General features: G+C 69.7%; 60 protein-coding genes and 1 tRNA gene (2 of these 61 cut by a window edge). 37 read left to right on the plus strand and 24 right to left on the minus strand.

Features of this window, described 5'->3' with window-relative positions; translation table 11 throughout:
* Positions 1–271, plus strand: the final stretch of a protein-coding gene (locus tag JAV51_RS16550) for an enoyl-CoA hydratase-related protein (RefSeq protein ID WP_197321645.1). 503 nt of this gene lie to the left of the window's left edge; only the last 271 of its 774 coding nucleotides appear in the window; the start codon falls outside the window, past its left edge; the stop codon is at positions 269–271.
* A gap of 16 nt (positions 272–287) precedes the next feature.
* Here JAV51_RS16550 and JAV51_RS16555 read toward each other — a convergent pair whose 3' ends face one another.
* Positions 288–824, minus strand: a complete 537-nt coding sequence (locus JAV51_RS16555) for an NUDIX hydrolase (RefSeq protein WP_197321646.1) — start codon at positions 822–824, stop codon at positions 288–290.
* Positions 825–895: 71 nt separating this feature from the next.
* On the opposite strand from JAV51_RS16555, the gene ehuB reads away from it, so the two are divergent.
* The gene (gene ehuB, locus JAV51_RS16560) at positions 896–1,795 is read left to right on the plus strand and encodes an ectoine/hydroxyectoine ABC transporter substrate-binding protein EhuB (RefSeq protein WP_197321647.1); all 900 of its coding nucleotides are present in this window, start codon (positions 896–898) and stop codon (positions 1,793–1,795) included.
* 56 nt (positions 1,796–1,851) lie between these two features.
* On the opposite strand, the gene ehuD is transcribed toward ehuB, so the two are convergent.
* Positions 1,852–2,511: an ectoine/hydroxyectoine ABC transporter permease subunit EhuD gene (gene ehuD / locus JAV51_RS16565; protein WP_197321648.1), complete on the minus strand. Its 660-nt coding sequence runs from the start codon at positions 2,509–2,511 to the stop codon at positions 1,852–1,854.
* Positions 2,508–3,230 carry an amino acid ABC transporter permease gene (locus tag JAV51_RS16570; RefSeq protein WP_197321649.1) on the minus strand — a complete coding sequence of 241 codons (723 nt, stop codon included), beginning with the start codon at positions 3,228–3,230 and terminating at the stop codon, positions 2,508–2,510. Before JAV51_RS16570 ends, ehuD begins: the two co-directional genes overlap by 4 nt.
* A gap of 96 nt (positions 3,231–3,326) precedes the next feature.
* On the opposite strand from JAV51_RS16570, the gene nucS reads away from it, so the two are divergent.
* The 5 genes from nucS (at position 3,327) to dhaM (ending at position 7,433) form a co-directional block, all read left to right on the plus strand.
* A complete protein-coding gene (gene nucS / locus JAV51_RS16575) occupies positions 3,327–3,986 on the plus strand; it encodes an endonuclease NucS (protein WP_197321650.1) in 660 nt (219 codons plus the stop codon).
* Positions 3,987–4,066: 80 nt separating this feature from the next.
* Positions 4,067–5,065 carry a hypothetical protein gene (locus tag JAV51_RS16580; RefSeq protein ID WP_307845909.1) on the plus strand — a complete coding sequence of 333 codons (999 nt, stop codon included), beginning with the start codon at positions 4,067–4,069 and terminating at the stop codon, positions 5,063–5,065.
* Between the two features lie 63 nt (positions 5,066–5,128).
* The gene (gene dhaK / locus JAV51_RS16585) at positions 5,129–6,127 is read left to right on the plus strand and encodes a dihydroxyacetone kinase subunit DhaK (protein ID WP_197321651.1); all 999 of its coding nucleotides are present in this window, start codon (positions 5,129–5,131) and stop codon (positions 6,125–6,127) included.
* Positions 6,127–6,750, plus strand: a complete 624-nt coding sequence (gene dhaL / locus JAV51_RS16590) for a dihydroxyacetone kinase subunit DhaL (protein WP_197321652.1) — start codon at positions 6,127–6,129, stop codon at positions 6,748–6,750. Before dhaK ends, dhaL begins: the two co-directional genes overlap by 1 nt.
* A complete protein-coding gene (gene dhaM / locus JAV51_RS16595) occupies positions 6,747–7,433 on the plus strand; it encodes a dihydroxyacetone kinase phosphoryl donor subunit DhaM (protein WP_197321653.1) in 687 nt (228 codons plus the stop codon). Before dhaL ends, dhaM begins: the two co-directional genes overlap by 4 nt.
* Before the next feature lie 205 nt (positions 7,434–7,638).
* On the opposite strand, the gene JAV51_RS16600 is transcribed toward dhaM, so the two are convergent.
* On the minus strand, positions 7,639–7,848 hold the full coding sequence (locus JAV51_RS16600; RefSeq protein WP_197321654.1) for a zinc ribbon domain-containing protein: 210 nt from the start codon (positions 7,846–7,848) through the stop codon (positions 7,639–7,641).
* Positions 7,849–7,894: 46 nt separating this feature from the next.
* Between JAV51_RS16600 and JAV51_RS16605 the strand changes: the two genes are divergently transcribed.
* A complete protein-coding gene (locus tag JAV51_RS16605; RefSeq protein WP_197321655.1) occupies positions 7,895–9,031 on the plus strand; it encodes an alkaline phosphatase family protein in 1,137 nt (378 codons plus the stop codon).
* A gap of 56 nt (positions 9,032–9,087) precedes the next feature.
* Positions 9,088–9,378: a hypothetical protein gene (locus tag JAV51_RS16610; RefSeq protein ID WP_197321656.1), complete on the plus strand. Its 291-nt coding sequence runs from the start codon at positions 9,088–9,090 to the stop codon at positions 9,376–9,378.
* Positions 9,379–9,385: 7 nt separating this feature from the next.
* Here the strand turns inward: JAV51_RS16610 and JAV51_RS16615 are convergent, their stop codons facing one another.
* Positions 9,386–9,901, minus strand: a complete 516-nt coding sequence (locus JAV51_RS16615; RefSeq protein WP_197321657.1) for a GNAT family N-acetyltransferase — start codon at positions 9,899–9,901, stop codon at positions 9,386–9,388.
* A gap of 38 nt (positions 9,902–9,939) precedes the next feature.
* On the opposite strand from JAV51_RS16615, the gene JAV51_RS16620 reads away from it, so the two are divergent.
* From JAV51_RS16620 to JAV51_RS16635, 4 genes are all read left to right on the plus strand, one after another.
* Positions 9,940–10,698, plus strand: coding sequence for an alpha/beta fold hydrolase (locus tag JAV51_RS16620; RefSeq protein WP_197321658.1), 759 nt, complete (start codon positions 9,940–9,942; stop codon positions 10,696–10,698).
* A gap of 252 nt (positions 10,699–10,950) precedes the next feature.
* Positions 10,951–12,735 carry a cytochrome c oxidase subunit I gene (ctaD, locus tag JAV51_RS16625; RefSeq protein ID WP_197321659.1) on the plus strand — a complete coding sequence of 595 codons (1,785 nt, stop codon included), beginning with the start codon at positions 10,951–10,953 and terminating at the stop codon, positions 12,733–12,735.
* Positions 12,736–12,792: 57 nt separating this feature from the next.
* Positions 12,793–14,022, plus strand: a complete 1,230-nt coding sequence (gene serB / locus JAV51_RS16630; protein ID WP_197321660.1) for a phosphoserine phosphatase SerB — start codon at positions 12,793–12,795, stop codon at positions 14,020–14,022.
* Positions 14,019–14,825 (plus strand): peptidyl-tRNA hydrolase, encoded by an 807-nt coding sequence (locus JAV51_RS16635; RefSeq protein ID WP_307845910.1) that lies wholly within the window; start codon positions 14,019–14,021, stop codon positions 14,823–14,825. The genes serB and JAV51_RS16635 overlap by 4 nt, the downstream gene beginning before the upstream one ends.
* A gap of 14 nt (positions 14,826–14,839) precedes the next feature.
* On the opposite strand, the gene JAV51_RS16640 is transcribed toward JAV51_RS16635, so the two are convergent.
* From JAV51_RS16640 to JAV51_RS16660, 5 genes are all read right to left on the minus strand, one after another.
* A complete protein-coding gene (locus JAV51_RS16640) occupies positions 14,840–15,181 on the minus strand; it encodes a hypothetical protein (RefSeq protein WP_197321738.1) in 342 nt (113 codons plus the stop codon).
* Positions 15,182–15,231: 50 nt separating this feature from the next.
* Positions 15,232–17,286 (minus strand): ATP-dependent DNA helicase, encoded by a 2,055-nt coding sequence (locus JAV51_RS16645; protein ID WP_197321661.1) that lies wholly within the window; start codon positions 17,284–17,286, stop codon positions 15,232–15,234.
* 321 nt (positions 17,287–17,607) lie between these two features.
* Complete coding sequence (locus tag JAV51_RS16650) at positions 17,608–18,543, minus strand: sugar kinase (RefSeq protein WP_197321662.1); 936 nt, start codon at positions 18,541–18,543, stop codon at positions 17,608–17,610.
* On the minus strand, positions 18,540–19,118 hold the full coding sequence (locus JAV51_RS16655; protein ID WP_197321663.1) for an isochorismatase family protein: 579 nt from the start codon (positions 19,116–19,118) through the stop codon (positions 18,540–18,542). The genes JAV51_RS16650 and JAV51_RS16655 overlap by 4 nt, the downstream gene beginning before the upstream one ends.
* Positions 19,119–19,147: 29 nt before the next feature.
* A complete protein-coding gene (locus tag JAV51_RS16660; protein ID WP_197321664.1) occupies positions 19,148–20,443 on the minus strand; it encodes a nicotinate phosphoribosyltransferase in 1,296 nt (431 codons plus the stop codon).
* A 134-nt stretch (positions 20,444–20,577) separates the two neighbouring features.
* On the opposite strand from JAV51_RS16660, the gene clpS reads away from it, so the two are divergent.
* The 11 genes from clpS (at position 20,578) to JAV51_RS16715 (ending at position 27,440) form a co-directional block, all read left to right on the plus strand.
* Complete coding sequence (gene clpS, locus JAV51_RS16665) at positions 20,578–20,862, plus strand: ATP-dependent Clp protease adapter ClpS (protein ID WP_197321665.1); 285 nt, start codon at positions 20,578–20,580, stop codon at positions 20,860–20,862.
* A complete protein-coding gene (locus JAV51_RS16670) occupies positions 20,859–21,416 on the plus strand; it encodes a DUF2017 domain-containing protein (RefSeq protein ID WP_197321666.1) in 558 nt (185 codons plus the stop codon). The genes clpS and JAV51_RS16670 overlap by 4 nt, the downstream gene beginning before the upstream one ends.
* Before the next feature lie 10 nt (positions 21,417–21,426).
* Positions 21,427–22,461 (plus strand): P1 family peptidase, encoded by a 1,035-nt coding sequence (locus JAV51_RS16675; protein WP_197321667.1) that lies wholly within the window; start codon positions 21,427–21,429, stop codon positions 22,459–22,461.
* Complete coding sequence (locus JAV51_RS16680; RefSeq protein ID WP_197321668.1) at positions 22,454–22,762, plus strand: ATP-dependent Clp protease adaptor ClpS; 309 nt, start codon at positions 22,454–22,456, stop codon at positions 22,760–22,762. Before JAV51_RS16675 ends, JAV51_RS16680 begins: the two co-directional genes overlap by 8 nt.
* On the plus strand, positions 22,759–23,298 hold the full coding sequence (locus JAV51_RS16685; RefSeq protein ID WP_197321669.1) for a hypothetical protein: 540 nt from the start codon (positions 22,759–22,761) through the stop codon (positions 23,296–23,298). The genes JAV51_RS16680 and JAV51_RS16685 overlap by 4 nt, the downstream gene beginning before the upstream one ends.
* Positions 23,299–23,343: 45 nt before the next feature.
* The gene (locus JAV51_RS16690) at positions 23,344–23,793 is read left to right on the plus strand and encodes a Mov34/MPN/PAD-1 family protein (RefSeq protein WP_197321739.1); all 450 of its coding nucleotides are present in this window, start codon (positions 23,344–23,346) and stop codon (positions 23,791–23,793) included.
* 69 nt (positions 23,794–23,862) lie between these two features.
* Positions 23,863–24,141: a MoaD/ThiS family protein gene (locus JAV51_RS16695; RefSeq protein WP_197321670.1), complete on the plus strand. Its 279-nt coding sequence runs from the start codon at positions 23,863–23,865 to the stop codon at positions 24,139–24,141.
* A 10-nt stretch (positions 24,142–24,151) separates the two neighbouring features.
* Entirely contained in the window at positions 24,152–25,102 is a 951-nt protein-coding gene (locus JAV51_RS16700) for a PLP-dependent cysteine synthase family protein (RefSeq protein ID WP_197321671.1), read from the plus strand.
* A gap of 125 nt (positions 25,103–25,227) precedes the next feature.
* Positions 25,228–25,833, plus strand: a complete 606-nt coding sequence (locus tag JAV51_RS16705; protein ID WP_197321672.1) for a rhomboid family intramembrane serine protease — start codon at positions 25,228–25,230, stop codon at positions 25,831–25,833.
* A complete protein-coding gene (gene murI / locus JAV51_RS16710; protein ID WP_197321673.1) occupies positions 25,830–26,627 on the plus strand; it encodes a glutamate racemase in 798 nt (265 codons plus the stop codon). The genes JAV51_RS16705 and murI overlap by 4 nt, the downstream gene beginning before the upstream one ends.
* A 39-nt stretch (positions 26,628–26,666) precedes the next feature.
* Positions 26,667–27,440: an MBL fold metallo-hydrolase gene (locus tag JAV51_RS16715; protein ID WP_197321674.1), complete on the plus strand. Its 774-nt coding sequence runs from the start codon at positions 26,667–26,669 to the stop codon at positions 27,438–27,440.
* Between the two features lie 16 nt (positions 27,441–27,456).
* Here JAV51_RS16715 and JAV51_RS16720 read toward each other — a convergent pair whose 3' ends face one another.
* Positions 27,457–28,101 carry a bifunctional 2-polyprenyl-6-hydroxyphenol methylase/3-demethylubiquinol 3-O-methyltransferase UbiG gene (locus JAV51_RS16720; RefSeq protein WP_197321675.1) on the minus strand — a complete coding sequence of 215 codons (645 nt, stop codon included), beginning with the start codon at positions 28,099–28,101 and terminating at the stop codon, positions 27,457–27,459.
* A gap of 140 nt (positions 28,102–28,241) precedes the next feature.
* Here JAV51_RS16720 and rph point away from each other — a divergent pair, with 140 nt between their 5' ends.
* Both rph and rdgB read left to right on the plus strand, forming a co-directional pair.
* On the plus strand, positions 28,242–29,018 hold the full coding sequence (rph, locus tag JAV51_RS16725; RefSeq protein WP_197321676.1) for a ribonuclease PH: 777 nt from the start codon (positions 28,242–28,244) through the stop codon (positions 29,016–29,018).
* The gene (gene rdgB, locus JAV51_RS16730; protein ID WP_197321677.1) at positions 29,015–29,626 is read left to right on the plus strand and encodes an RdgB/HAM1 family non-canonical purine NTP pyrophosphatase; all 612 of its coding nucleotides are present in this window, start codon (positions 29,015–29,017) and stop codon (positions 29,624–29,626) included. The genes rph and rdgB overlap by 4 nt, the downstream gene beginning before the upstream one ends.
* 123 nt (positions 29,627–29,749) lie before the next feature.
* On the opposite strand, the gene bcp is transcribed toward rdgB, so the two are convergent.
* From bcp to JAV51_RS16745, 3 genes are all read right to left on the minus strand, one after another.
* Positions 29,750–30,229 carry a thioredoxin-dependent thiol peroxidase gene (bcp, locus tag JAV51_RS16735; protein ID WP_197321678.1) on the minus strand — a complete coding sequence of 160 codons (480 nt, stop codon included), beginning with the start codon at positions 30,227–30,229 and terminating at the stop codon, positions 29,750–29,752.
* Between the two features lie 22 nt (positions 30,230–30,251).
* Positions 30,252–30,794 carry a hypothetical protein gene (locus JAV51_RS16740; RefSeq protein ID WP_197321679.1) on the minus strand — a complete coding sequence of 181 codons (543 nt, stop codon included), beginning with the start codon at positions 30,792–30,794 and terminating at the stop codon, positions 30,252–30,254.
* A gap of 193 nt (positions 30,795–30,987) precedes the next feature.
* A complete protein-coding gene (locus JAV51_RS16745; RefSeq protein WP_005458664.1) occupies positions 30,988–31,170 on the minus strand; it encodes a hypothetical protein in 183 nt (60 codons plus the stop codon).
* Positions 31,171–31,370: 200 nt separating this feature from the next.
* Here JAV51_RS16745 and JAV51_RS16750 point away from each other — a divergent pair, with 200 nt between their 5' ends.
* The 8 genes from JAV51_RS16750 (at position 31,371) to JAV51_RS16785 (ending at position 40,788) form a co-directional block, all read left to right on the plus strand.
* Positions 31,371–32,618 (plus strand): ABC transporter substrate-binding protein, encoded by a 1,248-nt coding sequence (locus JAV51_RS16750; RefSeq protein ID WP_197321680.1) that lies wholly within the window; start codon positions 31,371–31,373, stop codon positions 32,616–32,618.
* A 265-nt stretch (positions 32,619–32,883) separates the two neighbouring features.
* Positions 32,884–33,087 carry a cold-shock protein gene (locus JAV51_RS16755; protein ID WP_197321681.1) on the plus strand — a complete coding sequence of 68 codons (204 nt, stop codon included), beginning with the start codon at positions 32,884–32,886 and terminating at the stop codon, positions 33,085–33,087.
* Positions 33,088–33,570: 483 nt separating this feature from the next.
* Positions 33,571–34,401, plus strand: coding sequence for a universal stress protein (locus JAV51_RS16760; RefSeq protein ID WP_197321682.1), 831 nt, complete (start codon positions 33,571–33,573; stop codon positions 34,399–34,401).
* A gap of 53 nt (positions 34,402–34,454) precedes the next feature.
* Positions 34,455–35,705, plus strand: coding sequence for a DUF5685 family protein (locus tag JAV51_RS16765; protein WP_197321683.1), 1,251 nt, complete (start codon positions 34,455–34,457; stop codon positions 35,703–35,705).
* 192 nt (positions 35,706–35,897) lie between these two features.
* The gene (locus JAV51_RS16770; protein WP_197321684.1) at positions 35,898–36,887 is read left to right on the plus strand and encodes a glycoside hydrolase family 25 protein; all 990 of its coding nucleotides are present in this window, start codon (positions 35,898–35,900) and stop codon (positions 36,885–36,887) included.
* A gap of 700 nt (positions 36,888–37,587) precedes the next feature.
* Complete coding sequence (locus tag JAV51_RS16775; RefSeq protein ID WP_197321685.1) at positions 37,588–38,418, plus strand: ESX secretion-associated protein EspG; 831 nt, start codon at positions 37,588–37,590, stop codon at positions 38,416–38,418.
* Positions 38,419–38,435: 17 nt separating this feature from the next.
* Positions 38,436–38,840 (plus strand): hypothetical protein, encoded by a 405-nt coding sequence (locus JAV51_RS16780; RefSeq protein ID WP_197321686.1) that lies wholly within the window; start codon positions 38,436–38,438, stop codon positions 38,838–38,840.
* A 34-nt stretch (positions 38,841–38,874) separates the two neighbouring features.
* Entirely contained in the window at positions 38,875–40,788 is a 1,914-nt protein-coding gene (locus tag JAV51_RS16785; RefSeq protein ID WP_197321687.1) for a PPE domain-containing protein, read from the plus strand.
* 155 nt (positions 40,789–40,943) lie between these two features.
* Here the strand turns inward: JAV51_RS16785 and JAV51_RS16790 are convergent, their stop codons facing one another.
* Together JAV51_RS16790 and JAV51_RS16795 are read right to left on the minus strand one after the other, a co-directional pair.
* Positions 40,944–41,111 (minus strand): hypothetical protein, encoded by a 168-nt coding sequence (locus JAV51_RS16790; RefSeq protein WP_197321688.1) that lies wholly within the window; start codon positions 41,109–41,111, stop codon positions 40,944–40,946.
* A 104-nt stretch (positions 41,112–41,215) separates the two neighbouring features.
* Positions 41,216–41,289 (minus strand) — tRNA-Leu (locus tag JAV51_RS16795).
* Between the two features lie 180 nt (positions 41,290–41,469).
* Between JAV51_RS16795 and JAV51_RS16800 the strand changes: the two genes are divergently transcribed.
* Positions 41,470–41,691: a DUF3618 domain-containing protein gene (locus JAV51_RS16800; protein ID WP_005440390.1), complete on the plus strand. Its 222-nt coding sequence runs from the start codon at positions 41,470–41,472 to the stop codon at positions 41,689–41,691.
* A gap of 39 nt (positions 41,692–41,730) precedes the next feature.
* On the opposite strand, the gene JAV51_RS16805 is transcribed toward JAV51_RS16800, so the two are convergent.
* Together JAV51_RS16805 and JAV51_RS16810 are read right to left on the minus strand one after the other, a co-directional pair.
* Positions 41,731–42,156 (minus strand): hypothetical protein, encoded by a 426-nt coding sequence (locus JAV51_RS16805; RefSeq protein ID WP_197321740.1) that lies wholly within the window; start codon positions 42,154–42,156, stop codon positions 41,731–41,733.
* 198 nt (positions 42,157–42,354) lie between these two features.
* A complete protein-coding gene (locus tag JAV51_RS16810) occupies positions 42,355–42,975 on the minus strand; it encodes a TetR/AcrR family transcriptional regulator (protein ID WP_197321689.1) in 621 nt (206 codons plus the stop codon).
* 74 nt (positions 42,976–43,049) lie between these two features.
* Here JAV51_RS16810 and JAV51_RS16815 point away from each other — a divergent pair, with 74 nt between their 5' ends.
* On the plus strand, positions 43,050–44,561 hold the full coding sequence (locus JAV51_RS16815; RefSeq protein ID WP_197321690.1) for an NAD(P)/FAD-dependent oxidoreductase: 1,512 nt from the start codon (positions 43,050–43,052) through the stop codon (positions 44,559–44,561).
* Here the strand turns inward: JAV51_RS16815 and JAV51_RS16820 are convergent.
* The 5 genes from JAV51_RS16820 to JAV51_RS16840 form a co-directional block, all read right to left on the minus strand.
* Positions 44,521–44,991, minus strand: a complete 471-nt coding sequence (locus tag JAV51_RS16820) for a helix-turn-helix domain-containing protein (protein ID WP_197321691.1) — start codon at positions 44,989–44,991, stop codon at positions 44,521–44,523. The two genes, JAV51_RS16815 and JAV51_RS16820, sit on opposite strands and share 41 nt — an antisense overlap.
* Positions 44,992–45,155: 164 nt before the next feature.
* The gene (locus JAV51_RS16825; RefSeq protein WP_231642493.1) at positions 45,156–46,571 is read right to left on the minus strand and encodes an LCP family protein; all 1,416 of its coding nucleotides are present in this window, start codon (positions 46,569–46,571) and stop codon (positions 45,156–45,158) included.
* A gap of 472 nt (positions 46,572–47,043) precedes the next feature.
* Positions 47,044–49,227, minus strand: a complete 2,184-nt coding sequence (locus JAV51_RS16830) for a phospholipase A2 (protein ID WP_197321692.1) — start codon at positions 49,225–49,227, stop codon at positions 47,044–47,046.
* A gap of 95 nt (positions 49,228–49,322) precedes the next feature.
* Positions 49,323–50,516, minus strand: a complete 1,194-nt coding sequence (locus JAV51_RS16835; protein ID WP_197321742.1) for a diguanylate cyclase — start codon at positions 50,514–50,516, stop codon at positions 49,323–49,325.
* 973 nt (positions 50,517–51,489) lie between these two features.
* A complete protein-coding gene (locus tag JAV51_RS16840) occupies positions 51,490–52,662 on the minus strand; it encodes an MFS transporter (RefSeq protein ID WP_197321743.1) in 1,173 nt (390 codons plus the stop codon).
* A gap of 382 nt (positions 52,663–53,044) precedes the next feature.
* Here JAV51_RS16840 and JAV51_RS16845 point away from each other — a divergent pair, with 382 nt between their 5' ends.
* On the plus strand, positions 53,045–53,959 hold the full coding sequence (locus tag JAV51_RS16845; protein ID WP_197321693.1) for an SDR family NAD(P)-dependent oxidoreductase: 915 nt from the start codon (positions 53,045–53,047) through the stop codon (positions 53,957–53,959).
* Positions 53,960–54,003: 44 nt separating this feature from the next.
* Here JAV51_RS16845 and JAV51_RS16850 read toward each other — a convergent pair whose 3' ends face one another.
* Positions 54,004–55,707 carry the 3' portion of a long-chain fatty acid--CoA ligase gene (locus tag JAV51_RS16850; protein ID WP_197321694.1) on the minus strand. It continues 123 nt past the right edge of the window, so 1,704 of the gene's 1,827 nt are visible here — the last part of the coding sequence; its start codon lies off the right edge, out of view — the gene reads right to left on this strand; the stop codon is at positions 54,004–54,006.

Below are 55,707 nucleotides of genomic sequence, written 5' to 3' on the forward strand. Positions count from 1 at the left end.
CGCGACGGCGCTCGACTGGGGACTGGTCAACCGGGTGGTGCCGGACGAGGAGCTGGACCGAGCCGTGGCCGACCTGCTGGCGAGGGCCACTCGCGGGAGCCGTGCGTCGAAGGCGTTGGGCAAGCGGACGCTGTACGCCCAGCTCGACCGGCCCGAGAGCGACGCCTACGCGCTCGCCGTGGAGGTCATGGCCTCGGCCTCGCAGTTGCCCGGTGCGCGTGAGGGAATGGCGGCGTTCCTGGAGAAGCGGCACCCCGAGTGGCCCGACTGAGTCGGCCGTCGTGGGGTCAGGTGTTGCGCTTCTCCCACAGCAGCAGGAGCGCGTAGGCGGCGACGGACTGCGCGTCGGTGATCTCGCCTGTGGTGATCATGCGCTCCACCTCGGTGCGGTCGAACCACTCCGCTCGCATGTCCTGTTCCTCGTGTTCGCGGTCCGGTTCGCCCTCGGAGAGGTCGGTCGCGAGGTACACGCGGCCACGCTGGCTGCTCAGTCCCGGGGCGACGTCCAGCAGCCCGATCTCGACGAGCGAGCCCGCCGACAACCCGGTCTCCTCCCGCAACTCGCGGGCGGCGAGTTCCGCGGCGGGCAGCGACACCCGGTCGGGAGCGGTGCCCTGAGGGAACTCCCAGCGTCGCAGCCCGAGCGGGTAACGGAATTGTTCGACGAGTTTCATCTTGTCGCCGTCGAGCGGAATGACGAGGGCGTAGTCGGGCTTGTCCACGACGCCGTAGATTCCGTCGGAGCCGTCCGGCCTGCGAATCCGGTCCTCACGCACCGTCATCCAGTTGTTGGCGTACACCTCGCGTGAGTCGAGTCTCTTCATTCGCACCATTCTCCCCGTCACTCGATTGGGTTAGGGTCGCACGACCTGCCGTCTCTGGAACGGAGTCACCCTTGTCGAAACGAGAGCTCAATATTTCCCGTCGCGCACTGCTTCGGTACTCGGCCGTGGGACTCGCGGCCGTGGGTGGCGGGTCGTTGCTCGCCGCGTGTCAGACGACGAACCCGGAAACCGGACAGGTCGAGGGGGCGGGGTTGCAGCAGCGCATCGACTCCGGCCAGCCCGTCCGGGTGGCGGTGGCCAACGAGCCGCCCTACACGAAGCTGGAGGCCAGTGGCGAGCTCACCGGCGCGTCGCCCGACATCACCAAGGCCGTGCTCGAACGGATGGGCATCACCCGGATCGAGGGCGTCCAGACCGACTACGACTCGATGATCCCGGGGCTCGACGCCGACCGGTGGGACATCGTGAGCGCGGGGCTGTTCATGAACCAGACCCGGTGTTCCAAGGTGCTCTACGCCTCGCCGGACATCGTGTCGACGGAGTCGTTCGCCGTCCCGGCGGGCAACCCGAAGAAGCTGACCTCCTTGGACGTCGTGAAGTCCTCCGGTGCGAACATCGCCGTGCTCGCGGGAAGTTACGAGCTGAAGACGGCGAAGTCACTGGGTGTCCCGGAAGGACAGTTGCAGACCTACCCCAAGGCGCCGGACGCCATGCAGGGCTTGAGCGACGGCCGAGTGGACGCCGTCCTCCTGCCGACGCTGACGTTGGAGTCGCACAAGGCGCAGTACGGGGGCGACTTCGAGATCACCGAGCCGCTGGCCGAGATTCCGACCACCGGTGCGGGTGCGGCGTTCCGCAAGTCCGACAAGGACTTCCACGCGAAGTTCGACGCGGAGTTGACGAAGTTCAAGGAGACCGAGGAGTTCGCCCAGCTTCTGGAGAAGTGGGGCTTTGACGCCGAGGCCTCGCGTAACTCCACCACCGAGCAGCTCTGCGCGACCGAGGGCTGAATCGCGAGACGCGGTCGTGAGCGGACCTGACGACGCCGCTCACGACCGCGTTCCGATCACCCGGCGGGCTGCAGTCGACGCTCCAGTCGACGCAGCAGCAGCGCGGTCGGATAGCTGGCCGCGAGGAAGATGAGTCCCGCCAGCGTCAGCGGCTCCAGGTACTCGTAGGTGTCACCGCCGATGGTGCGTGCGGTGCGCAGCAGCTCGGGCACCGTGATGAGAGCCAGGAACGGCGTCTCCTTGAACATGGCGATGGCGTAGTTGCCGAGCGACGGCAGGACGTTGCGAACGGCCTGCGGCAGGATGACCCTGCGCCACGTGATGTGCGGCGGGAGCTGCAACGCGACCGTGGCCTCCCACTGCCCCTTCGGCACGGCCTGGATGCCGGCGCGGTAGACGTCGGCGCAGTAGCACGCGTAGTGCACGCCGAGGCCGATCACGCCCGCGGTCATCGGGGCGAGCGTGACGCCCATTCCCGGCAGCGCGTAGAACAGGAAGAAGAGCTGGATGAGCAACGGCGTGCTGCGGATGAACTCGATGAACGCCGTCGTGAGCTGCGACAGCACCGGGATGCGGAGCTGACGCACGACCGCGAACGCGAGTCCCAGCACCGCCGCGACCGCGATGCCGAGCAGCGTGGCCACCAGCGTGTACTGGACGAAGTGACTCAGCAGCTCGGGCAGGATGTCGAACGTGTAGTCCCAGTCCCAACTCATGGAGCGGGCACCTCCTCGGGAGTGGGCTTGCGAAGTCGGAAGACGCTGCGGATGCCCTCGTGTCTGCCGAGCTTCGCCTTCGCGGCCACTTCGGCCACATTGGACACCATGGTCACGGCGTAGGCGAGGACGAAGTAGATGACCATGAGTGCCAGGTACATGACGGTCTGGTCACCGCCCGCGAAGCGGAACGCCTCGCCCATGTTCATCAGGTCCACCAGCGAGATGGTGTAGAGCAGCGGGGTGCTCTTGAGCAGTTGGATGAACAGGTTGTTCATCGACGGGATCATCAAGGCCGTGGCCTGGGGCCAGATGACGCGCCGCATGCGTTGTGCGGGCGAGAGGTTCAGCGCGATCGCCGCCTCCCACTGGGGTTTCGGTACCGCCTCGATGGAGCCTCGGACGACCTCGGCTCCGTACGCGCCGTAGTTCAACCCGAAGGCGAGCACGCCCACGAACAGAGGGTCGAACTTGATCCCGAGCAGCGGCAGCGCGAAGAACAACCACCACAACTGGATCGGCAACGAGGTACCGCGGAAGAATTCGATGACGACTCGGGCGAATCCCCGTACGGCGAGTTTGGTCGATCGCGCCATGAGACCGAGCAACACCGACACGACGATCATCAGCGCCGTGCCCAGAACGGTCACGAGAAGCGTGACGCCCAGCCCGCGAACGAGGTTGTCCGTCCAGTCGAGAAGCGTCGGATTGTCATTCACTCGGTGAACCTCTCGTCAGGGTAGGTTGCGTGACCCTAACGGGGGATGGACACGGGTGGCGAGTACTTGCCCGCCGGAGTCGCCTACCCTTCCGTCGTGCGCTTAGTGATCGCCCGGTGCCAGGTGGACTACGCGGGCCGCCTGACTGCCCACCTGCCGATGGCCACTCGACTGCTGCTCGTGAAGGCCGACGGGTCGGTGTCGGTGCATTCCGACGACCGCGCCTACAAGCCGCTGAACTGGATGAGTCCGCCGTGCTGGCTGATCGAGGACGGCAATCTCTGGATCGTCGAGAACAAGGCGGGCGAGAAGCTCGTCATCACCATCGAGCAACTGATCGACGAGGTCGAGCACGATCTCGGTGCCGAGCCCGGGCTCGTGAAGGACGGTGTCGAGGCTCACCTTCAGGAGTTGCTCGCCGAACACATCACGACGCTGGGCGACGGCTACACGTTGGTGCGCCGCGAGTACATGACGGCGATCGGCCCCGTCGACATCCTCGCGCGTGACGCCGACGGCGGCACCGTGGCCGTGGAGATCAAGCGCCGCGGCGAGATCGACGGTGTCGAGCAGTTGACGCGGTACCTGGAGTTGTTGAATCGTGATCCGCTGCTGGCGCCGGTCCAGGGGGTTTTCGCGGCCCAGCAGATCAAGCCGCAGGCGCGCACTCTGGCCGAGGACCGGGGCATCCGCTGCGTGACCTTGGACTACGACAAGCTGCGGGGAATCGAGAGCAACGACCTCACGCTCTTCTGACCGCGTCGGGCTCGAACGAGGAAAGATCACTATTCCGGGAACCCTGCACGGTCGTCACAGGGGCCGGTTACCGTGCTCCCGTGCTGAGTCGTGCTGTAACACGTCGATTGATCGTGTGCTGGGTCGCCGGGCTGTGTCTGCTCGCCGGGTGTGCCGGCGAGAACCTGGCGAAGGAGAACTTCGAGCGCACCACGGTGAAGGCGGAGCCGAACGGCCGTGAGGGGCCGGTGCCGTCGGGGCCGATCGACGATCCTGCCTTCGAGCCGGCCACGCTGCGCAAAGTCGACGCCTGTGCCTTGTTGGGCGACGAGCTTGCCGCCACGTTGCTGCCCAACGGCCAGCCGACCGCCGCCGACTGGGGGCGGTGCGCGCGCACGTACGTCGACGTCGGTGGCAAGCCGATCCGCGTGATGGTCGAACTCGGCGAGAGCGGCACGCTCGCCTCCGCGGACGACGCCACGGGCAACGTCGGGGGCCTGCCGCTGGTGCAGCACAGTTCCGGGGACTCGTCGTGCATTTCCGTCGCGGTGACGCGGCGTCAGCCCAACGCCGGGGTCAGTGTGATGGCCACGCACGACCAGGGCGGCGGAGATCCGTGCGACAGCAGTTACGTGGCCCTGGAAGGGGTCGTCGAGGCACTGCGGTCGAACCCGGCGATGATGGAGGAGCCCGAGGGTTCGCTGATGACTGTGGACCTGTGCGAGTCGTTCAGCTCCGAGCACGTGTCGAAGGCGCTCGAACTCGACGAGGAACCGCGCATCAACCCCAGCGGCCTGCACTTCTGCCAGTTGTCGTTCGACGACGTCATCGCCTACGCCCACGCGCGGGTCGGCTATCCCGTGACGCCGGGTGACGAGGCCGAGGAGATCGAGTTGGTCGACGGCCTGAAGGTGGCGCGACAGGCCGGCGGCAACGACATCGCCGAGTGCGACGTGTCGTGGGTCCACCTGCCGATCAGCGAGCAGGAGGCGGAACTCATGACGTTGAGCTACTACGACTACGGCGAGTCGGCCGACACCGACACCGCCTGTAGCCGGGTGACGGACCTGGCGAAGGGGCTGCTGAAGACACTGCCGTAGCAGCGGAAGTTGGTTAGGTTGAGAACCGAACCTGCCAACGCATCGCCGCGCTCGGAGGTAGCAGTGAAGAAGATCATCAATGATCCGGCGACGGTGGTCGCGGACTCACTGGCGGGTCTCGCCGCCGCTCATCCCGATCTGGTGCGAGTGGAGTACGACCCCGACGTCGTGGTGCGGGCCGACTCGCCGGCGCGCGGGGTGTCGATCATCTCCGGGGGCGGATCGGGGCACGAACCACTCCACGTGGGGTTCGTCGGCCCTGGCATGCTGCACGGCGCCGTCCCGGGCGCGGTGTTCACCTCGCCGACTCCCGACGCGGTCCAGGCGGCGATCTCTGCCACGACGGGCGACGCGGGCGCCCTGCTGGTGGTGAAGAACTACACGGGTGACGTCCTGAACTTCGAGACCGCCGCCGAACTGGCGTCCGCGGAGGGGCTCGACGTCCGCACGGTGGTGATCGACGACGACGTGGCGGTGGCCGACTCGACCTTCACGGCCGGGCGTCGAGGCGTGGGTGGCACGGTGCTGCTCGAAAAGATCGTCGGCGCGGCGGCCGAGCGGGGCGACGACCTCGACGCCGTGGAGGCGGTGGCACGGCGGGTGGTGGAGAACGTGCGGTCGATCGGCGTGGCGCTCACCGCGCCCACCGTGCCGCACGTCGGTGAGCCGAGCTTCGAGCTGGGCGACGACGAGGTGGAGTTCGGCATCGGCATCCACGGCGAGCCGGGTCGGGAGCGCAGGCCGGTGGAGCCCGCGTCCGAGCTGGTGGGACGCATGGTGGCGGCCGTGGCGGACGACCTGCCGTTGGAGAGCGGGGACGAGGTCCTGCTGTTCACCAACTCGATGGGCGGCACCCCGCTGCTGGAGACCTACCTCGCGCACGGCATCGGGGAGCGCGCGCTCGCCGACCGTGGCGTCACCGTGGTGCGCAGGCTCGTGGGTCCCTACATCACGAGCCTGGAGATGCAGGGCATCAGCCTCACGATCCTGCGGATGGACGAGGAGATGACCGAGCTGTGGGACGCTCCGGTCAGGACACCGGCTCTGCGTTGGGGGCTGTGATGGGGTGTACCGCGAACGACGTGGCGGCGGCTCTGCGGGCCGCGGCCGACACGATGGCCGAGCACCGCGGCGAACTGACGGATCTCGACCGGCCCATCGGCGACGCCGACCACGGCGAGAACCTGAACCGGGGGTTCACGGCACTCGCCGGTGCCCTGTCCGAGGCCGTCCCCGACACTCCCGGTGCGGTGCTGAAGCTGGCGGCCACCACGCTGATCTCGAAGGTTGGCGGAGCTGCCGGCCCGTTGTACGGGACGGCGTTCTTGCGGGCGGCCACCGCGGTGGGGCAGGCCGAGGAACTGACCGAGGCCACGGTCAAGGCGGCGTTGCGGGCCGGGCTCGACGGTGTGGTGGCCCGAGGCAAGGCCGAGGTCGGTGACGCCACGATGGTCGACGCTCTCGCACCCGCTGTGGAGGCTGCGGAGGCCGTCGACGACGGAGGGGTGGCGGCGGTGCTGGCGGCCGCGGCGGACGCCGCGGAACGAGGCGCCGAGTCCACGACCCCGCTCGTCGCCAGGAAGGGCAGGGCGTCGTACCTGGGTGAACGCAGCGTGGGACACCTCGACCCGGGAGCCCGGTCGACGGCCCTGTTGCTCCGAACCTTTGCCGAGGTGGAGCGATGAGAGTCGGACTCGTGTTGGTGTCGCACAGTGCCAAGCTCGCCGAGGGGCTCGCCGAGGTGGCGGCCCAGATGGCGCCGGACGTGACGGTGGTGCCCGCCGGAGGCGCTGCGGACGGTGGGATCGGCACGGACTACGACGCGGTGTCGGCCGCGGTCGAGCGGGCGAACAGCGGGTCGGGAGCGGTCGTGCTCTACGACCTCGGCAGCGCGCAGATGACCGCCGAGATGGTGGTCGAGACCCTCGACGACCCCGGTACGGCCGTGGTGGTCGACGCGCCCTTCGTGGAGGGTGCCGTGGCGGCGGCTGTGGCGGCGCAGGGCGGCGCCGACCGGGCCGGGGTCGCCCAGGCTGCCGCCGAGGCCGGAGGCGGCGGCACGGCCGAGAGCACGGAGGCGGTGACGGAAGCCGAGGCCGGGGCGGTGCGCACCGAGTTCACGCTGGAGAACGGTGCGGGGCTGCACGCTCGTCCCGCGGCGCTGTTGGTGCGCGCCATCGCCGGGGTCGACGCCGACGTCCGGGTGCGTCTCGGCACCGACGAGGCGGACGGGCACAGCGTGCTCGCGATCATGTCGCTGGGCGCACGTCAGGGTGACCGCGTGGAGGTGGAGGCCTCCGGGCCGCAGGCGCAGGAGGCGGTCGAGCGGATCGAGGCGCTGGCCAAACGACGTTTCGACGAGGACTGACGCCCCGTCGCCGCGCGTGCTGCCGGGTACGCCTCCGCACGGGTCGCCGGCCGGGCGCGCGGACGGCGAGGCCGACGCGCGTGCGACCGGGACCGCGGAGTCGACGCGGAGACGCTGCCCGCACGCCGACGGTCTCGGCATCGGTCTCGTCGCGGCCCCGCCGACGGCTCACACCGGTGTCGTCACCCGCCGGTGGGGCGTTGTATCAGCCGCACCCGCAGGCACCGCCACAGCAGCCGCCGCCCGAGGGCGCGGCGGGTGCCTGCGCCGATCCGGTCAGCGCCACCGTGGTCAGCAGCTTCACCGTGTCGTCGTGACCCTGCGGGCAGGAAGCGGGAGCGCTCGACTCGCTCATCGGACGGTTCAGTTCGAAGGAGTCCGCACAGACGCGGCAGCGGTAGGCGTAGGTCGGCATGTGCCGATTATCGCGTGCGGGCGGCGGTTCGTGGGACGCTGACGCGGTGGACAAGCCAGTGCTGGATGTCGAGATCCCCCTGCTGGCCGAGGTGACTCCGTCGGCGCTGGCGGCCCTGGGGGTCGCCGGGTTCGCCGACACGCTCGGCTTCGGCCCGCGTTCCCGAGTGGGCGTGTTGCTGATCGACGGGCTCGGGTGGGACCTGCTCGCCACCCACGCCGACGACGCCCCGGTGCTGTCACGGCTGCCACGGCGCGCGCTGCGCGTCGGCTACCCGGCCACCACCGCCGCCGGACTCGCGGCGATCGGCACCGGGTCCGCCTCGGGCGAGCACGGGTTCGTGGGCTACTCCTTCGACCTGCCCGGCGTCGGCGTGCTCAACGCGCTGTCCTGGCACCGACATCCCGGCGGTGAAAGCCTGGCCGACCGGGTACGGCCGGAGGACGTGCAACGACTGCCCACCACCTTCGCCGTGGCCGCCGAGGCCGGGCTCACCAGCACTGTCGTGTCGTCGGCGCAGTTCGTCGACACCTCGCTCACGCGAGCTGTGCTCTCGGGCGGCGACTACGTCGGCACGCGCGCGCTCGGCGACCTCGCGGCGGCGATGGCTGCGGCGCTGCGGTCGGCGCGCAGCTTCTGTTACGGCTACCACGGTGACCTGGACCTGATGGGCCACGTCCACGGGCCGGGGACGACGCCGTGGCGGATGCAGCTTCGGCAGGTCGACCGGCTGGTGGAGTCGTTGATCGACTCGCTGCCGCCCGGATCGGCGCTCGCGGTCGTGGCCGACCACGGCATGGTCACCGTCGACGACAGCGTGGTCGACGTCGACGCCGAACCCAGCCTGACCGACGGGGTGCGAGAGCTGGCGGGGGAGGTCCGGGCTCGGCATGTGTACGTCGAGGACGGCGCCGTGGACGACGTGCTCGCGACGTGGCGCGAGGTGCTGGGCGAGCGTGCGTGGGTGGCGTCCAGGGAACAGGCGGTCGAGGAGGGATGGTTCGGTCCCGTGGTCGCCGATCACGTGCTGCCCCGCATCGGTGACGTCGTGGCCGCGGCCCGAGGTCGGTCGGGAATGGTGCGCACGCTGCGGGAACCCCGGGAGTCGGCGCTGGTCGGACAGCACGGGTCGTTGACGTCCGCGGAACAGCTCGTGCCGTTCGCGTTGGCCGTGTGCGACTGACGAGGGACGCGTCGGCAGGCGCGGGACGAACGGTACCCGCCGGTTACCGTTGAGTCATGCCTCGCCGTAACCGCGCCCGACGAATCGAGCCCCGCGTGGGGTCGTCCGCGAGCTGGGCCCGGTCGGAGTCCGGGCCCGACGGTGACTGGGTGGTGCGTTCGGTTCCGGGCGCGCAGGCCACGAAGACCTACCGCTGTCCGGGTTGCGACCACGAGATCCAGCCGGGGGTGGCGCACGTCGTGGCCTGGCCCGCCGACGAGTACGGCTCGGTGACCGACCGGCGACACTGGCATCGGGGTTGCTGGCAGGCGCGGACCCGGCGCGGTCCGACCCGACGCCGTTGGTGAGGCGCGGTCAGACGCGCACGGCGGGCTGCCTGCGGTAGTACACCGCGGGCGCACCGCGGTAGAGGTCTCGGCGGTACTCCGAGAACGACAGCTTCTCCGCCACCCGTCGAGCGGCGGTGTTGGTGACGTTCGTGACGATCACCACCGGCTTGTCCGGAAGCTCTCGGTCGGCCCAGTCGAGCAGGGCTCCGGCCATCTCGCAGGCGTAGCCGTGGCCCCACGCCTCCGGGACGAAGCGATAGAAGAGGTTGAGCACCGACTCGCCGTGGAGCTCGCTGTTCTGGAGGCCACCCACCCCGATCACGCGTCCGTCGTGCTCGACCGCCACGTAGCCGAACCCGTGGTCGAGCCAGTGCTGCCGCCAGGTCTCGAACTGGAGCCGAGCCTCGGCCGGGGTGGCCGGGTTGCTCTCGTGGGGATGGGTGGACCGCGCGGACTGCAGCCCGATCACGGTGGGGAGGTCGTCGTCGCTGAAGGGCCGCAGCAACAGCCGCGACGTGCGCAGAGGCCCCAACCGTGTCATATCCGCGAATGTAGTGCGTCCCGCCGACAATGGACGACATGTCGTCACTGCCACTGGTGTTGCTGCACGCCTATCCGCTCGACGCGCGCATGTGGGACTCCGTCCGCGCGCCGTTGGCCGAGCGCACCCGCCTGATCACTCCCGACCAGCGAGGCCTCGGTCGCACGCCGCTGCCCGAGGACGGTGCGACGGCTCCTGCGGCACCGAGTCTCGACCACGCGGCCCGGGACGTGCTGGCGCTGCTCGACAAGCTGGAGATCGACACGGCGGTCGTCGGGGGTTCGTCGATGGGCGGCTACGTCGCCATGGCCTTGCTGAGGCTCGCGCCCGAGCGGGTCGGCGGGCTCGTCTTCCTCGGCACCAAGGCGACGGCCGACACGGTCGAGGCGCGCGAGAAGCGGCTGGCCGTGGCCGACCGCGCGGACCGTGACGGGACGTCGGGCTGGCTGGCCGACGAGATGCTGCCGACGTTGCTGGGGGAGACCACACGCCGTCGTCGCCCCGAGGTGGTCGACCGGGTGCGCGAGCTCATCGAGGAGCAACCGCCCGCCGGGGTGGCGTGGGCGCAGCGCGCGATGGCCGCGCGGCCCGACTCCACCGACGTGCTCCGCACCGCGGACGTGCCCACGGTGGTGGTGGCGGGGGAGGAGGACGCGATCATGTCGGTCGACGTCGTACGTGATGTTGCCGACACGGTGCCGGGTGCGGAGTTCGTCGTCGTGCCGCGAGCCGGACATCTGCTGCCGCTGGAGGCCCCCGAGGCCGTGGTCGAGGCCGTGTCGCGGGTGCTCCGCTGAGTGGGGTGACGCAGCCAACAGCCGCGCGGTCGGGCCGTGCCTGACGCGCCGCAAAGCCCGCAACCAGCGGTTTTCCGATCTCGCGTGGCGGTCGAGGCGATGCACGCGCCGTGTCCGATGCGGCCGGGAACGTGATCTGTGCTCCCGGTGCGCGAGGCCGGAACATGAGAGGGATACGATCCCCGTAGCCAACGTGGGTCCCCGCCCGTGGCGACAGCAAGGTTCGCGGGGTTTCGAGTGCAGGAGGCTTCAGTGACGGCCGTAGCGCCCCAGCCGATCGCAACGCGTCCGTACCCGACGCGAGAGTCGGTGAAGGGATCGTCATTGTTGCGGTTCTTCCGCACGACGGACCACAAGCAGCTCGGCATCATGTACATGGTGACCGCGTTCGCGTTCTTCATGGTCGGCGGCGCTATGGCGATGCTGATCCGTACGGAGCTCGCGGTTCCGGGTCAGCAGTTCCTGTCGCAGGAGCAGTACAACCAGCTCTTCACCATGCACGGCACGGTGATGCTGCTGTTCTACGCGACGCCGATCGTCTTCGGGTTCGCCAACTACGTGCTGCCCCTGCAGATCGGGTCGCCCGACGTCGCGTTCCCGCGACTGAACGCCTTCTCGTACTGGCTGTACCTCTTCGGCGGTCTCACCTCGCTCGCGGGCTTCATCACGCCGGGCGGTGCCGCCGACTTCGGTTGGTTCGCCTACACGCCGCTGTCGAGCGCCATCTACTCGCCGGGCATCGGTGCGGACCTGTGGGTCGCCGGTCTGATCGTCAGTGGTCTGGGCACCATCCTCGGTGCGGTCAACATGATCACGACCGTGGTCTGCCTCCGCGCGCCCGGCATGACGATGTGGCGGATGCCCATCTTCACGTGGAACATCCTGATCACCAGCCTCCTGGTGCTGCTCGCGTTCCCGATCCTGACCGCCGCGCTCGTGGGTCTGCTCGCCGACCGCAAGGTGGGTGCTCACATCTTCGACCCGGCCAACGGCGGCGTGATCCTGTGGCAGCACATGTTCTGGTTCTTCGGGCACCCCGAGGTGTACATCGTCGCGCTGCCGTTCTTCGGTATCGCGTCGGAGATCATCCCGGTGTTCACCCGTAAGCCGATCTTCGGCTACAAGGGTCTGGTCTGGGCCACGCTGTCCATCGCCGCGCTGTCCGTGGCGGTGTGGGCGCACCACATGTACGCGACCGGCGCGGTGCTGCTGCCGTTCTTCGCCTTCATGACCTTCCTCATCGCCGTCCCGACCGGTGTGAAGTTCTTCAACTGGATCGGCACCATGTGGAAGGGCCAGATCAGCTTCGAGTCGCCGATGATCTTCACGCTCGGCTTCATGGTCACCTTCCTCTTCGGTGGTCTGACCGGTGTGCTGCTCGCGGCTCCGTCGATCGACTTCCACGTCTCCGACAGCTACTTCGTGGTGGCGCACTTCCACTACGTCCTCTACGGCACGATCGTGTTCGCCACGTTCGCCGGCATCTACTTCTGGTTCCCGAAGATGACCGGCCGGATGATGGACGAGTCGCTGGCGAAGCTGCACTTCTGGCTGACGTTCATCGGCTTCCACACCACGTTCCTGGTGCAGCACTGGCTGGGCAACGAGGGCATGCCGCGTCGGTACGTCGACTACCTCACCACCGACGGTTTCACGACGCTGAACGTCATCTCGACGGTCGGTGCGTACATCCTCGGTGCCTCGACGCTGCCGTTCATCTGGAACGTCTTCAAGAGCTACCGCTACGGCGAGATCGTCACGGTGGACGACCCGTGGGGCTACGGCAACTCGCTCGAATGGGCCACGAGCTGCCCGCCCCCGCGGCACAACTTCACCGAGCTGCCCCGCATTCGTTCCGAGCGTCCTGCGTTCGAGCTGCACCACCCGCACATGATCGAGCGCATGCGCAACGAGGGTCACATGACCTTCACCGGCAAGCCGCTGCCGCACAAGGACGCGAAGGACGCGCCGTCCGAGCTCGTGACCGCGGGTGCGATGCCGGGCGACCGCGACAAGGACAACGCAAGCGAACAGTGACCGGTGTGGTGGGCCGGGAACTCCGGCCCACCACACCGGAGCCGAGGGAGACGACGAGTGAGTCCCACGCCAGTCCTCATCACCGCGACCGGGCCGGACAAGCCGGGCGTCTCCTCGGTGTTGTTCGCGGCGTTGACCCGTGAGGGCGTCGAGGTCCTCGACATCGAACAGGTCGTCATCCGCGGACAGCTCGTCCTCGGTGTGCTCGTCTCGGTCGACTCGGACCCCGAGGGTCTGCAGGAAATGGTCGAGCAGGCCATGGCGACCGTCGCGATGAACGTGGACGTCCGGATCGGCGACGCGATCGGAGCCGATCCCTTCGCCCCGGCTCGCCGTGGTTCGACCCACGTGCTGGTGCTGCTGGGCAGGCCGATCACGGCGCAGGCGTTCACCCAGGTCGCACGTCGGCTCGCGAGTCTCGACGTCAACATCGACACCATCCGCAGCATCGCGGACTACCCCGTCACCGGCCTTGAGCTGCACGTCTCGGCTGCCGCCGACACTCCCGAGGCCGACAGTGAACTGCGGACCGTGCTCGCCGACGTCGGTGCCCGTGGCGGGTTGGACGTCTCGATCGAACGAGCCGGTCTCGCGCGCAGGGCCAAGCGTCTGGTGGTGTTCGACGTCGACTCGACCCTCATCCAGGGTGAGGTGATCGAGATGCTGGCCGCTCACGCGGGCGTGGAGGACGAGGTCCGCGAGATCACCTCCGCCGCGATGCGGGGCGAGCTGAACTTCGCCGAGTCGTTGAAGCAGCGGGTCGCGTTGCTGAAGGGGCTGCCCGAGTCGGTGCTCGACGAGGTGGCCGGGCAGATCGAGCTGACCCCGGGCGCCCGGACGACGATCCGGACGTTGAAGCGCATCGGCTATCGCTGCGGTGTGGTGTCGGGCGGGTTCACGCGCATCATCGACGGACTCGTCACCGAACTCGGGCTCGACTTCGCGGTGGCCAACGAGCTGGAGATCGTCGACGGCACCCTCACCGGTCGGGTCGTCGGTGACATCGTGGACCGCGCGGCCAAGGCGGAGGCGTTGACGCGCTACGCCGCGGGGTACGGCATTCCGCTCGGGCAGTGCGTGGCCGTCGGGGACGGTGCCAACGACATCGACATGCTGACCACCGCGGGCATGGGGATCGCGTTCAACGCCAAGCCCGCGCTGCGTGAGGTGGCCGACGCCGCGTTGTCGTACCCGTATCTCGACGCGGTGCTGTTCATGCTCGGCGTGACGCGGGCGGAGGTGGAGGCGGCCGACGTCGCCGACGGTCTGCCCCTGCTGCGGCCGTGAACCCCGTGAACCCCGTGAACTCCGGGGACCCGCACTCCGGTGCGTCGGTGCTGGCGCCCGTCGCCGCCCGCTACGCGTGGTGGCTCGGACTGCCCGCCGAGCGCACCGCCGATCGCGACGTCCCGCCCGAGCAGGTGTGGGCGATGCCTCTCGTGCTGCGGATGGAGAAGTCGGCCCCGCCGTCGCGCACGCCCCTGCTCGAAGCAGCCGCACGGGCGGCGCTCGCGGTGTGCCTGCACGACGACGCTCGCCCCGGCGGCCCGTGGCACGAGCCGTTGATGACGTGGACGTCCGGACACATCCGCAAGGTCGCCCGCCGAGCGCGAGGCGCGCACTGGAGGGCGGTGCAGGAGCTGCCCGGGGTCACCATGGAGGTCGACGGCGCGCGGGTGCGGGCGCTGCTGCCCTGCCGGGTCGGGGACCTGCCTCGGGAGGTCTCCCGCTTGCAGATCTCCGGGAGCGACGTTCCCGACGACGAGCCCGGCCCAGCCCCTGACGACCGCCCGGTGCTGCTGCTGAATCCCCACGCGGCGATGTCGGCGGGCAAGGCCGCTGCGCAGGTGGGGCACGCGACCATGATGCTCGCCTCGTTGCTGGGGCGTTCGGAGCTCGACGCGTGGGCGGCGGAGGAGTACCGCTGCTCCGTGCGGGTGGCCGAGCCGGACGCATGGGATCGGGCGACGCAGGCGCTGACCCGACCTGACGCGGCCTGGGCCGAGCGCGGCCTGGTGGCGGTGCGCGACGCCGGATTCACCGAGGTGGAGCCGGGCACGGTCACCGTCGTGGCGAAGTGGCGGCCCTGACTCGGAGCAGGCTTTCAGCTCGCCTTCCAGACCACGTACGCCTTGTCGGCGTCGGTGGTCATCGCTTCCACGAACAGGTCGTGGTCGAAGCCGGGCAGCGTCTGGAGCCGCTCGATCAGCGCGTCGGCGGCGGGGTCACCGCTCGGCACGGCGGTTCCGGTGCCGTCGGCGGCGGCCAACATGAGGAAGACGTCTTCCTTCCACGGCCCCTCGGGAATCACCCGCACGACGACGGCGGCCAGATCGGACCACGCGATCGACTCCTCGGAGCCGTCGGCCAACAGGCGTCGGACACCGGCGTCGTCGACGCTGATGGACCGGGAATGGGCGCTGGACGAATCGGACGGCAACGACATCTCCCTCGGTGTCGGTTTGGCGTCCACCGTAGTCCCTCGGCCACGTCCGCTCAGGCGGGGGCGCCGGCGTCGAGTCGGCGCAGCGCGTCGCGGACGACGTCCGGTCGGTGCGTCGGCCACAGCGGCGGCAACGACGCGCGCAGGAATCCGCCGTAGCGGGCCGTGGCCAGCCGGGAGTCGAGCACCGCGACGACACCCCGGTCGCTCGTCGAGCGGTGGAGTCGGCCGACACCCTGCGCGAGCAGCAATGCCGCGTGGGTGGCGGCCACGGTGAGGAAGCCGTTGCCACCGCGTGCCTCCACGGCACGCTGCCGGGCCGACGCCACGGGATCGTCGGGGCGTGGGAACGGGATACGGTCCACGATCACCAGCGACAGCGACGGCCCGGGCACGTCCACGCCCTGCCACAGCGACAGCGTGCCGAACAGACACGTGCGGGTGTCCTCGGCGAACTTGTTCACCAACAGCGACGTCGAGTCGTCGCCCTGACACAGGATCGGGTGGTCGAGCCGGTCGCGCAGTTCCTCCGTGGCCTGCTTGGCGGCCCGCATCGAGGAGAACAACCCGAGCGTGCGACCCCCGGCCGCCTCGATGAGTTCCGCGATCTCGTCGAGCGTGGCGGAAGCCAGGCCGTCGCGGCCCGGCGGCGGCAGGTGCTTGGCGACGTACAGGATGCCGTTGCGGCGGTAGTCGAACGGCGAGCCGACGTCCAGCCCGCTCCAGCGGGGGCCGTCGTCGGTGTCGGACGGCGGGGGCTTCTCCGTCGCCGTCCCCGCGGCCTGCTCGGCGCGCCGAGGGGTCGGCGGCAGACCCCATTGACGGGCGAGGGTGTCGAATGTGCCCCCGAGAGCCAAGGTCGCCGACGTGAGCACCGTCGTGGTCGTGCCGAAGACCCGCTCGCGCAGCAGCCCGCCGACACCCAGCGGTGCCACGTGCAGCGCGGGCGGTCGGGGATTGGCGGAGTACCGGTCACCGGTGGACCAGACCACGTCTTTGCGGTCGGCGACGTCCTCGTCGAACGCGTCGAGCAGTCGCACCGCCGTGTCGTGGACGTCGTCCAGCGCGGACCGGGCCAGCTTGCGCTTGCTGGCCTCCTCCGGGTCCTCGCGGCGGTCGGAGCCGAGCGCGGTGAGGCAGGCGTGGGCCGCGTCGCGCACGGCCACGATCGCGGTGCCCAGCGCCTCAGGTAGCGAGTCCAATCGGCCCACCGGGGCGTCCTCCAGCATGAGCGACAACCCCTCGCCGGTCTCCAGGAGACGATCGGCGATGTCGGCGTCGACGAGCCGGGCGCAGCGTCGGGTGGCGGTGGCGATCATGCCGGGGGACAGGTCGGCCGTGGCCGCGGACGTCACGCGGTCGACCAGCTCGTGTGCCTCGTCGATGATCGTGACGTCGTGGTCTGGCAGGACTTGGTACTCCTGCAACGCGTCGATGGCCAACAACGCGTGGTTGGTGACCACGATGTTCGCCCTGCCGGCCTCCCCGCGCGCCACCTCGGCGAAGCAGTCGTCGCCGACCGGGCAGCGACCCGCGCCGAGACACTCCTTCGCCGTCACCGACACCTGCCGCCACGCCTGGTCGGAGACACCCGGCACCAACTCGTCGCGGTCACCGGTCTCGGTGTCCGACGACCACTCGTGGAGCCGTTTCACCTCCCGCCCGAGGCGGGAGACGGCGAACTGGTCGAACAGTGCTGCGTCCTCGGGCTCGTCCTCGGCTCCGGTGTGGACGCGGTGCAGGCACAGGTAGTTGCGCCTGCCCTTCAGGATCGCGAAGGTCGGCTCGACGCCGAGGGGCTTCTTGAGCGCCTTGGCCAGGCGGGGGAGGTCGCGGTCCACGAGCTGCCGTTGCAGGGCGATCGTGGCCGTCGACACGACCACCGTGGTGTCGGACTCGACGGCGTGCCGGATCGCGGGAACGAGGTAGGCGAGCGACTTGCCGGTGCCGGTCCCCGCCTGCACGGCGAGGTGTTCGCCGGTGCGGATGGCGTGGTCGACGGCCTCGGCCATGCGGACCTGGCCCTCGCGTTCGGCCCCACCGAGCGCGGCGACGGCGTGGGTCAGCAGTTCGCGGACGCTGGGAAGCTCCGATCGGGCACCGGTCACGACTCGCAACGTTACCGCCCACCCCTGTCGCCGCCGCCGCCCGAACCCCGTTCCGTCGTGTCCTCGGGTGGCGTACGCGTGTCCGCAGGTGGCGTACGTGTGTTGGCGGTTGGCGTACGGGTGTTGGCACTTCGTGTACGAGAGCCGGGACCGCGCGGGAGGAGCTGGGTCCTAGCTCGATGTGAGTCGAGCCGGAAGTGCGGACACGCGTGCGCCGCGCGCGGACACGAGTGCGCAGGGCGCGGACACGAGTGCGGGAAGTGCGGACACGCGTGCGCAGGGCGCGGACACGAGTGCGGGAAGTGCGGACACGCCCGGGGGTCAGCGGGGGCGGGTGAGTTGGCGGAGTTCCTCGCGGTCGGGCAGGCCCGTGGTCTCACCCGGGACGGTCAGGGCGAACGCTCGGCAGGCGGCGGCCGTGCGCAGTCGGCGGTCCGGCGGGCTGCCCGCGAGGAACTCGGCGAGGAAGCCCGCGACGAACGCGTCGTCGGCGCCCTCCGTGTCGACCGACCGCACCGGGTAGCTCGGCACGTCGTAGCGCGACCCGTGCAGCTCGGCCACGGCTCCGCGCGGCCCGAGTTCGATGACCACCTGCTCCGGCCCCAACTCCGCCAGCCCCGACGCGAGCTCCTCCGGCTCACCGTCCAGCCCCAGCAATCGGGCCGCGTCGTCCCCGGCGAACACGATGTCGCACAGGGACACGAGGTCGTACAGGATGTCGGCCGCGTCCTCCGGATACCAGAGGGCGTGCGCGTAGTCGATGTCGATCGACACCGGAACGCCTTCGTCACGGGCGAACTCGGCGGCCACGAACATCGCCTTGGCCGCCGAGTCGGACAGTCCCGGCGTGAGGCCGCTGAGGTGTAGCACTCCGGCCGCGCGGATGTGGTCCTCCGGGATGTCCTCCGGGCAGAGTCGCGTTCCAGCGCTCCCGTTGCGGTAGTAGGCGGAGCGCGTGACGTCCGCGTTGCGGAAGTCCTTGATCATCAGCCCCGTGGGGGCCTGGCGGTCGGTGCGTACCGCGGAGGTGTCGACGCCTTCTTCCCGGAGCCGGGACAGCACGAGCGCGCCCGGCTCGTCGGCGCCGAGTCGCCCCGCCCACGCGGCCGGGGTGCCCAGCCTGGCCACCCCGATGGCCACCATCGCCTCCGCGCCCGCGATGCCGACGTCCACGGTGGTGGCGTGCCGCAGCTTGCCCGTCTGGGTGCTGAACACCGCGAGGGCCTCACCGAAGGCCAGCAGCCCCGACCCCGTCACGAAGCCACCTTCGGTGTGCCGACGATGTCGACCCCGGCCTCCCGCAGCTCCTCGAGCGCGGCGTCCACCGTGGACGCGGAGACACCCGCGGTGAGGTCGGCGAGCACGCGCACCCGGAACCCGTGTCGGGCGGCGTCGAGGGCGGTGGCGCGCACGCAGTGGTCGGTGGCGATGCCGACGATGTCCACGTCGGTCACGTCGCGCTCCCGCAGCCAGTCGACGAGTTCGTCACCGGTGTCGGTCGACCCCTCGAAACCGGAGTAGCCATGGCTGTAGTGGCCCTTCGAGAAGACCGCCGTGATGGGCGCGACGTCCAGGCGCGGGTGGAACGCCGCACCCGGGGTGTCGGCCTCGCAGTGGCGGGGCCAGGAGTTGACGAAGTCGGGTTCGTCGCTGAAGTGTTCACCGGGGTCGATGTGGTAGTCGCGGGTGGCGGCCACGTGGTCGTACGTGGCGCCCTCGCCGCGCAGGTAGGCCGAGATCGCCTCGGCGACGGCGGCTCCTCCGGCGACGGCGAGCGAGCCACCCTCACAGAAGTCGTTCTGCACGTCCACCACGATCAGTGCGGTAGCCATGTTCACCTCCGAGATCGACGCGGCGTGCTCTACAGGAAGGTCGTGGGAATGGCGGGATCGCCGCTGGACAATTTCAGTCCTTCCCACGGCAGACTGACCAGCCCGCGGCGCAGTCGCTGCCGCGCGTCCTCCAGGGTGGGCAGGTCGTCCACCGGTTGTCCAGCACGCAGCAGAGGGATGTGGAGCTGCCTGTCGTGCTCGGCGAGTTCGGGCGGGTTCGCGGCCGGGTAGACGACCTCCTCCAGCGCGGTGCCCGTGGGCTTGTGACGGCGCAGCGCGGCCTTGCGGCCACCCCGGGACGCCTTGTGTTCGCTGCGCTTGGCGACGGGGCGGCCGTCCACCTCGACGAGCTTGTAGACCATGCCCGCGGTGGGGGCGCCGGAGCCGGTGACCACGGAGGTGCCGACGCCGTAGGCGTCGACCGGTTCGGCGCGCAACGCGGCGATGGCGTGTTCGTCGAGATCGCCGGACACGACGATGCGGGTGTCCTTGGCTCCCAACGCGTCGAGCTGTTCGCGAGCCTGCCGCGCGAGTACTCCGACGTCGCCGGAGTCGATGCGAATGGCACCCAGTTCCGGTCCGGCCACGCGCACGGCGGTCTCGATGCCCTTGGTGATGTCGTAGGTGTCCACCAGCAGCGTGGTGTCGGTGCCCATCTGTTCGACCTGGGCCCGGAACGCGGCTTCCTCGGTGTCGTGCAGGAGCATGAACGCGTGGGCCACGGTGCCACGGGTGGGGATGCCGTAGCGGCGCCCTGCCTCCAGGTTGGACGTCGTGGCGAAGCCGGCGAGGTAGGCGGCGCGGGCCGCGGCGACGGCGGCGTGCTCGTGGGTGCGGCGACCGCCCATCTCGATGATGGGGCGCCCGTTGGCGGCGCCGGACATCCGGGCCGCGGCAGAGGCCACCGCGCTGTCGTGGTTGAGGATCGAGAGGACGACGGTTTCGAGGATGACGCTCTCGGCGAAGGTGCCGCGCACGGTGAGGATCGGCGAGCCCGGGAAGTACAGTTCGCCCTCGGCGTAGCCGTCGACGTCGCCGCCGAACCGGTAGTTCGCCAACCAGTCGAGCGTGTCCGAGTCGACGACGGCCGTCTCGCGGAGTTGGGTCAGCTCCGCGTCGGTGAAGCGGAAGTCGGTGATCGCGTCGAGGACGCGTTGGGTACCGGCGACGACGCCGTAGCGTCGGCCGGCGGGCAGGCGGCGCGCGAAGACCTCGAACACACAGTTCCGGTCGCCGGTGCCGTCGCGCAGCGCGCTCGCCAGCATCGTCAGCTCGTAGTGGTCGGTGAACAGCGCGGTGCTGTTCCCGCTCGCCGAGGAGGACATGCCGCAAGATTATTCGCCACGCGACCCGCCACGACCAGGGTGGGCCGCCTGCGCGACACGCCGCCACACGGGTGCTCACCCGCGTGGCCTACCACCGGCACCTCGTGTCCGTGCCGCGTGACACCATGGGGACCATGACCACGCCCGTCGAGGCCGAAGAGACACTCGGTGCGGATCTCGGGGCCGAGGACCGACCGTGGCAGACGATCGTGTGGAACGACCCGGTCAACCTGATGTCCTACGTGACCTACGTGTTCCAGCGGATCTTCGGGTACAGCAGGGAGCACGCCACGAAGCTCATGCTCGACGTGCATCACAAGGGCCGGGCCGCCGTGTCGTCGGGGACGAAGGAGAAGGTGGAAGGCGACGTCGCGAAGCTCCACGCGGCGGGCCTGTGGGCGACGATGGAACGAACGTGAAGCAGTGGCGCCGCAAGGGCGGCAAGGTGGTCGGCGGGTTCGACCAGCAGGAGGCGGCGGTGGTTCGCGGCCTGGTGAGTCAGGTCGAGGACATGCTGAACGCGCGGGCCGAGGAGGCCCCGCAGGACGAGCTGGCCGAGTTGACCGGTATCCGCACCGGACCGTCGGAGGGGCCTGACGACCCGGTGCTGGGGCGGTTGTTGCCCGACTTCCATCGGCTGGACCCCGACAACCCCTCGAAGGAGTCGCTCGACTCGGCTGCCGCGCTGCGGTCGTTGCACGAGCCGGCGTTGCTGGACGCGAAGCTCAGCGCGGCCCGGGTGGTGTTGCAGACGATGCCGCCACGTGGTGGCGACGTGCGGCTCACATTCGAGCAGGCGGACGCGTGGCTCGCGGCGTTGAACGACGTGCGGCTCGCGCTGGGGACCGCGCTCGACGTCACCGAGGACATGCCCGATCGACTGCCCGACGACGATCCGCGCGCCCCGCACCTGGGCGTCTACCACTGGGTGACGTGGGTGCAGGACACGCTCGTGCAGGCGGTCGCCGAGTGAGGTGAGCCGGATGGAGTTGTCCGACGCGATCACCGACGTGGGCGGTGTCCGGGTCGGCCATCATCACCGCGTCGGTGACGGGTGGGCGTCCGGCACCACGGTCGTGCTGCCTCCGGAGGGCACTGTCGGCGGGGTCGACCAACGCGGCGGTGCGCCCGGCACTCGCGAGACCGACCTGCTGGAGCCCGAGAACCTCGTGCAGACGGTGGACGCGGTGTGTCTGTCGGGCGGGAGCGCCTACGGCCTCGCCGCGGCCGACGGGGTGATGCGGTGGCTGGACGAGCGCCACCGCGGCATCCCGGTCGGACCGCACCCCGACCACGTCGTGCCGATCGTGCCCGCCGCCGTGATCTTCGACCTGCCGCGCAACGCGTGGGGCAACCGTCCGGATGCGACGTTCGGGTACGCGGCGTGCGAGGCGGCCACCACCGGAGCCGTGGAGCAGGGCTCGGTCGGCGCGGGAGCGGGCGCCAGGGTCGGCTCGTTGAAGGGCGGGATCGGAACCGCCAGCGAGGTCGTGCACCACGCCGACGGGGACGCGATGGTCGTGGGCGCCCTGGCCGTGGTGAACGCCGCGGGCGAGGCGGTGGACCTGGTGTCAGGGCGGCCGTTCGCCGCCGACCACGGCCACCCGGCCGAGTTCGGGGTGTCCCGGTGGCCGGACCGTCCCGGTAAGTTCCCGACCCAGCCGGACTCTCCGCTCAACACCACGATCGGCGTGGTGGCGGTCGACGCCGCGTTGTCGAAGGCGCAGTGTCGTCGGCTCGCCGTCGCGGCGCAGGACGGCCTCGCCAGGGCCGTGCGTCCGGCGCACACGATGTTCGACGGCGACACGGTGTTCGCTCTCGCCACCGGAGAGAAACAGTTGCCGAGGATCGAAGGACCCGTGGGGGACGCGGGCACGGCGGCGGCGCTCGACCGGGTGTGCGCCGCGGCGGCGCGGGTGTTCGCGCGTGCCATGGTGCGCGGTCTGCTCGCCGCGACGAGCGCGCCGGGCCTGCCCTCCTACGCCGACGTCTGGCCGGAGGTGTTCGACCGTGGCTGACCGTGCGCTCTGGTCGGTCGATCTGCATCACGACGACGTGAACCGGTTCCCCGGCGTGGCGTTCGTGCTGCGCCACGTGTGTGGTGTCGCGGAACAACGCGGGGTCGCGCTGGCCGACGAGGCCCAGCGCAACGGTCGCGCCCGGGTGCTGACGTGCGCGACGCGGGAGGAGGCCGAGCGCGTCGTGGCGGAGATCCAGGTGCTCGGTGTGCGAGCGACGGTGGGGGAGGTCGACGACACCGACCCGGACGCGGGAACGGTGCTGCCGATCACGACACGGACCGGGGAGGGAGACGAGTGACGGGCGAGTACGTCCGCGCGTGGCGTACGGGACACGGTGTGGAGCTGGCGGTGTCGCGCACGGTCGCCTCCGGCCTGATCGGGGTCCTCGACGACCTCGAATGCGCGCTCACCGGACAGCGCAGGCGGTTCGCGCGCCGACCTCGGCCGTTGCCCGACCGTCGACTGTTCCCCGACGCCTACTTCGACCGGGAGGCCAGCGACGCCTTCCGTGCCGAGCACGGCGAGGCGATGCGACGTCGGGTGCTCGACGCCGTCCGTCGCACCGCGGTGCTTCTCGGCCACGCCCGGGACAGCGGCGAGGACCCGGCCGTGGTGTCCGTCCCCGACGTGGCGGTGCCGGACGTGTTCTGCGCGCTCGGTCACGCGCAGACGTTGTTCGTGTCACGTCCCCGGTGGAACGCGCTCGTGGACTGGCCCACCGTGACCATGCGCAAGGGCGGCCGGGAGTTGACGTGGCTGGTGACGTGCCAGACCGCGCTGGCTGAGGCGGCACTGACGGCTGCGAGCCAGGACACACCCGCTCACCCGGTGTGACCTGGGGTTTCTCGCTGGGTGGACCCGTTCGACCGCGACCGTACAATGGGCGCCGTGCTCCAGATTCGCCGTGATCTCGTGGACGCGATCGTCGAGCACGCCCGCCGGGATCACCCGGACGAGGCGTGCGGTGTGATCGCCGGCCCGGACGATGGCACGGACCGCCCCGAGCGGTTCATCCCCATGGCCAACGCCGCTCGGTCGCCGACGTTCTACGAGTTCGACTCCACCGACCTTCTCCGGCTGTACCGGGAGATGGACTCCCGCGACGAGCGGCCCGTGGTGATCTACCACTCGCACACCGCGACCGAGGCCTATCCCTCGCGTACCGACATCAAGCTGGCGCAGGAGCCGTCGGCGCACTACGTGCTGGTGTCGACCCGGGAGCCCGAGACTTACGAGTTCCGGTCGTACCGCATCGTCGACGGTGAGGTCACCGAGGAGGACGTGGAGATCGTCGACGAGTACCCGGCCGCCGCCGACGGTGCGCGCTGAGTCACTCGCGGGAATAGCACTGCCCTCCGGAACGTCTGTTCTGTCGTCAACCCCGAGTGGAGGTAACCGATGTCCGTGACCGTCTCCATCCCCACGATCCTGCGCACGCACACCGACGGCGCCAAGACCGTCGAGGCGTCCGGCAAGACCGTGGCCGAGGTGATCGACGACCTCGACGCCAACTACGGCGGTATCAAGGAGCGCTTGGTCAAGGACGACAAGCTGCACCGGTTCATCAACGTCTACGTCAACGACGAGGACGTCCGGTTCGAGGGCGGGCTCGACGCCACGGTGTCCGACGGCGACACCGTGACGATCCTTCCGGCCGTCGCCGGCGGCGCACGGTAGGTAGGTGGCCATGGCCAGGTACGAGTCCCTGCTCGACACCCTCGGCGGTACCCCGTTGGTGGGGCTGCCGAGGTTGTCGCCCTCGCCCGAGGTCCGACTGTGGGCGAAGCTGGAGGACCGCAATCCCACCGGCTCCATCAAGGACCGCCCCGCGCTGGCGATGATCGAGGCGGCCGAGCGGGACGGCGTGCTCAAGCCGGGCGACACCATCCTGGAGCCGACGTCCGGAAACACCGGGATCTCGCTGGCCATGGCCGCGAAGCTCAAGGGCTACGGCATGGTGTGCGTGATGCCGGAGAACACGTCGGAGGAGCGGCGGCAACTGCTCCAGGCGTACGGGGCGCGCATCGTGTACTCGCCGGCGGCGGGTGGTTCCAACGAGGCCGTCCGGCGTGCGAAGGAACTCGCCAAGGCGAATCCGGACTGGGTGATGCTGTACCAGTACGGCAACCCGGCCAACGCGGACGCGCACTACCGCACCACCGGCCCCGAGCTGCTGAAGGACCTGCCGACGCTGACGCACTTCGTGGGCGGACTGGGGACCACGGGAACGCTCGTGGGCGTCGGACGCTACCTGCGTGAGCACAAGCCCGACGCGCAGGTGATCGCCGCCGAGCCGCGGTACGGCGAACTCGTGTACGGCCTGCGCAACCTCGACGAGGGGTTCGTGCCCGAGCTGTACGATCCCGAGGTGCTCAGCGGTCGCTACTCCGTGGGCGCGTACGACGCGCTGCGACGCACGCGCGAGCTGTTGGAGCAGGAGGGCATCTTCGCCGGGATCTCCACCGGAGCGGTGCTGCACGCGGCTCTCGGTGTGGCCAACAAGGTGCTCAAGAACGGCGGCACCGCGGACATCGCGTTCGTGGTGGCCGACGCGGGCTGGAAGTACCTCTCCACCGGCGCCTACAGCGGGTCGCTCGACGAGGCGGCCGAGCGGTTGGACGGGCAGCTCTGGGCCTGACGGTTCAGGGTTTTCACCCGAGGCGCCGTGCCCCTGTGCGCGATTAACCTGCAGGCGTGGACTTCTCCGGCGCTTCCTCCCCGACTCCGTCGACTCGTCGCCCGCAACGGGATCCGGCGAGACGCGTGATTCCCCGCAAGCCGTTGACGGCCGCGGTGGTGGCGGTGTCGTTCCTCGCGCTGCTCTACGTCGTGGAGCTGGTGGACGTCGTGCTGCCGATGGACCTCGACCGCAACGGCATCGTCGCGCGCTCGCTCGACGGACTCGACGGCGTGGTGTGGGCGCCTCTGCTGCACGCCGACTGGGCACACCTGCTCGCGAACTCGTGGCCGGTGGCCGTGTTCGCCTTCCTGGCGATGGCGGGCGGTGTCGGTCAGTGGGTGGTGGTCACGGCCACGATCTGGGTCGTGGGCGGACTCGGGGTGTGGCTCACAGCTCCCGAGCACACGGTGACGGTGGGCGCGTCCGGCCTGGCGTTCGGCTGGCTGGCATTCCTGCTCGTGCGCGGTGTGTTCTCGCGCAGCGTCGCGCAACTCGCGGTGGCGGTCGTATTGCTCGTGCTGTGGGGCGGGATGCTCTGGGGCGTGTTCCCGGGCACGCCAGGTGTGTCGTGGCAGGGACATCTGTTCGGTGCGGCGGGCGGTGTGCTCGCAGCCTGGTTGGTGGCGCGTGCCGACCGGCCGACGAGGTCGACGGGGACGGCGAACCGGCCGGGTAGTCTCGGCGCGTGACCACGCCCCGCTCCACGCTTGCCCCGATCGGGATCTTCGACTCCGGTGTCGGCGGGTTGACGGTCGCGCGCGCCGTGGCCGACCAACTGCCGGCCGAACGACTGCGTTACGTGGGGGACACCCGCCACGCCCCGTACGGCCCGTTGCCCATCGCGCGGGTGCGGGAGCTGGCGCTGACCGCTCTCGACGGTCTCGTCGAGGACGGGGTGAAGGCGCTCGTGATCGCGTGCAACACCGCGTCCGCGGCGTGTCTGCGGGACGCGCGGGAGCGCTACGACATCCCGGTGTTCGAAGTCGTGCTCCCCGCGGCGCGGCGGGCTGCCGCGACAACCCGCAACGGCCGGGTGGGACTCATCGGCACGGAAGGCACGGTCCGCTCCGGCGCCTACGACGACGCACTGGCCGCCACGGACGTCACGCTCACCAGCGTGGCCTGCCCACGGTTCGTCGAGTTCGTCGAGCGGGGCAACACCTCGGGCAGGCAGGTTCTCGGGCTCGCCCAGGTTTATCTCGAACCGCTGCTGCGCGCCGGGGTCGACACGCTGATCCTGGGATGCACGCACTACCCGCTGCTCACGGGCGTGATCCAGGCGGTCATGGGGCCGGACGTCACCCTCGTGTCGAGCGCGGAGGAGACGGCCAAGGACGTCGTGCGCGTGCTCACCGAGCGGGACCTGCTCGCCGAGCGAACCGACGCGCCTCGGCACGAGTTCCTCGCCACCGGACCGGCGGAGCCGTTCGCGAAGCTCGCTCGCCGATTCATGGGATTCGGGACAGTGCTCGCCGCCACGTGAGTGGGGCGCGGCGCCGTCGGTCGTGGCATGGTGTTGATCGTGCGACTGACGATCCTCGGCTGTTGTGGCAGCTTTCCCGGTCCCGATTCGGCCGCGTCCGGCTATCTGGTGGAGGCCGAGGGCTTCCGACTAGGACTGGATTTCGGCAACGGCACGCTGGCCCGGCTGCAGACGGTGTGCGACCCGTTCGACCTCGACGCGCTCGTGCTCTCACACCTGCATCCCGACCACTGCGCCGATTTCAGCGCACTCACGGTCTACCGCCGCTACCACCCGTGGCCGCCCTACGACCCGAGGCAGCGCCGGCTTCCCGTGCACGCGCCGCACGAGGCGCCGAGCAGGCTCGCCAACGCCTACGCGCCGCACGAGGCCGAGCGGCTGGAGACCGACCTGTCGGACGTCTTCGACTTCCAGCCACTCGTGAGTCGTGAGCCGCGCACCCTCGGCCCGTTCGAGGTGACCCCGGTGCCCGTGGCCCACCCGACGGAGGCGTACGGGGTGCGGGTCAGGCACGGCGACGTCACCCTCGCGTACACGGGAGACACCGGCCCGTGCGCGGAACTCGACGAACTCGCCGACGGCGTGGACGTGCTGCTGAGCGAGGCGAGCTGGACCGACGGGCCGGACCGCCCCGGGGGCCTGCACCTGTCCGGTGCGCAGGCCGGGGCACTGGCCGCCCGCGCGGGGGTCGGACGGTTGCTGCTCACGCACGTTCCGCCGTGGGCGGACGGCGACGCCATCCTGGCCGAGGCGCGGGCGGCGTTCGACGGCCCCGTCGAGCGGGTCACGCAGGGCGCCGTCTACGACATCTGACGACATCCGAGGACGCTCAGCGCGCCCGTAGCAGCAGCCGCGCGCGGCGGAACCGTTCGTCGTCGTGGGGTTCGCGCAGCATGCGGCCGATCTCGTCGAACCCGGCCTCGGCAGCCAGCGTGGCGATCTCGTCGACCGGCCACCGGTAGGCGGTCACCACCTTGTGGTCGAACGGCGTGACCGGGTCCTGCTCGGACTCGAAGAACGCGAGCATCAGGGTTCCGCCGCGCATCACCGTGCGGCGGAACGCGGCGAGGTAGGACGGGACCTCGTGCGGCGGGAGGTGGATGAGCGAGTACTCGGACACCACCCCGCCCAGCGAGCCGTCAGGCACCGCCAGTGCATCCATCGACCCCACCTCGAAGCGCAGGTGCGGGTAACGCTCGCGGGCGATCGCGATCATCGACGGGGACAGGTCCACTCCGAAGACGCTCAACCCGAGCGTGTGCAGGTGCGCGGCGACGTAGCCGGGGCCGCACCCGACGTCGGCGACCGGAGCGCCGGACGGCGTGTACTCGGCGAAGGCCGCGAACATCGCGCGGTCGAGAGGAAAACCGTCGAGTCCGTCGCGAACGAAGTCGGCGTACTGGACGGCGACGGAGTCGTAGGCGTCGGCCGTCGTGCGGAGATGCGAGCGGAGAGGGGAGGACGTGTCGGTCACGCGTCGCGACACTAGCCCGCGATGCCGTCCCCCGTCGGTGGTTCCGGCGAACTCGCAGCGTGCGGTCGACGTGGTCGGCGCCACGAACGGGTCATGCCCTTGTCACCCCTCGTTCGGGCATGGTCACTAGGCTGCCAGGCGTGGTGCGACAAGACGGCAGGAACGACGACCAGCTCCGCGACGTGCGAATCACGCGCGGTTTCCAGCAGTGGCCGGCGGGCTCGGTGCTCGTCGAGTTCGGCAACACCAGGGTGTTGTGCGCGGCGAGCGTCACCGAGGGCGTGCCGCGATGGCGGGCCGGATCGGGCCTGGGCTGGGTGACCGCCGAGTACGCCATGCTCCCGTCCGCCACCCACACGCGTGGCGACCGCGAGTCGATCAAGGGGCGGGTCGGTGGCCGCACCCACGAGATCAGCAGGTTGATCGGGCGGTCCCTGCGCTCGTGCATCGACCTGGCGGCGTTGGGCGAGAACACGATCGTGATCGACTGCGACGTGATCCAGGCCGACGGCGGCACCCGCACGGCCGCGATCACGGGCGGCTACGTCGCGCTGGCCGACGCCATCACCTGGCTCGGCGCGGCCGGTCGGCTGGCGGACCCGCAGCCGTTGTCCGCGGCCGTGTCGGCGGTCAGCGTGGGCGTCGTGGACGGCCGGGTGCGTCTCGACCTGCCCTACGAGGAGGACTCCCGAGCCGAGGTCGACATGAACGTCGTCGCCACCGACACGGGCACGCTCATCGAGGTGCAGGGCACCGGTGAGGGCGCCACGTTCACTCGGTCCACTCTGGACAAGATGCTCGACCTCGCGCAGGCGGGCTGCGCCGAACTCGCCCGCATCCAGGCCGAGGCGCTCGCCGCCCCGTACCCCGGTGAGCTGCCGGAGCCCGCGCCCGCGAAGAAGAAGGGGTCCAAGTGACGACCCGCGTGTTGCTGGCCACGCGCAACGCGAAGAAGCTCACCGAGCTGCGTCGTATCATCGCCGACGCGGGCGTGGCCGACTTGGAGGTCGTGGGCTTGGCCGACGTCGAACCGTTCGACGAGGCTCCCGAGACCGGCGCCACCTTCGAGGAGAACGCGCTCGCGAAGGCACGGGACGCGGCCGAGGCCACCGGAATCCCGGCGATCGCCGACGACTCGGGCCTGACCGTGGACGCGTTGAACGGCATGCCGGGCGTGCTGTCGGCCCGCTGGGCGGGAGCCCACGGCGACGACGAGGCCAACCTCCGGCTGGTGCTCGGGCAGCTCGCCGACGTGCCCGACGAGCGCAGGGGAGCGGCGTTCGTGTGCGCCGTCGCGCTCGTCACGCCGGGCGCGGACCCGGTGGTGCTGCGGCGGGAATGGCGCGGCACGCTCGTCCGCGAACCCCGCGGCACCAACGGCTTCGGCTACGACCCGATTTTCGTGCCCGACGGCGAGAGCCGGACCTCGGCGGAACTGGCCCCGGAGGAGAAGGACGCCGCCTCCCACCGAGGCCAGGCCCTGCGCGCCCTGGTGCCGTACTTGCGGGAGTTGGGTCAGAAGTAGCCCTCAGGACGCCTCGCGCGCGGCCTTGGCCTTGCGCCTGCTCAACCAGTACTTGGCCGCGCGCTCGGCGATGACGCCGCCCAGCTTCAGCGCGACGTCCTCCACCCCAGTGATGGTCGCCTCCTAGGACGCCAGCTTCAGGTCCCTCAGCAGCTTCGCGACGTGGCCCGTGGCGCGGACGTTGTACTGCGCCACCGCGATCGTGCCCTCGGGGTCCACGACGAAGGTCGAGCGGATCACGCCCTGCACGATGCGCCCGTAGTTCTTCTTCTCACCGAAGGCGCCCCACTCGCTGAGCACGGTCTTCTCGGGGTCGGACAGCAGCGGGAACGTCAGCTTCTCGTTCTCGACGAACTTCGCGAGCTTCTCCGGCTTGTCCGGCGAGATGCCCAGCACTTGGTATCCGGCGTCGTTGAGCTGCGCGAGGTTGTCGCGGAAGTCGCAGGCCTGCTTGGTGCAGCCGGGCGTGCCCGCGGCGGGGTAGAAGTAGACGACCACGGACTGGCCGCGGAAATCGGACAGCGACACGGAGTTGCCCTCGCTGTCCGGCAGCGTGAAGTCGGGGGCGGGGTCGCCGGGGGAGAGACGGTTGCGGTCGGTCATGGCCGAAGGGTATCCCGGCGGGTCAGGCGGAGCCGACGAACACCACCTTGGTCGACTTCGCCGAGTCCGGTCGGAGCGTGAGTTCGACGGTCGCGGGCTCGTCGGGGAGCGCGAAGGCGAGAGTCAGCTTCACGGAGGCGCCCACCACCAGGTCGCGGTCGGCGCCGACGACGCCGTTGTAGCCGCGGGGGATGTCCTGCACCTGCTTGAGCTCGTGGCCGTCGACGGTCGCGTGCGCGGTCAGGTTGGAGATCCGGTACGGCTTCTGTCCCTCGTTGTAGAGGGTGATGCCGAAGGCCGCGGCACGGTCGGTGCGCGGATAGGCGCTTTCGCTGGGCTCGAAGACGCTGGGCGAGGAGACGGTGACGACCAGACCGGACGGGAACCGGTGTTCGGAACCGAACTGCAGCGACCTGACCGAGGACGTCGCTGTGGGCGACGACTGTTGCGGCGAGCCGCCGGTGGCGGACGGCGTGGCGGCTTCGGGGCCGTTGCCCGCCGAGGTGCCACACGCCGTCAGCACGAACGCGGCCAACAGCGCGGTGACTGCTCTCGCCGTAGACACAGCTGGCTCCTTGGTCCGATCGCGGGGCGGAGTTGCTCCGTTCGGGCGTGCCGCAGCTCGCCCCCGTCAACTTTGGCGATCGACGATCGGCCAAGCCAGCCAGGAGAGGGGGTTGAGGCGGAGTCGGAGCCCGCTTGTGTCCTCACCGTGATGCGACGGCCACGGTCCGGTGAGGGCCGTCACTGCGCGGGCGTCAGACCGCGATGGCGAAGACGAGGATGAAGACGGCGAGCCCGGCGAGCCACAGGACGATCAGCCATCCCCAGTCGCGCCAGGGGTCGACGACTCGGTTGTCCTCACCCGGCACGTAGACGCCGCGTTTCTCGAACCAGTCGGCCCATTCGTCCGGCCAGCGGAGCAGGCGCCGTCCGACCATGCGTCACCTTCCGTCACGTCACGCAGCGTGTGGCGTTCCTATATTTCAAGTCACCGCCGCCGAAGGCAAGCATCGCGTCAGGTCGTCTCCGAGGGTGACGCGCCGTCGTTCGTGGTTCCGGTCGAGGATCTACGGTGTTGTCATCCCACGGTCGACCCCGCGGGGCGAACCGGACGGACCCGACGAAGGAGGGCTCCTCGATGCGAGCGGCAGCGGCGTGGCGGACGGCGGTCGTGGCGGGTGTCGCCGTGACGACGCTGGCCGCGTGCGGTGGGGGGAATGTGCCCTCCGACGACGGCGGCGGTGCCGACGGTGTGCTGCGGCTCGGGTACGTGCTGCCGGAGACGGGGCCGCTGGCCGCGTTCGGGCCCGCGCAGATCGAGTCGATCAAACTCGCGGTCGAGGACGTCAACGACGCGGGCGGTGTGCTCGCGCAGCCGATCCCCGAGGTCACCGGGGTGGACGAGGGCGACTCGGCCTCCGCCGCGGGCCAGGCGGCCGACCGGCTGCTCTCCGCCGGGGTCGACGCGGTCGTCGGTCCGGCGGCGTCGGCGTCGGCACAGTCGGTCATCGACGCCGTGACGGGAGCCGGGGTGCTCCAGTGCTCGGGTTCGGCCACCGCGTCGTCGGTCGCCGACCGGCCCGACAGCGGCCTGTTCTTCCGTACTGCGCCTGACGACGCTCTCCAAGCGATCGCCCTGAGCAAGCTGATCAGGGAGGACGGGCACGAACGGGTTGCGATCGTCGCCAGGGACGACGTCGACGGCCGGGGACTGCTCGACGAGACCGCGAAGAACCTGGAGGCTGCCGGAGCCGCGGTCGTGCTCGGGGAGACCTACGACCCCGCGACGGAGGACTTCGCCCCGCTCGCGACACAGGTGCGGGACGCGAACGCCGACGCCGTCGTGGTGGTGTCGTTCGACGAGGCGGCGGCTTTGTTGCGAGCACTCGACGACGCCGGTGTCGGACCGCGACAGAACGCCGTCTACGGAGCCGACGGGTTGCGGCGGGCCGACCTCGCGACGGAGGTGTCGGATCCCGGGATCGTGGCGGGCTTGAGGGGCACGGCCCCGGCCGTCGCCGACCCTGGCTACGCCGAGCGGCTTCGTGAGTTCGCCCCCGACGTGACGGACGTGCAGTACGGGGCGCAGGCCTACGACTGCGTCGTCGTCGTGGCGCTCGCGGCGCAGGCCGCGCAGACCGACAACCCGCTCGTGTTCGCCTCGGAGGTGGGGCGGGTCACCTCGGGTGGCGAGAAGTGCCGGTCGTTCGCCGAGTGCAAGCGCCTTCTCGACCAGGGACGCGACATCGACTACGACGGCGTCAGCGGGTCCCTCGATGCCATGGGGCAGGACGAACAGGGAACCGCGACGTACGCCGTCTACGGCTTCGACTCCTCCGGTGTCCTGCGCACCGAGCGGACCGAGCGGGTCTCGACCTCGAACTGACCCGGTCACGGAGGTGACACGGCCGCCGACCGTGGCGACCGAGGTCGTCCGGTAGGGTGGGCGAGTGCCGGGAATGAACCGGTACGCCAGGACGTTGTCCTGAGCAGTCGCAGGTTTTGCGTGTTCGTGTTTTGCACGTCCGCGAAAGATCGGTGCGGGCGTGTCACGTCTCCTCGCGACAGTGGGAACGGTGGCTGGCTCGACCCCGCGGCTGTGCGGTGGTCGCACGGTGTGACTGCCGTCACCCTCTCACGAAGGAGACAGCATGACTGAAGGAACCGTGAAGTGGTTCAACAGCGAGAAGGGCTTCGGCTTCATCGCCCCCGATGACGGGAGCGCCGACGTCTTCGTGCACTACAGCGAGATCGACGGGCGCGGTTTCCGCAGCCTGGAGGACGGCCAGCGTGTCGCCTTCACCGTCGGTCAGGGCAACAAGGGCCCGCAGGCCACGGGAGTGCGCGCGCTCTGAGTGCACCTGCGGGACGCCGCGGAGTGCTCTTCGCGGCGTCCCGCGCTCGCGACCACCTCACCGTGTCGCACAGGGAGAAGTACTTGCACTCGACGTCCAATTCCACACCCCACTCGACGCCTGACGAAGGCGCGGCTGACGCGGGCGTGGTTCCGTTCAGCCACATCGTTCACGAAGAACCGGTCGACTATCGCGAGCTCGAAGCTCCTCAGGAGACCGGCATCGGCGGCCCCGCGCTGTTCCAGGCGCCTCCCGCGTCCGCGGTGACTCCGGCCGCCCCACCGGCGACGTCGTCGTCGGCTCCCGGATCGCGCTCATCCGCAGGTCCGAACAACCGGAACAACGGACGGCAGCGCTCGTCGCGCTCGCGTCGTTCCCGGTCCCGCCGTCGCTGATCGGCGCTCCACGTTCGCGAAGCAGAGAAGTTTCGCATTCCCGGCTAACCTGACCTTTCGGGTCGGTTCGAGTCGGAGAGGTGATGACGTGCGCCTGCGTCGCGTGCTGGCAGCCACGGATCTGTCGGTCGGAGCCGGACTGGCGGTGGAGCGAGCCGGTCGACTGGCCGCCGCACACGGCGCCGACCTCACCGTGCTGAACGTCGTGCCCCCGTCCTTGGAGGCCGACCTCTCCAGCTTCGCCGCCGACGCGTTCGCCGACCACGTCACCACGCACGCCGGCGACGCGGCCGAGCTCGTGCAGCGGCACGGGCCGGTGTCCGACACCGTCCTCGCGACGGCGGCTGATCGTTCGGTGGACCTGCTCGTGCTCGGCGCTCACGGCGCTCGCGGTCTCGCGGGCAATCTGACCGGTCCCACCACGGAGAATGTCGTGCGGGCGAGTCCGTGTCCGGTGCTGGTGGTCCGGACCCCGGTCACCGACTACCGCACCGTCGTGCTCGCCGTGGATCGCACCGAGGCCGCGAGGCGTGCTGCCGAGTTCGGCCTCGCCCTGACCCCCTCGGCCACTCACGTGCTCGCCCACGTGAGTGTCGTCATCGGCGAACAGTTGTTGCGCCTGCAGGGCCGCGACGAGGCCGACATCGAACGACTCCGTGAGGCCAGCACCGCGGAGATCCGCCCCGAGATCGAAGAACTGGCCGCACGACTCACCCCGAGCCCGGACGCCGTGGTCGTCGGCTCCGGCGCGCCGCAGCGGGCGCTGCCGGAGCTGGTGTCGCACTACGGGGCCGAGCTCGTGGTGACCGGCAGCGGCTCCAGCACTCGGTTCGAGCGCGTGCTGCTGGGCAGCGTCGCACAGAGCGTGCTCCGGTACGCGCCGGCCGACGTGCTCGTGGTTCGCGGTCGTTCGCGCTGAGATCACACCGGCGGTTGTAGGCTCCCGCGCACGACGTACTTCTGGGGGTCATCGTGTTCGGCATTCTCCGTCCGTGCCAGCATCGGCTGTCGCCTGCTCTGCGCACCGAGTGGGTCGCGCACCTCTGTGGTCTGTGTCTGACGCTGCGCGATCAGCACGGCCAGCTCGCGCGTGCCGCCACGAACTACGACGGCATCGTCGTGTCCGCGCTCGTGGAGGCGCAGTCCGACACCGAGTCGTCCCGACGCGTGGCGGGACCGTGTCCGCTCCGCGGGATGCGCCGCGCCTCCGTCGCAGAGGGAGCGGGCAGCAGTCTCGCGGCGTCGGTCTCCCTCGTACTGGCGTCGGCGAAGGTGCGCGATCACGCCGACGACGGTGACGGTGTGCTCCGGCATCGGAGCCTGGCGACACTCGCTCGATCGGCAGCGGGTCGGTGGGCGGATCGGGGCGGTCGTACGGCGGCGCTCGTGCGGTTCGACGCGTCCGTGCTGACGACCGCGGTGGAGAGCCAGGCCGCGGTGGAAAGCGCGCTCGGGCCGGGCGACTCCGTGCTCGCGGCCACCGAACCCACCGAACTCGCGACGGCCGCCGCGTTCGCCCACACCGCCGTGCTCGCGGGCCGTCCCGAGAACGCCGAGCCGCTGCACGAGGTGGGCCGGTTTTTCGGTCGGGTGGCGCATCTGCTCGATGCGGTCGAGGACCTCGACGCCGATCGGGCGGCGGGGGTCTGGAATCCGCTCACCGCCACGAACACGTCACTCGCGACGGCACGGCGCCTGTGCGACGACGCCGTGCGCGGAGTGCGGTGGGCGTTGCGGGACGTCACGTTGACCCGGCCTGCGCTCGTGCACGCGCTGCTGGTGCACGAACTGCGGCACGCAGTGCGACGGACGTTCGGACACGCGAGCGGACGCGACGGCCATGGCGGCCACGGCGGCCCAGGCGACCATGGCGACCACCTGCCGTACGACGCCTCGGGCTCCGTCCCGCCGCCACCGCCGTTCGTCGGCACGGACGGCGACAAGGACTCCGTGCCTCCGCCTGCAGGGCCCGACGGGCCCACTCCGCCGCCGCACGACCACGTGTTCGTGAACGACGGGGACGGCGGCTGCTGTTGGGTGCCGAAGTTCCGGGTGCCGCCGCGCAGGCGCAACGTCGTCCTCGGGTGCGGTGTGGCCACCTACATGTGCTGCACCTGCCAGTTCTGCTGCCGCGACCCGTGGCCCGGACCGTGGAGCGGGCGTCCCCACGACGCTCTCGTCGACTGCTGTGACGGCTGCGACTGCTGCAATTGTTGCGACTGACAAATTCGTCGCAGATTCCGAAAAACTGTTCGCGTTTTCTCTTCGCCATTCCCCGCATTCACCCGGACAGCAGTCTTGCGAGAGCACTCTCCGTACGGGTTACATCACAGAGAGGACACGCCACCGCCGTCGAGATCTGAGGGAGGTGTGCAGCTCAGCAAGGGCAGCTTCGAGGAACGTGGGGAGTGACCAATGCCCATATTCGGGATCGACATCTCGCATCACCAGGGCAGCTTCGATGTCGAACGGGCGGCCAGGGAAGGCATCGACTTCTTCATCTTCAAGGCCACCGAGGGGAACGGCTTCACCGACTCGCGGTTCGCCGAGAACGTGGCGAAGGCGAAGAGGACGGGGAAGCCGTATGCGGCTTACCACTACCAGCGAAGCGGCATCAGCGCGGCGGCGCAGGTGGCCCACGTGAGCAAGGTGGTGCCCAAGGGGGTGCCTGTCATCCCCGACGTCGAGGCGAACAGCGGCAGTGTCTCGCTCACCCGCGACATCGTGAAACGGCTTCGCGCGGCCGGATACCCGGTTCCGTTGTTGTACTTGCCGCGGTGGTACTGGCAGCAGATCGGATCACCGTCGCTGACGGGTCTGCCGCCCTTGTGGTCGTCGCGTTACCCGGACAACAAGGTGGGTGACATCAAGGACGAGTACGCCGACGTGCCCGACCACTACTGGGACGGCTACGGCGGTCTGCGGGTCGCTGTACTCCAGTTCACGAGTTCGGCCAGGGTGGCCGGACGTTCCCCCATCGACGGCAACGCCTACCGAGGCACGCTCGCTCAACTGCGTGCGCTGTTCAACGGAACAGGTGGGGGACCGTCGAAACCGCGTCAGGAGGACACCATGCCGCTCAAACTGAACGTGGGCAAGCACGCCCAGAGCTTCCAGATTCCCGAGGGGGCGTCGAAACTCGCGATCAACTGTCCCCACGGCGAGATGAAGATCAAGGCGCTGTACTTCGTGGGCGACCGGTACCCGGACGGCAAGGAGCCGGACGGTCTGCCCAAGTTCGACTTCCGGGGCAATCCGACTCCGGACGGGGGGAAGACGATCCATCGGCTCCGGCCCTGGCGCGTGGCGATTCCCAAGGGCGCGACGAGTGGAGCGGTGTACTACGAGTACCCGAAGCCCGACAGTCGATACGAATACTACGGGTCCCTGGACTTCATCTTCTGAATCGCTCGGCGAGGTGTCGCCGGGGGGTGTCGGCACGGGGAAGGGCGCGACGACCGTCGGGTTGTCGCGCCCTTCGTCGTCGTGGTCGACTTCGGTTCTCCGATCATTTCCGATGGTCGTCGCCGTCGATTCTGACATCCCATCGAGAATTGATCTTTCGGTGTCAGGACCGGTCCCCGGTGGCTTTCGTGTGGAGGTCGAGGAATTGGCGTTCGGCGCCATCCGAGACGCGCTCGGAAAATGGTCGTGGAGATGCTTGCCGACGGGGTCGGTGAGGTGTGTGTGGCCTCGTGGGTGTGTGGCCGAAGTCGGGGGACGTCGTCAGGGCTGTTCGGGGGTGGCGCACCCGGCCACCGAACCTGAACGATTCGCGCGTTTCTTCGGCTCTGGCAACGAGATTGGCCCGTGGTTCGAAACTTTTTGGTCTACAGTGGATGATGTGCTCGGCGGGGCTCTCGGGCGTGCGCGATCGGCATGCGTCCGACGGTGGCGATCTTCGGCAGCGGCGGGTTGTGAAATGCCCGGATCCGGTCTGTCCGAACTCCGCGGGAATGTGGGGCAAGGCGCTCAGATGAGCGTGAAGGGTGGGTGGGTATTGTGCGATTCGAGTGGGGTGTGATCAACTGATGGGCGTTCGCCGCGAAGCGGCGCTCGCTGATCCTCATCTCTCGAAGTTCCCAGAAGGGCGGCTTTCGGCACCGTGTCCGAAACCTTCGAATTCACGCTGGGCAGTGTGGAGGCCGACGTTGTCGGGCAGGCGCTCGGCGTGAGTGTCCGCCGCTTCCCGCTGAAGCTGCGCAACACCACCACCGATCCGGCGCGACAGATTCGTCTGGCGGCTCTCGTCGCGGAGCAACTCATGGAGCGCGGCCTGTCGACCAGTTCGGCGCTGCACCCCGGCGTGCGCACCGCGTTCGAATTGTTCGCCGACCAACGCGTGAGCGCGAGCATCAGCGGTGTCGACGGGTTCGGTGACGCCATCGCCGTCCTCGTGCTCACCGACGGGGCTCAGGCCGTCGGTGTCACCCAGAACGCGGGGAAGGACGAGTTGCTGTTCTCGCTCTTCTCCGACGACGAGATCGTCGACGTGTTGGCGGGCGTCCTGCCGGACATGCCGCCCGCGTCCGGTTCCGAGGTCACGTTCCGCGCTCCCGTCGAGCACCACGCGACCGCCTGGGACGCCCGCAAGGCTGCCGAACGGGCCGAGGACGAGGAGGAGACCGACGCCTTCGGCAACCTCCAGGTCGCGGGTCACGTCGACGTTCCCCGGTCGGGTCGCCGTGGTTTCCGAGCCGGTGACGAGGAACGCCTACGGGAGGCCATGTCGGCGCGACGGCTCGGCGGTGGGCTGATCGAGGTGAGTGGCCGCGGTGGCAGTGGATCGCGCTCGTGGGGGTGGGTCGACACCGAGGAAGGGCGCTACCTCGTCCTGACGGAACGCGAGCGCGACGAACACGTCATCACCTACAAGCCGGCAAGCCGGGCCGCCGTCGCGGGATCCTTCCGTGACGCGCTCGCCCGGGCGTACTGAGAAGCCTGGAGCGTGAGATGGAGACCAACGACGACGCGGTGCCGCACTCGGTCACGATGGTGCAGACGCTGAGTGGCGTCCAACTGAAGAGGATGGCCGCCGGGCAGGGCTTCTCGGTGGACGACACCACCGGTGATCGCATGATTCGGGCTCTGCAGGACATGGTCGACCTGCTGGAGGAACGCTGGTCGATGCTGGAGAAGCTCGCGACGAACCCGCCGCTGAGCCTCACGGCCACGGCGCAGTGGACCGCTCAGCGCACGGTGGCGACCGCGGCTGACGAGCACGGCCTGCTGACCCAGTTGCGGGTGGCGCGCGACGAACTGCCGCAGTACATCGAGGCGATCCGTGCGGCCAAGCGCGGGTACAGCGAGACCGAGGCGGCACACCAGAAGGCGATCGACGGTCTGTCGCCGTCCTGATCTCTGAACACCGACGAGAACGAGGAGTACTCGCGTGTCCACTCCGGACGACAAGGTCCGCGCGGTGTCGGACCCCACGAGCCCCGAATACGATCCCAGCAGCTCCTACTACGACGTCACCGCCGACTCGTCGTCCCGCTTCTACGTCGGCCCGGTCGGGGACAACGCCATGTCCGGCGACGAGCTCCGGAACGCGGCGACGTTCCTCGTCAACCACTTCACACCGTTCGGGAAGATCCCGGTGCTGAATGACATGCTCATTCAGGGGACCTACTCGAAAAGCCTGGCCTCCGACAGGGAGAAGTACAAGGACGGCCTCGAACTGAGGCCGAAGGACGAACCCCCGCGCACGCTGTGGGACAACGCCTCCCATGAGTACATGGTCGAGGTGCTGAACACGAACGCCGACTCGGCGGCGGTCGCCGAGACATCCGAGGAGTGGGTCCGGTTCGGCAACGAGCTGACGCTGCACCAGAAGGCGGTGGCCGAGGCCATCGAGGACAGCATGGGCGACTGGTCCGGTGAAGGTGGCGACGCCGCTCGCGAACACCTCGCCGAGGTCGCGCGGTGGCTGGGACGCACGGCGCAGGGGTCCGTGCTGACCGGGCGTCAGCAGCAGATCCATTCGCAGACCCTGAACGAGACGCAGAAGCAGATGGCGGCGAATCCGCCGGTGGACTTCTCGGTGGAGAAGGCCAACGCTCAGCTTCTGAGCATCACCGACCCCGTGCTGTACGGCCAATACCTGCCGGTGGTGCTGGCCAAGGCGGAGGAGCAGCGCGCGGCGCGTGACCAGGCGGCCAAGCTGATGAAGCAGTACGACGCCACCATCGGCGAGGCCACCGACATGCCCTACTTCAACCCGCCGCCGAAGCTCGGCGGAGGAAGTGGGGGCGGCGGCGCGTCGTCCGGTGGTGGTGAGCCGTTGCGCCACATGATGTCGGTGCGCCGAGGAACGCGCTTGGAGACGACGGGCACGCGTGAGAACGCCGTGGCCCTCCCGAATGCGGGAGTCGATCCCACGGCCGTCGGTGTCGACCGCTCTGGTCTCGGCCCGGACGGGACACCGGTGTCGCCGTACGCGGCGGACGGCGGTGGTGTGAACCTCCCAGGCGGGCCGGGATACCAGGCTCCGGTGCCGCAGAGCCCGGACGTGGAGATTCCGGGTGGGCAGAACCCCGGCCAGCAGAACCCCGGCCAGCAGGTTCCTGGTTACTACGGCCCCGGTGGTCCGGGAGGGACGCCGTACACGCCACCGAAGGTGGAGGTGCCCGACATCCCGACCGGCGGGCCCGGGTCCGTGGGGCAGACGTTCACGCCCGGGCAGATACCCGTGCCCGACTACCAGATTCCGAACTCCGGCACGACCCCGTCGACGATCACCGGCCCCTCGGCCTACGTCCCGCCGGACTTGCAGACAGGGCCCTCTCGCGGTCCGATGCCGTCGGTGCCTCCGGTACCGAACGTCCCCGACTCATCGAACCCCCGATTCGGACCGAACATGCCGTTCCAGCCCGGATCGATTCCGCCGATCGAATCGAATGCACGCCCAAGCACGACGAACTTGGGGGGCGGTGGCGTTCCGGTTGGCGGCATTCCCGGTGGCGGAATGCCGGGCGGCGGTGGTGCGGGTGGCGGCGCGGGCGGTGGCGCGCCGGGCGGTGCGCCCGGTGGTGGCGCCTCCTCGGGTGCGTCGGGACAGAACCCCGCCGCGGGGCGCGGCGTGGCCGACGCGGCAATGCGTGCCGCCCAGCAGGGGCAGGGTATGCGTGGAGGCGGCATGCCGATGGCCGCCGGTGGTATGCCCGCGGGTGGCGCCCGGCAGCAGGAGAGCGACAACGAACACCGCGTCGCGGGCTACCTCACCGACGAGGACGGGCTCTTCACGCCGGAGGAAGTCATCGCTCCGCCGGTGATCGGTGACTGGTCCAACAAGGACTGGAAGTAGCAAGGACGGCGGCGGACGCGGTCGGGCGGCTGTGATGGAGGTCGAACCACTTACCGAGAGCCCGGCCGCGTCACTCGTCGCCATCGTGACGGTTCGGACGTGCCGCGCCACTCCTGTGTTCTACGGGCGTGACTGACTGGCTGTCCGCAGCCGTGTCACGCCGGTGGGTCGATGCCTTCCCGACGCCCCACGCCCTCACACCACGAGCAGGGGAGAGAGACGGTCGCCGTGTGCGGCACGCCTCCGAGGGTCGAGACCTTGGCTTCCGGCCGCCGGCCCTCGCCTCCGCAGGCGTGGCACAGCACCTCGATGTCGTCGATCATGTCCGCTCCGGCTCGGCTGTGTCGCCCCAGAGCCGACCGGCTCCGGCGACGGCGTCGCGGGATCACCGGGGTCCGCCGACACGGGCGAGACGAGAAGTCTGACGTGGGCCCGGTGGGACTCGAACCCACACTGGCACGGACCTAAACCGTGTGCCTCTGCCAATTGGGCTACGGGCCCGACACCGTGCAGCCTATCTCCTGGCCTCCGATCGTGAGGCACGCGGTTCGCCTGGTGCACCACGAATACTGCTTTTCCGTCCGCTCGCTCCCGTCCTCGGACGGTGTGGCCGGTGAGGCGCGAACACCAGCGGTGATCTACCGTGACAGCACTGCGAACAGTGCTTTTCAGGGAGGACACGTGGCGCGCGACCCCGAGACGATCGAACGCGACATCGAGAAGGCCAGGGAAGCCCTCGCGGTGACCCTGGACCGGATCGGCGAGAAGGCGAACCCGAAACAGCTCGCCGACTCGGCACGGAGCACTGTCCAGGCCAAGGTCGACGAGCCGAAGGTGAAGTACCCGCTGATCGGTGCGGGTGTGCTGCTCGGCGTGTTGCTGCTGCGCAAGTTGCTGCGCTGAGCCGAGCGCGGGAGACGTCGCGGGGTGTTCCGCGGCGTCTCAGCCCGCGTGCGCCAAGCGCTGCGGAGCGCTGTCGGGTTCGTGGCTCAGCGTCTTGCGCGGGACCGCGGGTGTGCTGTTCGTCTCGTCACGCTGCGGCGCGGTCTCTTCCGCCTGGGCGTCGGCGTCGGCCTTGGCGGAGTCGTCGGTCGACTCGTCCGAGACGTCGGTGGCGGACGTGTCCTCGGGGCTGCGCGTGAGGCGGGCCGTCATGTAGGTCGACGTGAACTCGTACGCGCTGCCGTTCAGCAGGTGCACCACCGTGGGGCTGGCGCCCTCGCCGGTGAGTTGCTCGACAAGCTGGTCGGCCCGGTCCCTCGCGGCGATGATGCCCGACGCCTCCCCGTTCAGCGTCTTGCCGAGGCCCGAGACGGTGACCGTCCAGTCCTCGTCGCGTTGCACATAGTTCACCGTGATCGTCTGCATCGCCTGGTTCATCCCCTCTACGTGACAGGGATTCGCGCACGACGGTGTGCGAGACGTTCCCCTGTCTTTATGACGATGACGCCAGTCTGTAACGCGGGTGGCGCACCAGCAACAGGACTGGCCAGAAAAGGCTACCGACAGTGATAACACTCTCAGTTGATCGCCACTTTGGGTGAGATCCAGGCGGCGCAACGTCGATCACTGTTGCGCGAAGTGACGCAAGCCGCCCCATAGGAGATTCATGGTGTAGTCGGTGGCTGCCTCGGGGGTGATGTCGTCGTTCTGCTCGCACCAGATGGCCAGCCGCTCGCACCCGCCGACGACGAACTCGGCCATGGCGTGCGTGTGGTCGGGGTCGTCGACGTCGAGGAAGCTGCCCATGAGCGTGGCGATCAGGGTGGTCTGCTGCATGCGGGTCGCTTCGAGCTCCTCGGCGGCCGGTGTGCCGACCAGGTTCATCTCGTGTCGCAGCAGCGACCAGGCCTGACGGCGTTCGCGGGCGAAGACGAAGAACGCCAACAGCCCCTTGCGTAGTGCGTCCTCGGCGCTGGTGGCGCCGATCGTGGCCTGTTCGGTCGCCTCGCGGAGCGCGGACCGGGCGGCCTGGATGCAGGCGAGGAGCAGACCTTCCTTCGACTGGAAGTACTCGTAGAGCATGGGCTTCGAGACGCCGACCCGTTCGGCGATCTCGTCCATCGACGCGGCGGCGTAGCCGCGTTCGGCGAACACGCTCTCGGCCGCCTCGATCATCTGCCGCTCGCGTTCGGCGCGGGGTATCCGCTTGCGACGCTCCGCGGGGGTCTTTCCAGTCGCGCTCACGAAAGCTATCCTACCGGCGGTAACCTACTCTGAGTAAGGTGGACTCGGGGTAACAGGAACTCAGGGAGGCGCGCATGGGTACTCGCACCGAGACCGGGGTGGTCGTCGTGGGAACCGGATTCTCCGGTCTCGGCATGGCGATCCAGTTGCGCAAGGACGGGCGGGACGACTTCGTCGTGTTGGAGAAGGCCGACGAGGTCGGCGGGACCTGGCGCGACAACACCTACCCCGGGTGCGCGTGCGACATCCAGTCGCACATGTACTCGTTCTCGTTCGAGCAGAACCCGAATTGGTCGCGCTCCTTCTCGCCACAGCCGGAGATCTTCCGCTACCTCCGGGGCGTGGCCGAGAAGTACGGCCTCTACCGCTACATCCACTTCGGGCGGGAGATGACGGGAGCTCGGTGGGACGCCGAGACCCAGCGCTGGCACGTCATGACGGCCAGCGGGGACGAGTACGTTGCCCGGTACCTCGTGTGCGGGGTGGGCGCGCTGCACCTGCCGCAGATTCCCCAGCTCCCCGGCGCCGAACGGTTCCGCGGCCCGGCCTTCCACTCCGCGCGATGGGACCACGATGTCGACCTGCGTGGCAAGCGGGTGGCCGTCGTGGGAACCGGTGCCAGTGCGATCCAGTTCGTGCCCAAGCTCGCCGAGCAGGTGAGCAGCCTCCGCCTCTTCCAGCGCACGCCGCCCTGGGTGATGCCGAAGCCGGACCGCACCATGCCCGACTGGGCCAAGCGGTTGTTCGCCAGGGTGCCCCTCGCGCAGCGGGCCTACCGGGACTTCCTCTACTGGACCCTCGAACTCCGTGCCGTCGGGTTCAACGGCGACCCGCGCATCATGCGCGTCGCGCAGAAGGTCGCCGAGCGGCACATCGCGCGTCAGATCAGTGACCCGGAGCTGCGGGCGAAGGTCACCCCGGACTACGTCATGGGCTGCAAGCGAGTGCTGATCTCCAACGACTACTACCCGGCGTTGGCGCGCGACAACGTCGACGTGGTCACCGACGGGATCGCCGAGATCACCGAGACCGCCGTCGTGGACAAGGCCGGTGTCGAGCACGAGGTCGACGCCATCGTCTACGGCACCGGCTTCCACGTCACGGACGCCTTCGACCATCTCGACATCGTCGGGACGGACGGGGCGAACCTCGGGCAGCAGTGGGCGGAGCACGGTATGCAGACCCACCTCGGGATCACCGCCCACGGCTTCCCGAACCTGTTCTTGCTCCTCGGGCCGAACACGGGTCTCGGCCACAACTCCGTGGTCTTCATGATCGAACAGCAGATCCGCTACATCGCCGAGGCGATCCGGCTGGTCCAGACCCACGACGCCGACGCGATCGAGGTGCGTGCCGACACGCAGGCGCAGTTCAACGCCGACATCCAGCGCAAGCTCGCCAACGGCATCTGGACCCGTGGCGGGTGCACGAGCTGGTACCTCGACTCCCAGGGCGTCAACCGCACCATCTGGCCGGGATTCACCTGGCGGTACTGGATGCGCACGCGCAGGCTCGACCCCACCGACTTCCGGCTCTGGCGTGCCACTACAGGGTCGTCGTCGCCGAAAGCCGCTTCAGCCGCGTGAGCAGTTCGTCGGTTCGCAGGTCGCACAAGGACGCCAGTTGTTCGAGCGTGGCCCTGTCGAACCGCACGTCGCTGGACCCGCCCGCGGCGAGCCTGCCGCGGGCCCAGCGGCGTAGGGGGAGCAGTTCGGGCTGGTCGTCGGCGACGACGTCGGCCAGGTCGACTCGCACCTGGTCGGCCGCCTGCTCGAACAACCGGTCGTGCACCCGGGCCAGCAGATTCTGCGGCAGTTCCCCCATGGCCAGACACAGCTCCGCGAGCCGCACGACCGAACACTGCCGTGTCCCGAGTTCGTAGGTGGCGAGCGTCTGCAGCGAGATGCCGCTCTGTAGTCGCTCGCCCAGCTCCTTGCGCGTCCAGCCGCGCTGGGTTCTCAGCTTGCGGAGTTCCTCACCGAGGATGCGTTGGTAGGCGTCGCTGTCGATCAACACTGTCGTCCCCTGCCGTCGTCGGTTGTTCTACGACATGGGGATGGACGAACGCCCCAACCCTTACGCGGCGGCAGGAAGAAACCACGCCAATCCGGCGTGGTTGCACCGAATGGAGTAACCCATCGGGCTGAATAGCCATACTCCGCCGCCGCGTGCACTCACCGTCAGTTCACACAGGTGACCCCGTCGGCGGTGATCGGTTGCTCTTCCGATCCGTCGTCCGCCTGCCGAGGCGCCGGGGGTGCGTTGCCGCCGCCGGTCGGTGCGCTCGCGCCGGAGTTGCCGGCCGGCTGGTAGTCCGGTGCCAGCAGCACCCGCACGTGGCCGGACGTGACGTCGGCGGTTTCCTCGACGGCGAACTCGCCACCCAGCGCGTCGGCCACGGCCTGAGCCGAGGCGAGCTCCCCCTCGGCGGCCTGGACCACGCTCGTCTCGCGCGGAACGTCGTTGGCCACCTCGCCTTGCAGGTAGCCCTGGGCCGCCAGCGACTCGGCCACGCTGCCCGCGAGTCCCTCGATGTTGGACGTGTTGTACACGTCGACCGTGATCTCGCTGGGGGCCGGAGCCTGGGGATTCTCCTCGGGCTTGCGGCCGGACAGCTTGGCGACGAAGTTGCGCACCTCGACGGGATCGACCTGGACGGCCATCCCGTCAGGGGTCTCGTACTCCGGGGTCACGATGGGGATCGTGCGGAACTGGATCTGGCCGCCGGTGAGGCCCTTCATCTGCTGGGCGAAGGACAGGATGTCCCAGCCCTTGTTGACCACGACGGACTTGCTGATCGCGTCCGTGAGTTCGTTCAGCTTCGCCGGGTCGGTGAGCGTGCCCGCGGAGAGAACCCGGTTCGCCAGCCCGGCGAGGAACACCTGCTGGCGCACGACCCGGTCGAGGTCGCCTCGGAGCAGTCCGTGCCGTTGCCGCACGAACGCGAGGGCGTCGGCACCCTTGATGGTCTGCTTGCCCGCCTTGAAGTTGGCGCCGGAGTAGGAGTCGCTCGTGGCCTGGTTCAGACAGACCTCGACGCCTCCGATCGCGTTGGTGATCTCGTAGAAGCCGAGCAGGTTGATCGAGGCGTAGTTGTCGATGGTCTGACCGGTCAGCGCCTCGACGGTGGCGATGAGGGTCTTGGCGCCTTCCTGGTTGCTGCGCAGCTCCAGTTCCTTCTCGTCCGTGACGCCCTGTTCCTGGAGCTCCTTGCGTGCGGCGGCCTTCCCCCGCGCGTACGCGGAGTTGATCTTGTGTTGGCCGAAGCCGGGGATGGTCACGTACGAGTCCCGGGGCATGGAGATGGCGACCGCGCCTTTGCCGTCGTTCGGGACGTGGACCAGGATGATCGTGTCGGTGTTCAGCTCGCCGTCCGAGACACCGGCGTTCAGCTTGGCGAGCATCTCCTTCGGGAGCGGGTTGCCCTGGGCGTCGACGCGGCTGTCCATGCCCACCAGCAGGATGTCGCGTGCCCCGTCGGCGGGCTTCTCGCCCTCGTCGCTCCCGATGACGTCGGCCTGCGTCAGCCCGTTGACGAGTCCCTGCATGGCGGCCCAGGCGTAGCCGGTGACGAGGAGTACCAGGACCGACACCATCGTCAGTGCCACCCGGGCGCCTGCCCGTTTGCCCCGACCGCGCCGGGGCGGTGTCGAGGGACGAGCGCCGTCCGGACGTCCGGCAGGCCTGCGGTCCGTTCGCGCCGCGGGCCGGGACTGCGGCGACGACCGGCGACGTTCCCCGGCAGCCGCGGACGCCCTCCGCTCGGGGGGAGGCTGCCGTCGTGGCGGTTGCCGTCGCGGTGGTTGCCGGTCCCGGGGAGCGCCCTGACCTCCGCGTCGTTCCCCCCGAGACGCATCGACGGCGCGTTCCTGCCCACGGCGAGGGGGCCGTGGGCGACGCGGGTCGTCTCCCGGCGGTCGGTCCACGCCAGGGCTCCTTTCCGTCGCTACTTCTCCCGTCGAGCCCGTCGAGCCTTCACACAGTCAGACGCACGGGAACGGAACGGGGTTGTCGTAGGGTGCCACACGAACGCGCTGCCACACGGGAGACCACCCAGCTCCGTCCTCCTCACGCGTGGCCCCTCCGCCCGGACGAGATCAGTCTTCTCGCCGCCGTCGCGACGGCCGCCAGGGCCACGAGGGCGCAGGCCGCCGCGTGTACCAGCACACCGGCTGGTGTGGGTGACGGCGACGTCGTCACGGACAGCAACGGGGGAACGCACGCCATCGCCGCGAGCAGCCATGTTCTCGGAGCGTTGCTCGTCCCGCTCCGCACGCTGTGCAACAACGTGATGCCGAGCAACAGGTGCACCAGGCTCTGCACCGGGTCGAGCAGCACCCCGTCGACACGGACGTTCTCGGTGCCGAGCGACATCAGCGCGAAGCCGACGAGGCCCAGGCCCGCGAACCCGAATCCGGCCACCGTCGCGCCGTGCGACAGCACCGTGCCGAGTCCCGGCTGGGTGTGATTCCACACCGGGACCGGCGGTGGTTTGTGCCAGATGTGCCGTTCGACCCAGACGAACACCACCACGGCGGGGCCGACGAGGAGGGCGATCGCGAGCAGCGCCCGAGGTGGCATGCCGGGAGCACCCAGCTCCGGCCAGAACCGGCGTGGCAGGTACACCGCGCTCACCAACAGCAGCACGGCGGTGAGGTACAGCAGGTAGAGGCTCATCGGAACGCGCGAGGCCAGTCCCGCGAGGCGCAGCACGTTCGGTCGGCACACGAGGGACCGGAGCCGGGCGGCCACCAGCCCCAGCACCGCCACGTGGACGAGGCCGACGAGCAGTGCCGACGTGGTCGGTCCGGCCAGCGCGGGTGGAGCGCCCTCCACACCGAGCGCGGCGCGCGGGAGATTTCCCGTCGACACACCGAGCACCAGAGTGGCGAGCCCGCCGACGGCCGTGAGCAGGAGCTGTCGTCGGGACGGCCGGAAGCCCTCGCGGTAGGCGAGCGCGGCTTGTTGGGCCAACAGGGCGAGTGCGAGGGCTCCGAGGTGGTCGGGCCATGGCAACGTCGTGACCGTGTCGAGCCACACGGTGGTGGCGAGACCGAGCGCCAGCACGAGCGATGTCGCCCGTGGTGCGCGTCGGTGCAACGTCTGCAACAGAGGGGTCAGGACCACCGTGGCCAGGTACAGCCCGAGCAACCACAGCGGGTGCAGGGCCACCCGAACGACCCCTTCCGCGGTGGCCGGAGGCACGTGGAGCACCTCCAGGGCCAGCGGCACGGCGAGGGCGACCACCGCGAAGACGAGCGTCAGGCGCAACAACCAACTGCCCCGGTGCGCCAGGTACTCCCGGATGCCTCCGCCCGAGCCGGTGATCTCGGACCACGCCGCGGCGTTCACGTGTCCTGCTGCGACGAAGAACACCACAGCGGTCTGTGCGGGCCAGGTCAACGGCCACACCCAGTGCTCGGGCGCTCCCGCCCACCGCGCCAGCGCCACGGCCGACTCGCCCAGGATGAGCACCGCCACGCTGCCGACCCCCAGCAGGGTCCATGGCGTGGCGGGCGCGACGGTTCCCAATCGGCGGCGCCGCCGATGCGGAGCGACGGCGTCGGGCTCGACGGTCGCGGCGGACCGCGCGCGGTCGCGGAGGCGGTGCCACAGCAGCAGGCCGATCACCGCGACCCCGGACAGCAGGGGCAGCAGGGGCTTGCCGACGGGTGGTCCCCACCGCTGGTGCCAGGAGTTCACCACGAGCCCGGCCGAGTAGACACCGGCGACGGTGCGGCAGAGTTCGAGCGTGCCCCTCGGGTTGACCTCGCAGGTGGTGTACATGTCCTTCGTCAGCCGCTCGTCGAGCGCCTCCCTGACCTCGGCGCTGAGCGGGCTGCCCTTCTTCTCGGCGTAGCGCAACAGGTCGTAGCCGAGGTCGTGCGACCGGCACGGCGTACCGAAGTTCCAGCGCGTGCTGTCGTCGCCCCACGGCGCGGAGCACCCGCCGCCCACGTGCACGGCGCGCACGGTGCCGTCCAGCGCGCGTTGGGTGCCGACCTGCACTTTGGTCACGGCCTCGAAGTCGGCGGGGAGCAGCTCCACCGCCTGCGCGGAACGGCTCGGGTCGAGCAGCGCGTCGATCGCGCGAGCCGCGTCGGCGGCGGCCGGGTCCGGTGCCGCGGGAGGTGGTGTCGCCTCGGAGCGGGACGCGACGAAACCGAAGCCCACCACCAGGAGAAGCAGGAGCAGCAGCCGTGCGACACCACCCGAGGACCGCCTACGGGGCGGGGTGGGGCGGACGGGCATGCGAACAGGGTTACAGGGGGAACTTCCCCGTGTCATGCGGTTCTCCGGATTCGGCTGCGGCTCACTGGTCCTCACCACCGCGCGTCGAACCGCCGTCACCCAGAGGAGGGGATGGGCGCGAAGCAGACGCGGTTACGGCCGGCTTCCTTCGCCTCGTACACGGCGCTGTCGGCGGCCTGCAGCAGGCCGTCGAGGTCGTCGGCGTGCCGCGGGAAGACGGCTACTCCGATGGACGCCGTACGGTCGCCGATGGTTGCTTGCGCACCGCGCTTGTCGGTGGTGGGGATGCGCAACCCGGCGATCGTGGTCCGGACCCGCTCGGCGGCGAGTTCCGCGGCCGAGGTGTCGGCGTCGGGCAGGAGCAGCAGGAACTCCTCGCCGCCGAAGCGGCCGACGACGTCGGCGGGTCGGGTCACGCTGGACAGTGCGCTCGCGACCGCGGCCAGCACGTCGTCACCTGCGGGATGTCCGAACGTGTCGTTGATCCACTTGAAATGGTCGAGGTCGACCATGAGCACCGCGAGCGTGCTTCCCGCGCGTCGCACCCGGTTCAGAGCGCGATCGGCCGACTCCGTCCAGCCACGCATGTTCAGCAGTCCGGTCTTCGGGTCGGTGACCACGGCGTCCTGGAGCTGGTCGATCTCCGCGAGTCGGTTGAAGACGACGGTGACGACGGCCATGACACCGACCGCCGGTGGCAGAATCACCACGAGCACGGCGGTGACCGCGCCGAGCCCCGTGGTGATGGCCTCCAACAGGTTGTCCGCCTTGCTGCCCAGGACGGTGCGCACGGTCGGCGAGGGAGACCCGAGGGCGAGAATCCCTCCGACGTAGATGATCTGCACCGCCTCGTACACCAGCGCGGTCACGAAGATCAGTCCGAACTCGCGCAGGGACCCGGACGCGGTGAGCGTGGACCAGTCCTGCGGCGACATCGCCGTGTAGGCCAGGTTCGCCAACGCCGCCGCGAGACCGTGGGCGAGCGAGGAGTAGACGAAGTTGTGCGCGGGGCGTCGCGCGGTGAACCAGCGCTGGACGCGGATGAGTGCCACCAGCAACACCGCGAGCGTCGCGGGCAGGACGAGCGTCGCGGGGAAGACCCACACCGCGGTGAGGTCGATGAGCACGGTCTTCGTGCGGTTGCGCCGTCGCTCCTCCTGACGGCGCGTGAGCTGGATGTGAGCGGTGGCACCCGCCGCGAGAATCGCGAACCGGAGCCAGTCAAGACCCGACGGTGCCGACGCCTGCACGAAAGCCACCGCGAAACCCGCCACCGCCAGCGCTTCCATGGTGAGCAGGAAGACGACGAAGCGTCGAGGTCTCGTCCACAGAGCCCAGTTGCGGGGGAGCAGGGACCGGCGGCGGTCGGCGGAGTTCGGGCCGTCGGTGGGAGAGGGCGGTTGCGCGGTGCGGTTCACGGCGTACGTGCCCGCGAGTTCGGCGGTAACGAAATTTGGCGATGGCCGATCCTGTGGAATGAGCGGCACTCGCCAGTCCTCTCGCGTGTGTCGGTCAGGTGGACGGTGGGTTCCGAGACGGCCCGGCCGTGACCGGTTCGACTCGGTCCGCTACGAAACAGCACATCGACGGTGATCGGTATCATCGCACTGCACCGGATTTTCGTGTAGACGAGGCCGCGTGCCGGTAGTCTCGGTCGGTGCGGTGTGCTGTTCGGTACGCGTTTTCGCCGTCCGCACGAACTCGGACGCGAGTGGAGGTGTTCTCCCTTGTCTGACCGCGACTTCTGACCTAGAACTGACACATCGACGACCACGACACCCTGGGGAGGTGCCTCGTGTCCGACCGCGACTTCTGAGTGTTCGGTACTGGTTCGACATTCGTCCGACTCCGGTTCGACATCGCTTCGACGTTGTCGGCCGTGACGTCGGTTCCGCTGGAGGGGAGGTGCTTACCGTGACCGACCGCGACTTCTGAGTAGTCGAGACACTGTCGTCGCCGGTAATGGCTGGACGCGCACCGTGATGACTCGTGACACGGGCTGTCGCGCTCTGACGGTCATGGTTCGCATCATCGATTCCTTCGTCCACGACGGCATTGCCGGCGATACCGGCGAAGTCCGCGGGCAGTGCTGGGGGCCGCGCTGGGGACACCGCCGGAGATCCTGGTCTGAGGGAAGGTCGTTCCTTCCCTGACTAATAGCCATTTCAGCCGGCTTCACGCAGTGATGGCACCGGCACAATCAGGTGGTCGTCGTGACGGTGCTGGCCGCCGTGAGCACTTTCCGGCGCGCGAGCCCTCGTGTCAGCCGGTCTTCTGCACACGCGCCCAGGCGAGTGCGACGGGGATGGTCAGCACCACTCCGGCCCCACCCGCGAGAGCGATCGCCGTCGTCGCGGACCCGGCGACGTCCGCGACCACACCACCGAGGGCGACACCGAGTCCCTGCGCCACCCGGAGTCCGGTGCGGTAGACACCGCCCGCGCCACCACGCTTGTCGTTGGGGACCCACGTGATGAACGTGGCGCCCACGGTGATGATGTAGGCGCCGAAGGCTCCCGCGAGCATCAGCAGCAGCAGGGCGAAGGGCAATGACGGCGTGGCGGCGAAGCCGATGAGGACGGCGGCGGCGAGGGTGGCCAGTACGCCCATCACCCGCTTGCGGTTCTCGGCTGACACGTAGCGTGAGAGCACGAACGTGCCGATGATGAAGCCGACCGGGTCGGCCGCGAGGAGCCAGCCGACAGCCTGTTCGGAGGCACCGATCTGGTCGGCGAGCGGAGCGGCCAGTCCCTCCGGGATGACCGCCAGGCCGACCAGCCAGGACAGAGCGAGCAGCACCCGCAGCCGTCGCTGACTCCACACCCAGCGCACAGCGCTGAACCAGCCGTCGCCGGGATCGCCCGCGGCGGGTCGCTGCTGCACCCAGAGCTGGACGAGCGCCGCGGCGACGAGGAAGGTGAACGCGTCGATGGCCAGTGCCCACGACGCCCCGAACGACGTCACCAGCACGCCGCCTCCGGCGAGACCGATGAGCATGGCGATGTTGCTCGTGATGCCGCGCAGGTCCTGGCTTCTGAGGTAGAGCTCGTCGTCGGTGAAGACCTCGCGCGTCAAGGCGTTCTGGGCGGCGTTGGCCGGGGCGCCCGCGAGCCGGGCGAGGACCACGAGGGCGCACAGCGGGAGCAAAGGCATCCCGGGAATGGCCATCGCGCCCACGAGCAGGGCCTGGATCACCGCCGAGCCGACCAGGACCGTCTTGCGGGGAAAGCGGTCGGCGATCTGCGACAGCCCCAGACCACCGACGAGCGCGGGCAGGAAGGTGAGCGCGTAGACCCCGGCAGCCCAGAGGGCCGATCCGGTGCGGCTGTAGACGACGATGGACAGCGCCACCGTGGTGAGGTGGTCCCCGAGGACCGACTGCGCCTCCGCGATCCACAGGGCTCGGAACTCGCGGTTGCGGATCGCGTCCGTCATCCGCGCCGCGGTCGTGGTAGCTACCAACCTGGTCACCTTGTGCCGAATCGGTTACGTGTTGCGACGTCGGCGCCCACGTTAGTTTTGATCTACCTGGTGTGGAGCCGATCGCCGGACGTTACCCGGAACGGACTAACGCCGTTGCAGTGCGTGTTGCCTGCAGTCGTGTGCGCCGGGCAGCAATGATGAGTCCCCCTGAACGTCGGGCTGTATCCCGGGGCCGATCGTCGACCACTCGTTCGGCGCAGTGCCGACGCCGTTCACCGCGCGGACCTGCGCTGTTGCGGTCGCCCCTGCCGACACTGACGGTGACGGACCGGCCTTGACCAACGCCGGTGGAACGACGCAGACGCCGCGTTCGCGGTGGGGGAGACGAGCGAACATGAACGGACAGCTCGACGGCAAGGCCGTCGTCGTGACCGGAGCCGGTCGCGGACTGGGGGAAGCCTTCGCGACGCACGCGGCGCAGGCCGGCGCGTGCGTGGTGGTGAACGACGTCGACGCGGATCTCGCGGAGCGGACGACAGCGAACATCACCGCTCACGGCGGCCGGGCCGTCGCGAGCGGTCACGACGTCGCCGACGCGGACCAGGCGGCCGCGCTCGTGGATCTCTGCGTGGCGGAGTTCGGTGGCGTCGACGGGTTGGTGAACAACGCGGGCGTGAACTACGAGGCCGTGTCGTGGCTCGACAAGCCCGACGACGTCCGCACCCTCGTCGAGACCAACGTGCTGGGCGTCATCTACGTGGGAACGGCGGCCGCGCGCGTGATGGTGGACACGGGGCGAGGCGGCTCGATCGTCAACATCTCGTCGGGGGCGTCGCTCGGTCAGCGCAAGCTCGCCGCCTACTCGGCCAGCAAGGGAGCGGTGGCGTCGCTGACCTACTCCTGGGCACTCGACATGGAGGAGGTCGGCGTGCGGGTCAACGCGGTGTGCCCGCTGGCCCACACACGCATGGTCTGGGCCTCGGAGCGGTCGCTGCGGAACTGCCCGCCCGAACGCACGCCCTCGAAGATCGCTCCGCTCGTGCTGTTCCTGCTCTCCGACGACGCCGAGGGCATCACGGGACAGCTCATCCGGTGCAACGGCTCCGAGCTGCACATCATGGGCCAGCCGTACATCAAGCAGCCCGTGCTGCACCGCGCGGTGTGGGACAGCACGAGCGTGCGGCGTGCGTTCTCGGAGGTCTTCGCGGCGCATCTCGAACCGTACGGGTTGGAGAAGCGGGTCCCGCCGACGCTGAGGGAGTGGACCGGCACGGCGTCCGGGGCGTCGTGGCCCCGGCGCAGCGCGTGAAGGGGGAGGCTCGCGCCGGGTGACTCCGGCGCGAGCCGCGCTGGTCAGGTGTACAGGGCGTCGATGTCCGCGTGGTAGCGGCTGGTGATCACGCGACGCTTGAGTTTCAACGTCGGCGTCACCTCGCCGCTCTCGGGTGTCCACGGTTCGGTGAGCAGGTGGTAGCGCTTCACCTGCTCCACCCTGGCCAGTCGCTCGTTCGCCGCCTCGACGGCGCGGTCGATCTCGGCGCGGACGGCGGGATGCGCCGCGAGCTCGGTGAGGTCGCGGTTCTCGATGCCGCGGGTGGCGGCCCAGTTGAGAACGGTCTCGTCGTCGAGCACGACGAGTGCGGTCACGTACGGCCTGCCGTCGCCGATCGCGATCGCCTGCCCGATCAGCGGATGTTCCTTGAGGAGACCCTCGATCCGGGTGGGCGCGATGTTCTTGCCGCCCGCGGTGATGATGAGTTCCTTCTTCCGGTCGGTGATCGTGACGAAGCCGTCCTCGTCGATCGTGCCGATGTCTCCCGTGGCGAACCAGCCGTCGGCGTCGACGGCGGGAGTGATCGCCCCGTCGGCCTGGAGGTAGCCGAGGAACACGATCGGCCCCCGGACGAGCAGTTCCCCGTCCGCCGCGACGGTGACCTCCACGTCGGCGACCGGCTTGCCGACGGTTCCGGCCTTGAAGGCCTTCGCGTGGTTGGCCGTCGCGGCCCCGGTGGTCTCGGACAGGCCCCACACCTCGTGGATCTCGACGCCGAGTCCTGCGGCGAAATGCAGCACTTCCAGCGGGAGGGCCGCCGCTCCGCTGGAGGCGAACGTGAGCTGGTCGAGACCGAGCATCGTGCGCACGGGCGCGAGCACGGTGCGGTCGGCCTCGGCGATGCGCTCGGCGAGCTCGGGCGGGACCTCCTCGCCCGCGCTGCGCAGCGCGTACCCCTGCCGGAGCAGGTCGCTGGCGGCGAGCAGGGCCTCCCGGCGGTCCTCGGGAGCCGCGGCCAGCATGGTCTTGAGTCCCGCGACCATCTTCTCCCAGACCCGGGGCACCCCGAAGAACGCCTGGGGGCGCACGCGGGCGAGAGCGGCGGCGATACCGGCGGGGTCGGCGAGCGTGTGCACGTGCCCGGCCCGGACGACCGGCATGTAGAGGGACAACTCGCGCTCGGCGATGTGCGCGAGCGGGAGGTAGGCGATGTTGGACAGGTGCGGTGGCGCATCGTGCAGGCTGTGCAGGGCGATCGCCTCGTGGATGGCGTTGCGGTGCGACAGCACCACGCCCTTGGGCACCCCGGTGGTCCCCGAGGTGTAGATCATCGACAGCGGGTCGTCGGGCTTGATCGCGTCGGTGAGTGTCTCGAACGTCCCCGGAGAGTCCCGGTGCAGCTCCGCGCCCCGCTCCCGCAGCCGGGCGTACGTCAGGAAGCGGTCGTCGTCCGGGACGACGTCGCCGTCGAAGACCACGACGTGGCGGACACCAGGGAGGTCGTCGAGGACGGCCTGCCAGCGGGGTAGTTCGTCGGAGCCGGCGATCACGGCGATCGGGGCGGAGCTGTGGTCGACCACGTAGCGGAGTTGTTCGGTGCTCAGGGTGGAGTAGGCCGTGCACGGGATCGCACCGAGGTTGGCGGCGGCGAGATCGACGAGGATGTGTTCGGGGCGGCTCGCCGACATGATCATGAGGCGCTGTCCGGCACGGAGGCCGAGGTCGGCGAGTCCTCGGGCGAGGGCGGCGACCTCGTCGCGCACCTGCGCCCAGCTCAACGTGGG

It is taken from the genome of Saccharomonospora sp. NB11, from assembly GCF_015910535.1.
Classification (GTDB): domain Bacteria; phylum Actinomycetota; class Actinomycetes; order Mycobacteriales; family Pseudonocardiaceae; genus Saccharomonospora.

What these genes read in the sequence shown, in the direction of transcription:
- JAV51_RS16780 (WP_197321686.1), top strand. Translation starts at nt 38,436, where the DNA reads ATGGAGACCAACGACGACGCGGTGCCGCACTCGGTCACGATGGTGCAG.
- JAV51_RS16660 (WP_197321664.1), bottom strand. Translation starts at nt 20,443, where the DNA reads ATGTCCTCCTCGGCGAGCGGGAACAGCACCGCGCTGTTCACCGACCAC.
- dhaL (WP_197321652.1), top strand. Translation starts at nt 6,127, where the DNA reads ATGGGGTGTACCGCGAACGACGTGGCGGCGGCTCTGCGGGCCGCGGCC.
- JAV51_RS16830 (WP_197321692.1), bottom strand. Translation starts at nt 49,227, where the DNA reads ATGCCCGTCCGCCCCACCCCGCCCCGTAGGCGGTCCTCGGGTGGTGTC.
- JAV51_RS16750 (WP_197321680.1), top strand. Translation starts at nt 31,371, where the DNA reads ATGCGAGCGGCAGCGGCGTGGCGGACGGCGGTCGTGGCGGGTGTCGCC.
- clpS (WP_197321665.1), top strand. Translation starts at nt 20,578, where the DNA reads ATGACCACGCCCGTCGAGGCCGAAGAGACACTCGGTGCGGATCTCGGG.
- JAV51_RS16620 (WP_197321658.1), top strand. Translation starts at nt 9,940, where the DNA reads ATGTCGTCACTGCCACTGGTGTTGCTGCACGCCTATCCGCTCGACGCG.
- JAV51_RS16840 (WP_197321743.1), bottom strand. Translation starts at nt 52,662, where the DNA reads ATGACGGACGCGATCCGCAACCGCGAGTTCCGAGCCCTGTGGATCGCG.
- JAV51_RS16770 (WP_197321684.1), top strand. Translation starts at nt 35,898, where the DNA reads ATGCCCATATTCGGGATCGACATCTCGCATCACCAGGGCAGCTTCGAT.
- JAV51_RS16695 (WP_197321670.1), top strand. Translation starts at nt 23,863, where the DNA reads ATGTCCGTGACCGTCTCCATCCCCACGATCCTGCGCACGCACACCGAC.
- JAV51_RS16805 (WP_197321740.1), bottom strand. Translation starts at nt 42,156, where the DNA reads ATGCAGACGATCACGGTGAACTATGTGCAACGCGACGAGGACTGGACG.
- JAV51_RS16640 (WP_197321738.1), bottom strand. Translation starts at nt 15,181, where the DNA reads ATGTCGTTGCCGTCCGATTCGTCCAGCGCCCATTCCCGGTCCATCAGC.
- JAV51_RS16845 (WP_197321693.1), top strand. Translation starts at nt 53,045, where the DNA reads ATGAACGGACAGCTCGACGGCAAGGCCGTCGTCGTGACCGGAGCCGGT.
- JAV51_RS16835 (WP_197321742.1), bottom strand. Translation starts at nt 50,516, where the DNA reads ATGGAAGCGCTGGCGGTGGCGGGTTTCGCGGTGGCTTTCGTGCAGGCG.
- JAV51_RS16655 (WP_197321663.1), bottom strand. Translation starts at nt 19,118, where the DNA reads ATGGCTACCGCACTGATCGTGGTGGACGTGCAGAACGACTTCTGTGAG.
- JAV51_RS16615 (WP_197321657.1), bottom strand. Translation starts at nt 9,901, where the DNA reads ATGACACGGTTGGGGCCTCTGCGCACGTCGCGGCTGTTGCTGCGGCCC.
- JAV51_RS16755 (WP_197321681.1), top strand. Translation starts at nt 32,884, where the DNA reads ATGACTGAAGGAACCGTGAAGTGGTTCAACAGCGAGAAGGGCTTCGGC.
- JAV51_RS16825 (WP_231642493.1), bottom strand. Translation starts at nt 46,571, where the DNA reads ATGGTGTCGGTCCTGGTACTCCTCGTCACCGGCTACGCCTGGGCCGCC.
- JAV51_RS16690 (WP_197321739.1), top strand. Translation starts at nt 23,344, where the DNA reads ATGGGCGCCGTGCTCCAGATTCGCCGTGATCTCGTGGACGCGATCGTC.
- JAV51_RS16700 (WP_197321671.1), top strand. Translation starts at nt 24,152, where the DNA reads ATGGCCAGGTACGAGTCCCTGCTCGACACCCTCGGCGGTACCCCGTTG.
- dhaM (WP_197321653.1), top strand. Translation starts at nt 6,747, where the DNA reads ATGAGAGTCGGACTCGTGTTGGTGTCGCACAGTGCCAAGCTCGCCGAG.
- JAV51_RS16675 (WP_197321667.1), top strand. Translation starts at nt 21,427, where the DNA reads ATGGAGTTGTCCGACGCGATCACCGACGTGGGCGGTGTCCGGGTCGGC.
- ehuD (WP_197321648.1), bottom strand. Translation starts at nt 2,511, where the DNA reads ATGAGTTGGGACTGGGACTACACGTTCGACATCCTGCCCGAGCTGCTG.
- bcp (WP_197321678.1), bottom strand. Translation starts at nt 30,229, where the DNA reads ATGACCGACCGCAACCGTCTCTCCCCCGGCGACCCCGCCCCCGACTTC.
- JAV51_RS16790 (WP_197321688.1), bottom strand. Translation starts at nt 41,111, where the DNA reads ATGATCGACGACATCGAGGTGCTGTGCCACGCCTGCGGAGGCGAGGGC.
- JAV51_RS16610 (WP_197321656.1), top strand. Translation starts at nt 9,088, where the DNA reads ATGCCTCGCCGTAACCGCGCCCGACGAATCGAGCCCCGCGTGGGGTCG.
- JAV51_RS16600 (WP_197321654.1), bottom strand. Translation starts at nt 7,848, where the DNA reads ATGCCGACCTACGCCTACCGCTGCCGCGTCTGTGCGGACTCCTTCGAA.
- JAV51_RS16745 (WP_005458664.1), bottom strand. Translation starts at nt 31,170, where the DNA reads ATGGTCGGACGGCGCCTGCTCCGCTGGCCGGACGAATGGGCCGACTGG.
- JAV51_RS16555 (WP_197321646.1), bottom strand. Translation starts at nt 824, where the DNA reads ATGAAGAGACTCGACTCACGCGAGGTGTACGCCAACAACTGGATGACG.
- JAV51_RS16815 (WP_197321690.1), top strand. Translation starts at nt 43,050, where the DNA reads ATGGGTACTCGCACCGAGACCGGGGTGGTCGTCGTGGGAACCGGATTC.